This is a genomic window from Phenylobacterium sp. (assembly GCF_041920015.1).
Classification (GTDB): Bacteria; Pseudomonadota; Alphaproteobacteria; order Caulobacterales; family Caulobacteraceae; genus Phenylobacterium.
In genome coordinates, this window is the sequence record NZ_JAYRST010000020.1 from 1 (window position 1) to 47,793 (window position 47,793).

At 68.4% G+C, this 47,793-nt stretch carries 37 protein-coding genes; 17 read left to right on the top strand and 20 right to left on the bottom strand.

Annotated features, from left to right (window positions below; all coding sequences use genetic code 11):
- Positions 1-244 precede the first annotated feature (244 nt).
- From ACE3TL_RS06325 to ACE3TL_RS06335, 3 genes are all read right to left on the bottom strand, one after another.
- Positions 245-3,241 (bottom strand): TonB-dependent receptor domain-containing protein, encoded by a 2,997-nt coding sequence (locus tag ACE3TL_RS06325; RefSeq protein ID WP_374577876.1) that lies wholly within the window; start codon positions 3,239-3,241, stop codon positions 245-247.
- A 409-nt stretch (positions 3,242-3,650) separates the two neighbouring features.
- The gene (locus ACE3TL_RS06330) at positions 3,651-4,028 is read right to left on the bottom strand and encodes a VOC family protein (RefSeq protein WP_374577877.1); all 378 of its coding nucleotides are present in this window, start codon (positions 4,026-4,028) and stop codon (positions 3,651-3,653) included.
- Between the two features lie 38 nt (positions 4,029-4,066).
- Positions 4,067-5,032 carry an aldo/keto reductase gene (locus tag ACE3TL_RS06335; RefSeq protein WP_374577878.1) on the bottom strand — a complete coding sequence of 322 codons (966 nt, stop codon included), beginning with the start codon at positions 5,030-5,032 and terminating at the stop codon, positions 4,067-4,069.
- A gap of 363 nt (positions 5,033-5,395) precedes the next feature.
- On the opposite strand from ACE3TL_RS06335, the gene ACE3TL_RS06340 reads away from it, so the two are divergent.
- The 5 genes from ACE3TL_RS06340 to ACE3TL_RS06360 are packed head-to-tail and all read left to right on the top strand — an operon-like array spanning position 5,396 to position 11,510.
- A complete protein-coding gene (locus ACE3TL_RS06340; protein ID WP_374577879.1) occupies positions 5,396-6,754 on the top strand; it encodes a TolC family protein in 1,359 nt (452 codons plus the stop codon).
- Positions 6,751-7,779 carry an HlyD family secretion protein gene (locus tag ACE3TL_RS06345; protein ID WP_374577880.1) on the top strand — a complete coding sequence of 343 codons (1,029 nt, stop codon included), beginning with the start codon at positions 6,751-6,753 and terminating at the stop codon, positions 7,777-7,779. Before ACE3TL_RS06340 ends, ACE3TL_RS06345 begins: the two co-directional genes overlap by 4 nt.
- Positions 7,776-8,948: an ABC transporter permease gene (locus ACE3TL_RS06350; protein WP_374577881.1), complete on the top strand. Its 1,173-nt coding sequence runs from the start codon at positions 7,776-7,778 to the stop codon at positions 8,946-8,948. The genes ACE3TL_RS06345 and ACE3TL_RS06350 overlap by 4 nt, the downstream gene beginning before the upstream one ends.
- The gene (locus tag ACE3TL_RS06355) at positions 8,945-10,069 is read left to right on the top strand and encodes an ABC transporter permease (protein ID WP_374577882.1); all 1,125 of its coding nucleotides are present in this window, start codon (positions 8,945-8,947) and stop codon (positions 10,067-10,069) included. Before ACE3TL_RS06350 ends, ACE3TL_RS06355 begins: the two co-directional genes overlap by 4 nt.
- Before the next feature lie 52 nt (positions 10,070-10,121).
- Positions 10,122-11,510, top strand: coding sequence for an FAD-binding oxidoreductase (locus ACE3TL_RS06360; RefSeq protein WP_374577883.1), 1,389 nt, complete (start codon positions 10,122-10,124; stop codon positions 11,508-11,510).
- Between the two features lie 45 nt (positions 11,511-11,555).
- Here ACE3TL_RS06360 and ACE3TL_RS06365 read toward each other — a convergent pair whose 3' ends face one another.
- Entirely contained in the window at positions 11,556-12,134 is a 579-nt protein-coding gene (locus ACE3TL_RS06365; protein WP_374577884.1) for a pyridoxamine 5'-phosphate oxidase family protein, read from the bottom strand.
- A gap of 146 nt (positions 12,135-12,280) precedes the next feature.
- Here ACE3TL_RS06365 and ACE3TL_RS06370 point away from each other — a divergent pair, with 146 nt between their 5' ends.
- The gene (locus ACE3TL_RS06370) at positions 12,281-14,026 is read left to right on the top strand and encodes an ATP-binding protein (protein ID WP_374577885.1); all 1,746 of its coding nucleotides are present in this window, start codon (positions 12,281-12,283) and stop codon (positions 14,024-14,026) included.
- On the opposite strand, the gene ACE3TL_RS06375 is transcribed toward ACE3TL_RS06370, so the two are convergent.
- From ACE3TL_RS06375 to ACE3TL_RS06395, 5 genes are all read right to left on the bottom strand, one after another.
- The gene (locus ACE3TL_RS06375) at positions 13,984-14,478 is read right to left on the bottom strand and encodes a hypothetical protein (protein ID WP_374577886.1); all 495 of its coding nucleotides are present in this window, start codon (positions 14,476-14,478) and stop codon (positions 13,984-13,986) included. The genes ACE3TL_RS06370 and ACE3TL_RS06375 overlap by 43 nt on opposite strands.
- An 84-nt stretch (positions 14,479-14,562) precedes the next feature.
- Complete coding sequence (locus tag ACE3TL_RS06380; RefSeq protein ID WP_374577887.1) at positions 14,563-15,816, bottom strand: hypothetical protein; 1,254 nt, start codon at positions 15,814-15,816, stop codon at positions 14,563-14,565.
- A 167-nt stretch (positions 15,817-15,983) separates the two neighbouring features.
- Positions 15,984-18,218 (bottom strand): TonB-dependent receptor, encoded by a 2,235-nt coding sequence (locus ACE3TL_RS06385; RefSeq protein WP_374577888.1) that lies wholly within the window; start codon positions 18,216-18,218, stop codon positions 15,984-15,986.
- Between the two features lie 118 nt (positions 18,219-18,336).
- Positions 18,337-19,560: a PA domain-containing protein gene (locus ACE3TL_RS06390; RefSeq protein WP_374577889.1), complete on the bottom strand. Its 1,224-nt coding sequence runs from the start codon at positions 19,558-19,560 to the stop codon at positions 18,337-18,339.
- Positions 19,561-19,628: 68 nt separating this feature from the next.
- Complete coding sequence (locus ACE3TL_RS06395) at positions 19,629-20,375, bottom strand: GntR family transcriptional regulator (RefSeq protein WP_374577890.1); 747 nt, start codon at positions 20,373-20,375, stop codon at positions 19,629-19,631.
- 95 nt (positions 20,376-20,470) lie between these two features.
- Here ACE3TL_RS06395 and ACE3TL_RS06400 point away from each other — a divergent pair, with 95 nt between their 5' ends.
- Positions 20,471-21,508: a serine hydrolase domain-containing protein gene (locus tag ACE3TL_RS06400; protein ID WP_374577891.1), complete on the top strand. Its 1,038-nt coding sequence runs from the start codon at positions 20,471-20,473 to the stop codon at positions 21,506-21,508.
- On the opposite strand, the gene ACE3TL_RS06405 is transcribed toward ACE3TL_RS06400, so the two are convergent.
- Complete coding sequence (locus tag ACE3TL_RS06405) at positions 21,505-22,134, bottom strand: response regulator (RefSeq protein ID WP_374577892.1); 630 nt, start codon at positions 22,132-22,134, stop codon at positions 21,505-21,507. The genes ACE3TL_RS06400 and ACE3TL_RS06405 overlap by 4 nt on opposite strands.
- Positions 22,131-24,278: an ATP-binding protein gene (locus tag ACE3TL_RS06410; protein WP_374577893.1), complete on the bottom strand. Its 2,148-nt coding sequence runs from the start codon at positions 24,276-24,278 to the stop codon at positions 22,131-22,133. The genes ACE3TL_RS06405 and ACE3TL_RS06410 overlap by 4 nt, the downstream gene beginning before the upstream one ends.
- A gap of 237 nt (positions 24,279-24,515) precedes the next feature.
- Between ACE3TL_RS06410 and ACE3TL_RS06415 the strand changes: the two genes are divergently transcribed.
- The 9 genes from ACE3TL_RS06415 (at position 24,516) to ACE3TL_RS06455 (ending at position 34,838) form a co-directional block, all read left to right on the top strand.
- On the top strand, positions 24,516-25,973 hold the full coding sequence (locus tag ACE3TL_RS06415; RefSeq protein ID WP_374577894.1) for an autotransporter outer membrane beta-barrel domain-containing protein: 1,458 nt from the start codon (positions 24,516-24,518) through the stop codon (positions 25,971-25,973).
- Positions 25,973-26,782 (top strand): alpha/beta fold hydrolase, encoded by an 810-nt coding sequence (locus ACE3TL_RS06420; protein ID WP_374577895.1) that lies wholly within the window; start codon positions 25,973-25,975, stop codon positions 26,780-26,782. The genes ACE3TL_RS06415 and ACE3TL_RS06420 overlap by 1 nt, the downstream gene beginning before the upstream one ends.
- A gap of 148 nt (positions 26,783-26,930) precedes the next feature.
- On the top strand, positions 26,931-29,012 hold the full coding sequence (locus ACE3TL_RS06425) for a TonB-dependent receptor domain-containing protein (RefSeq protein WP_374577896.1): 2,082 nt from the start codon (positions 26,931-26,933) through the stop codon (positions 29,010-29,012).
- Between the two features lie 3 nt (positions 29,013-29,015).
- Positions 29,016-29,969, top strand: a complete 954-nt coding sequence (locus tag ACE3TL_RS06430; protein ID WP_374577897.1) for an alpha/beta hydrolase — start codon at positions 29,016-29,018, stop codon at positions 29,967-29,969.
- Positions 29,966-30,235 carry a hypothetical protein gene (locus ACE3TL_RS06435; RefSeq protein ID WP_374577898.1) on the top strand — a complete coding sequence of 90 codons (270 nt, stop codon included), beginning with the start codon at positions 29,966-29,968 and terminating at the stop codon, positions 30,233-30,235. Before ACE3TL_RS06430 ends, ACE3TL_RS06435 begins: the two co-directional genes overlap by 4 nt.
- Positions 30,232-30,525: a hypothetical protein gene (locus tag ACE3TL_RS06440; RefSeq protein ID WP_374577899.1), complete on the top strand. Its 294-nt coding sequence runs from the start codon at positions 30,232-30,234 to the stop codon at positions 30,523-30,525. Before ACE3TL_RS06435 ends, ACE3TL_RS06440 begins: the two co-directional genes overlap by 4 nt.
- Entirely contained in the window at positions 30,522-32,129 is a 1,608-nt protein-coding gene (locus ACE3TL_RS06445) for a PepSY-associated TM helix domain-containing protein (protein ID WP_374577900.1), read from the top strand. The genes ACE3TL_RS06440 and ACE3TL_RS06445 overlap by 4 nt, the downstream gene beginning before the upstream one ends.
- A gap of 304 nt (positions 32,130-32,433) precedes the next feature.
- On the top strand, positions 32,434-33,213 hold the full coding sequence (locus ACE3TL_RS06450) for a cyclic nucleotide-binding domain-containing protein (RefSeq protein ID WP_374577901.1): 780 nt from the start codon (positions 32,434-32,436) through the stop codon (positions 33,211-33,213).
- Positions 33,214-33,695: 482 nt separating this feature from the next.
- On the top strand, positions 33,696-34,838 hold the full coding sequence (locus ACE3TL_RS06455) for an NAD(P)/FAD-dependent oxidoreductase (protein ID WP_374577902.1): 1,143 nt from the start codon (positions 33,696-33,698) through the stop codon (positions 34,836-34,838).
- A gap of 6 nt (positions 34,839-34,844) precedes the next feature.
- Here the strand turns inward: ACE3TL_RS06455 and ACE3TL_RS06460 are convergent, their stop codons facing one another.
- A complete protein-coding gene (locus ACE3TL_RS06460; protein WP_374577903.1) occupies positions 34,845-35,354 on the bottom strand; it encodes an SRPBCC domain-containing protein in 510 nt (169 codons plus the stop codon).
- A gap of 29 nt (positions 35,355-35,383) precedes the next feature.
- Positions 35,384-36,574: an NnrS family protein gene (locus tag ACE3TL_RS06465; protein WP_374577904.1), complete on the bottom strand. Its 1,191-nt coding sequence runs from the start codon at positions 36,572-36,574 to the stop codon at positions 35,384-35,386.
- A gap of 256 nt (positions 36,575-36,830) precedes the next feature.
- Between ACE3TL_RS06465 and ACE3TL_RS06470 the strand changes: the two genes are divergently transcribed.
- Positions 36,831-39,068 carry an adenosylcobalamin-dependent ribonucleoside-diphosphate reductase gene (locus tag ACE3TL_RS06470; RefSeq protein ID WP_374577905.1) on the top strand — a complete coding sequence of 746 codons (2,238 nt, stop codon included), beginning with the start codon at positions 36,831-36,833 and terminating at the stop codon, positions 39,066-39,068.
- Here the strand turns inward: ACE3TL_RS06470 and ACE3TL_RS06475 are convergent.
- From ACE3TL_RS06475 to ACE3TL_RS06505, 7 genes are all read right to left on the bottom strand, one after another.
- Complete coding sequence (locus tag ACE3TL_RS06475) at positions 39,065-39,439, bottom strand: hypothetical protein (RefSeq protein ID WP_374577906.1); 375 nt, start codon at positions 39,437-39,439, stop codon at positions 39,065-39,067. The two genes, ACE3TL_RS06470 and ACE3TL_RS06475, sit on opposite strands and share 4 nt — an antisense overlap.
- Positions 39,440-39,551: 112 nt before the next feature.
- Positions 39,552-40,151: a molybdenum cofactor guanylyltransferase gene (locus ACE3TL_RS06480; RefSeq protein WP_374577907.1), complete on the bottom strand. Its 600-nt coding sequence runs from the start codon at positions 40,149-40,151 to the stop codon at positions 39,552-39,554.
- A 5-nt stretch (positions 40,152-40,156) separates the two neighbouring features.
- Entirely contained in the window at positions 40,157-41,278 is a 1,122-nt protein-coding gene (locus tag ACE3TL_RS06485; protein WP_374577908.1) for a peptidylprolyl isomerase, read from the bottom strand.
- A complete protein-coding gene (narI, locus tag ACE3TL_RS06490; RefSeq protein ID WP_374577909.1) occupies positions 41,275-42,000 on the bottom strand; it encodes a respiratory nitrate reductase subunit gamma in 726 nt (241 codons plus the stop codon). The genes ACE3TL_RS06485 and narI overlap by 4 nt, the downstream gene beginning before the upstream one ends.
- Before the next feature lie 11 nt (positions 42,001-42,011).
- Positions 42,012-42,710: a nitrate reductase molybdenum cofactor assembly chaperone gene (gene narJ, locus ACE3TL_RS06495; protein WP_374577910.1), complete on the bottom strand. Its 699-nt coding sequence runs from the start codon at positions 42,708-42,710 to the stop codon at positions 42,012-42,014.
- A gap of 1 nt (position 42,711) precedes the next feature.
- The gene (gene narH / locus ACE3TL_RS06500; RefSeq protein ID WP_374577911.1) at positions 42,712-44,235 is read right to left on the bottom strand and encodes a nitrate reductase subunit beta; all 1,524 of its coding nucleotides are present in this window, start codon (positions 44,233-44,235) and stop codon (positions 42,712-42,714) included.
- Positions 44,232-47,793, bottom strand: a 3,562-nt coding sequence (locus ACE3TL_RS06505; protein ID WP_374577912.1) for a nitrate reductase subunit alpha, incomplete at its 5' end; no start/stop codon positions are given. The genes narH and ACE3TL_RS06505, both read right to left, overlap by 4 nt.

Consider the following 47,793-nt stretch of genomic DNA (forward strand, 5'->3'; position numbering starts at 1 on the left):
CCGCGCCCACTGCGCCTCGCTCAGTTCATATCGTTTAGCCGCCATCCAAAAGGCCTCCGCCTAAGCGGAGACCTATGAATCACGCATCAAACGACCCGGGAATCCCTGAATGTCGATTGGACCTAGTCGTGCCAGAAGCCGCCATCCCTGCAGCTCCCAAGCTATGCCGTCCGCACGGCGCCCCTATGGCGGACAAAAAAATCGGGGCGCACGCGGCGCCCCGACAGGTTGCTGGATCTGATCGTCAGAAGTGTTTCTTGACGCCGATTTGGAACACCCGGCCCAACATGTAGGCGTTGGTGTAATCGTAATTGTACTGGCTGCGGGTGAACGGCGGATCTGAGTCGAAGACATTGATCACGCCGATGGTCAGGGCCGTGTCCCACGGCAGTTGGCCCTGATAGACGAAATCGTGGGTCACCTCGTCGTCGGTCTTCAGCACCGAAGCGCCGACGATGTTGTCGGTTCCGGACTTGTAGTGGGTGGTCCAACGCAGGTTATGCGGCCCGCGCGACCAGTTGACATAGGCGTTCACGCGCAGCTTCGGATAGGAATAGAAGGCGCTGAGCAGCTCCGTCTTGCCGGCGCGATCAAGGGCCGGCGAGATGGTGTAGCCGTCGAGGGTGATCAGCGCGCCACGCTTGTATTCGATAGTGTAGGTGCCGTCGGCGCCGAAGGTCAGGTCGCCGTCGAACAGCGCATCGTCCCAGTAGTAGGTCCCCTGGAAGTCGACGCCGGAGGTGTCGACGCTCGGCCCGTTGATGAGGTTGGTCTTCACCGACAGGAGATTGCCCGGCGTGCAGTCGTCGGTGGCCGGATTTCCGTCATCGGCGAAGTTGAACCGGCTGCGGAAGGCCGCGACGTTGCACTGCCACGTCGAGGGAGTGGTGCTGGGGAACATGGTCGAGACCAGGGCGGCCGCAGTCTCGTTGGTTAGCTCGTCCTTGAACTTGAAGCGGAAGTAATCGACCGTTCCGCGGAAATTCCCAAGGCTGAGGATGAGGCCGACATTGTAGGTGTCGGCGGTTTCCGGCCGCAGGTCGGGGTTCCTGGCCTGGTCGACCGGGCGATAGAGCGAACCGACGCCCGGAAGGTTGAACTGGGCCAGGGTGCGCACGTTCCCAGGCGTGATGTCGCTTTGTTGCGGCGCGCGGAAGGTCGAACCGGCCGAGCCGCGGAGGGCCAGCCAATCCAGCGCTTGCCAGCGGATCGAGATCTTGGGGTTGGTGGTCGAACCGATCCGGCCGCCATAGTACTCGTGCCGCACGGCGCCCGAGAGCTCCAACCGGTCGGTGATCGGCAGCTTCACTTCGCCGAAGACCGAAGAGACGATCCGGTCGACATCGTATTCCTGGACAGCCGAGTAGAAGGTGAAGGCCCCGGTGCCGCTCGTACCGCAACTGGGCAGGCCGTCGCCGTAGGGACTGCTGTCCACGCAAGGCGCGGCGTTGATGTCGTAATAGTCCGGAACGCTGATCTGCACGCGGTCATAGCGGTACTGCGCGCCCAGGGCCCAACCGATCGGACCGCCGGACAGTTCGATCGGCAGCTTGCCGTTCAACACGCCTTCCACCACGAAGAGCGAGGTCCGGGTGTCGCCGGTCAGGTCCTGGTGCAGCCAGTTCAGAAGGTCGGGATTGTCGTTGCTGGCGCTCGCCACATAGTAGGGATTGACCCCGCCCAGTCCCATCGCCCTGGGATAGGCGTTGGCGAACGGGTTGAAGTACATGCAAGGCCCGACGCCGGGCGTCCCGGTGGCCGGGTTGCAGCCTGCTCCGCCCAGGCCGCGCAGCGCCAGTTGCAGGCGGCTGACCGCGATGTCCGGGCCGGCGCCGGCGACGCCGTGGTTTTCCTGGAACGTCCCTTGGAGGTTCCAGCCGATGTCATCGAAGATGTGTCCCTTCAGGCCCGCGCTGAAGCGGTAGGCGGTGGCTTGGCGATGCTGGTGGTCGGCGCCGTCGGCGTAGAGCGGATTGCCGCCATAGCCTTCCGGCCGCCACAGGGTCTGGGATGCGATCGCGCCGTTCGCGGCGGCGTTGGTGCAGATCGTCCCCAGCGCCGGGCAGTTGGCCGCATTGGACAGGAACGCGATCAGGCCGGGATTGGTCGGTGGAATGTAGAACCGCGACTGCTGGTTCAGGCCGACCGCCGGATAGGGCGAGGTGCCGCCGCCGGGCGATCCGCCCGAGGCCATGATCGGCGTCGGGAACTGCGTGGTCGACTGGGCCGGCGAGACACGTTCGTCGGGCACGTCATGCCGCGCCCACAGGGCTTCGGCGTGGAAATCGATGTCATCGGTGACGGCGAAGTTCAACTCCGCATAGAGATTGTAGTGGTATTCGTCGTTCACCAGATTGTCGAACTGGGTGAACTGGAAGCGACAGCCGGACGCCGGGCTGGCCGCGCTGACCAGCACGCCGCCGAGCTCTGCGCAGCCATTGTCGACGAAGGACTGCGAGAACGTGCCGCTGGCCAGTTGAGCCGCCGTGCCCGTGGTGAACACACCGGGGTTCGAGGCCGTCGACCAGCCGCCGTAGAAGTTTTCGGCGAACGGGCGCAGCGCCCAGTCGCGGTCGGTGGTGCGCAGTTCGCTGCGGCGACGATAGGTGCCGGTGACCAGCAGGTTGCCGCGGTCGAACTTCCATCCGTAGGCGCCGCTGATGTCGTAGTCGCCCGATGAGCCGTCGATCTTGGAATAGTTGGCTGTGACCTCGAAGCCCTCGAGATCGCGGCGGGTGATGAAGTTGACCACGCCGCCGACGGCGTCGGAGCCATAGGTGGCGGCCGCGCCGTCGCGCAGGACCTCGATCCGCCCGATCGCCACGTTGGGGATGAAGTTGATGTCGACGGACTCGATGGCCACCGCCGCGGGCGAGGGCGCCATGCGCTGGCCGTTGAACAGGACCAGGGTCCGCTGCGAGCCGAAGCCGCGCAGATTGACCGTGGCCGCGCCCGCGGCGGTGCCGAGGAAGCGGTTGCTTTCCCCGATGGACCCCTGGGCGGCGCTGAGGTTCTTGACCAACTGGACGGTGCTGGGCGAGCCCTGCTTCTGCAGGTCCTGGGCCCCGATGACATTCACCGGCAAGGCCGCGTCGGTCGGCGTGCCGGCGATGAACGAGCCGGTGACGACCACTTCCTCGACCGTGGCCGCGCCGCCGGACTGGGCTGCGGCCGGACCGGCGGCCAACGCCATAGCGACGGCCAACCATGATCCGCCGCAGAGGTATCTGCGATTTAGCATTGATTTTTCCTCCCCTCGCCCCCCGCTCCGACTCCCGCCGAAGCGCTTTTTGACTCGCGAGTACAATTACCATCCCCCTACGGGCCGGTTTGCACCAGAGCATTTTTCAAGGCCGAAACACTTTGACGCGAGGCGCGGTCGAATTTGCCCTAACGCTCAGGCGTCCCCATAAATTCCCTGGGAAGAAAGCGCGGTGAGCCTTCGGCGCCGCAATGTGAGCGCGACGCCCGGCAATTCCTTGGTTTTATAAATCTTGTGGTCAGTATGCTCCGCCATCTCGCTGCGGCGCACTAACGGACGCTGTCGATTCAGATCCGCCGACGGCGAGGATGCGAACTAGGGAGACCGACGGCCGGCTCCCAGGCCGTATGGTTTGATGGCGGCCGTCATCGCGCCGGCCGCCCTGCCCCTACTTGCGCACGAAGGCGCACAGCTTGTTGCCGTCGCAGTCGCGCACATAGGCCGCGTAAAACACCGGGTTCATGCCCTCGCGCACGCCGGGCGGGCCTTCGCAAGCGCCGCCGGCCGCCAGCGCGGCCGCATGAAAGGCGTCCACCGCGGCGCGGTCGGGCGCCTGGAACGCCAGCATCGTCCCATTGCCGTAGGTGGCCGGCTCGCGGTCGAAGGGCCGAGTCAGGAAGAACCGCGCGCGTTCACCCTCGCGCTCGTAGCCGGTCCAGGTCGGGCTGGTTTCCCGGCGCACCGCGCCCAGCGGAGCGAACGCCGCATCATAGAACCGGATCGCCCGGTCCATATCGTCCACGCCCAATGTCGAATAGGCGATCATCTGACCCTCCCTGGTCGCTTGTCGTTCCCGACGACGCCTCAGCCCATCGGGTAGAGAATCTCCTTGGAGACCTTGTCGATCGCGTCAAGCACGTCCTTGCCGAGCGTCACGTCGGTCGCGGCGAAGATATCGGGAAGCTGGTCCTCGTGGGTCGCGCCGACGATGGTCGAGGCCACGAAGTCGTGCTGCTTGCTCCATGCGGTCGCGAGCGTCACGAGCGACATGCCCGCGTCCTGCGCGATCACGCCGAAGCGCTCGGTGGAGGCCAGCGACTTGTCGTTGACATAGCGCCCCGCCATCACGGCCTGGCGGCCGCCCAGCTTCAGATAGTTGGAGAAGCGCGCACCGTCCGGCCTGGCCCCGCCGTTGTACTTGCCCGACAGCACCCCGCCGGCGATCGGCGAATAGGGAATCAGGCTCACCCCTTCCTGGCGGCAGGCCTGGGCCAGTTCGTCCTCGAAGCGGCGGTTGTTGAGGCTGAAGTTGTTCTGGATCGTCTCGTAGCGGACCGTGCCCTCGCGCTCGGCGACGGCGATGGACTTGGTCAGCCCCCAGGTCGTCTCGTTCGAGCAGCCGATCACGCGGACCTTGCCGGCCTGGACCAGGTCGTCCAGCGCGCGCAGCGTCTCCTCATAGCCGGTTCCATGGTCGGGCCAGTGGGTCTGGTAGAGGTCGACATAGTCCGTGCCCAGGCGCTTGAGGCTGGCCTCGATGGCGCGGACGATGTTGTGGCGGTCGAGGGCGGTCATGCCGGCGCGCTGGGCGCTCTTGATCCAGCCGTGGCTCGGACCGCTGACCTTGGTGGCCAGGATGACGGCGTCGCGGTCCTTGGTCCTCAGCCAGCGGCCGACGATCTCCTCGGTGCGGCCGGCCCACTCGGGCTTGGGCGGCACGGGATAGTTCTCGGCGGTGTCGAAGAAGTTGATCCCAGCGTCGAACGCCTTGTCGAGGATGCGGAACGACATGGCCTCGTCGGCCTGGGAGCCGAAGGTCATCGTACCCATGCAGATGTCCGACACGACGATCGCGCTTTTTCCCAACCGCTTCTGGCCCATGAGATCCTCCGACTTCCGCTGAATGGACGTGCGGGCGGCGGACCTGGTCCCCTCCCCAGCGACGCCTGGATAGCGGGGCCGAGCTTCGCAGGAAAGGGCGCAGGCGAACCTGAGCGGTCAGAGCCGCTTGGCGAGCGACGTCCCGCAGAGCCGATGGGCGCCGGCTCCCCCATCGCAAAGGCGCCCCACCGGAGGTTAAGGTCCTTCCGCGCCGGCTTGTGCACGCGCCCAGAACACCGTTCGGTACAAACGTGGACCAACCGTCGAAAGCCGTCTGATGGACGCCTCCGGATGAAGACCGACGCTTTTCGCATGCGGCCCGCTCTTGTCGTGTTCGCGCTCGCCTGCGCGACGGCGAGCTCCGCCCAGGAGGCGGCGCCCATCGCGCTCGACTTTCGCGCGGCTCAACAACGGCTGGTCGAACGGTCCGACGCCGTCGAAGCCCAGAACGCCCACCTGCGCAGCCTGTCGGCCCAGGAGGCGGCGACCCGCACGCTCGGCCGCCCCGACCTGGATGTCGACGTCCAGTTGCTGGACTACCAGAAGACCCTGATCCTGCCGCTCGGGCCTTTCGCGGCGGCGGCCGGGAGCCTGGGCGTTCCCGACCGCCTCCACTTCCAGACGGAGCGGTCGAGCACCCGGCCGATCGCAACGGCGACCCTGCCGATCTATACGGGCGGTCAGATTCCGGCGACGCAGGCTGGGGCCCGAGCACAGGTGGCGCAGGCCAAGGCCGATCTGGCGCTCACCGTCGAGGGCCAGCTCCTGCAGTTGACCCAGGCCTATTTCGGTCAGCAACTGGCCGAGCGGGCGCTCGGCGTCCGCCGCGACGTCCTCGCCGGCCTCGAACGTCACGCCTCCGACGCCGCCAAGCTCGAACAAGAGCGCTTCATCAGCCGCGCCCAGCGCCTCCAGGCGGAGGTCGCACGCGATGACGCCGCGCGCGAATACGAGAAGGCGATCTCGGACCTCGCCAGCGCCAACGCGGTCCTGGCGGGTCTGCTGCGTGCGCCGACGGGCGTCCGCCCGACAAGCCTGCTGTCGGTGAACTCCAGCCCCCTGCCGCCACGCGACACCTATCTCGCCGGCGCCCTCAAGGCCCACCCGCAGCTCGAGCGCTTCCAGGCGATCGAGGAGCAGGCCCAGGCGGGCCTCGACCTGCAGCGGGCGAAGATGCGGCCGACGGTCTACGGGTTCGCGCAGTACAATTTCGACCGCGAGGAAAGTCTGCTTACGGACCCGGATTGGTCCTTCGGCGTCGGGGTCAAATACAAGCTGCTCTCGGGGCTTGGCCGACGACAGATGGTGGAGGCGGCCCGCGAGACGCGCAACCAGGCCGAGGCTGGGCGACGAGAAGCCGAGACCCAGATCATCATCGGCGTCACCAAGTTTCACAATGAAGCGGAGGCTGCGCGCCGGCGCTTTCTGCTGCTCGACAGTTCGATCACCTCGGCCGAGGAGAACCTCCGGCTCCAGACCCTGTCCTACCGGGAGCAACAGGCGACATCGCTCGACGTGATCGATGCAGAGCTTGGACTTGGGAAGGCGCGACTACAGCGCGCCCAAGCGGCCAACGACTACATCCAGGCGCTCGCCCAACTGCTGAACGCCAGCGGACGCATGAACGAACTGCCCGACTATCTCACGCGCGCCGACCGGGTGATCCCATGACCGACCCCACGACGAAGGCCGTCGATGACGCGGCCCCGCCGCCATCCCGCCGGCGCATCTCCAAGCCCATCGTCATCGGCGGACTCATCGCCGCCTTGCTGGCGCTTGGCCTCTGGCTGAGCTACCGGCCGGTTCCGGACCAGTTGCAGGGCATGGTCGACGCCAGGGAGATCCGCATCACCAGCAAGGTGACGGGTCGGATCGAGCGCTTCTTCGTCAATGAAGGCCAGCTGGTTCGTTCAGGCCAGCTCCTCTATTCGCTCACCAGCCCCGAGGTGGCGGCCAAGTCCGAGCAGGCGCATGGCGCCTTGGCCAGCGCACAGGCCGTTGAGAACAAGACCGAGGAAGGCGCCCGCCGCGAAGAGGTTCGCGCCGCCGAGGCTCAATGGCGCCGCGCCCAGGCCGCCGCCGACCTGGCCGAGGAGACCGCCGGCCGGACCGGGCGCCTCCATGACCAGGGCGTGATCTCCGGACAGAAGGCGGACGAGGCGCGAACCAACGCGATCGCCTCGCGCGAGAGCGCCCGCGCGGCGCGCGCGCAGTATGACGCCGCCCTCGCCGGCGCCCGCCCACAGGACCGGGCCGCCGCCAGCGGCCAGGTGCGCCAGGCCCAAGGCGCCGTCGCCGAGGTGGAAGCCGCTGCGGCCGAAACGAAGATCTACGCCCCTGCGGACGGCGAGATCGGGCGCCGCCTGGCCCAGCCGGGCGAACTCGTTCCGCAGGGCTTTCCCGTTTTCACCCTGACGCAGGTCCAAGACCCCTGGGTCACGCTCACAGTTCGCGAGGACCAACTGAGAGGCCTGCGACGCGGCGTGACGATCAAGGGATCGGTCCCGGCCCTCGGAACGCGTTCGGCCGCCTTCCGCGTCGAGTTCGTGGCCCCCGCCGGCGACTTCGCGACCTGGCGCGCCACCCGCCAATCGCGCGGGTTCGACATCAAGAGTTTCGAGGTCCGCGCCGCACCGGTCCAGAAGATCGAGGGCCTTCGGCCGGGGATGACCGTTCTCTTCGATTGGCCCCAGTGAAACCCGCTCTGCGCGCCTTCCAGGGGTCCTTGCGACGGGAGATCGCCTTCCTGGCGACCCATTTCTGGGACCGGGCGCTGCTGAGCCTGGCGCCGCTGGCCCTGATGGCGCTCCTGGCGGTCGAAATGTCCAGCGGCGTGATGCGCGATCTGCCCATCGTGGTCGTCGACGCCGACGCCAGCGCCCTCAGCCGCGAGCTCATCCGCCGGCTCGACGCCGCGCCCGCCCTGAAGGTCGTCGAACAGACCGGCGATATGGCCTCCGGCGAGCGGCTGGTGCGGATGCGCAAGGCTTACCTGCTGGTCTTCATTCCCGCTGGGGAGACGCGCGACGCCCTGCGGGGCGATACCGGGAAGATCACGCTCTTCTTCAACGCCAGCTACTCCACGCCGTCCGGCGCGGCCCTGCGCGAAGCCAGCAACGCAATTCAGGCCTATGCCGGGGTATTGTCGGCCCGTCAGACCGCCGCGGTCGCCGGCCCCGGCAAGGTCAGGGCCGCCCCTGTCAGCGCTCAGACCACGGTCCTCTACAACCCCCAGGGCAGCTACGAACTACAGCTTGTCGGCCTCTTGCATCCGGCCATGCTGCATCTGGTGTTCATGGTCGCCGTCGTCAGTGCGCTCGGCCGCGAGTTGCGCGATGGCGCAATCGGCGCCTGGCTGAGCGGATCGACGGGTGAGAACCTCGCCCGCGTGGCCGGCAAGCTTACCCCCTATCTTGCCGTGTTCATGGCCTGGGGCCTGGCTGCGAGCCTGTACCTCGCAACGATCCGGGGATGGCCCGTCGCCGGGAGCCTGGCCCTGATCCTGGTCGGATACGCAGCCATGTATCTCGCCTATGCCGGAGTCGCCTTGCTGTTCGTCGGCCTCACCGGCTCCATGGCTCAGTCGCTGTCGCTCACCGGGATTTATGCGGGCGCCTCGTTCGCGTTCGCCGGCGCCATTTTTCCGGTCGAGTCCGCCTCGGCCTTCGCGCGGGTCTGGAGCGCGCTTCTGCCCTTCACCGCCTTCGCCAATCTATGGGCTGAGCAGTTCGTCATGGCCGCACCCGCCGCGGTGTCGCTGCGCCAGATCCTCATCCTGCTGGTCTTCCTGGCAGTTGGGGCCACGATCGGGCTGCCCAGGTACCTGCGCGCCGCCCATCGCCCCGACCTCTGGGGGAAGCGATGATCGGCAAGGCCTTCCTCGCGACCTTTCGCGCGATCCTCGCCGATCGCGCCGTCCTGCTGCTGATGGTGGGCTCGGCGATCGTCTATTCGTTCTTCTATCCGGCCGCCTATTCCGGCGAGGTCGTGGTCCGCATCCCGGTCGCCGTCGTGGACAACGACCACACGGCCGCCAGCCGCGCCTTGGCCGTCAAGGTGCGCGGGTTGCAGCAGGCCCAGATCGTGGCTCAGGCCCCCTCTTCACAAGAAGCCCTGCGGCTGATGAGCGAACGCCGCATCGACGCCTTCGTCCTGATCCCCGACGGCTTCGGACGCGCCATCCTGCGTGACGAACAGGGACATGTGGCGCTCTACGGCAACGGCGCCTTCCTGCTCCGCAGCAGCACTTCGCTCGCCAGCCTGGGAACCGCGCTCGCCGCGCTCGGACGCGAGGCCGCCGTCAGCCAGTCGATGGCCAAGGGCGCGCCCGCCGCCGCGCCGCTGGCCGTGATCGCCCGCCCCCTGTTCAATACGCGCGAAGGCTATGGCAGCGCAGTCGTTCCGGGCGTGACCTTCCTGATCATCCAGCAGACCATGGTCATGGGAATTGGAATGCTGGCCGCCACCCGGCGCGAAGCGCTCGGCCCCCACGCCTTCTCTCCCGCGACCTTCGCCGGCGCCGCACTCGCGTTCTTCGCGATCGGACTTTCAGTAGTTCTCTATTATATCGGCTTCGTCTTCTGGTTTCAGGACTATCCGCGCGCAGGCGCCCAGGCCCTTACCCTGATGGTGTCGGCGACGCTGTTCGTCGCGGCGGTCGTCTGCGGCGCCATGGCCTTGGCGAGCGTCTTCAGGACACGAGAACGGCCGGTCCAGCTTTGGATCATCACCTCGCTGCCCATCTTCTTCCTGTCGAATCTCTCATGGCCCGTGGAGCAGACGCCGACCTGGCTCGCGGCCCTCGCCCGCCTCCTACCGACCACGCCGGGCATCCATCTCATGGTCGGAGCCAATCAGATGGGAGCCTCGCTCGGCGAACAGGCGCCTGAACTTGCAAATCTGCTCCTGCTGATCTTGCTCTACGGGGCCATCGCCTACGCCCGGCTCGTCCGTCGCCAGCCGCTTCGGCGCACAGAGACGCCTTGAAGCGTCCGTTCGCGGCGCCTACTAATCCTGGCTCCAGCGAGGTCCAAGCCAGATGCAGAGCTCTTCCCACGCTCAACTGACCGAGGCGCTCAGCCAGGCGCTGGGGTCCGGCGCCGTCTTCGCTGGAGAGGCCGCCCTGGAGAAGGCGCAGGGTTCCTGGATGAGACTGGGAGCACCGATCGCGGTCGTCTACCCGAAGTCGACCGAGGACGTGTCGGCCGTGCTGCGCATCGCCCACCGCTTCGGCTGTCCGGTCACGCCCTGGGGCGGGAAGACCGGTCTGGCGGGCGGGGCCATGGCCGAGGGGGCGGTGGCCCTCAGCCTGGAGCGGATGAACGCGATCGAAGACATCGACGTCGCCTCGGCCACCATGACCGTCCAGGCCGGCGTCATCCTGCAGACGGCCTGCGAGGCGGCCGAGGCCGAAGGCCTGTTGCTGCCGCTCGACCTGGGCGCACGCGGGTCGGCGACCATCGGCGGCAACATCTCCACGAACGCCGGCGGCAACAGGGTCCTGCGCTATGGCATGATGCGCGACATGGTTCTGGGACTGGAGGCGGTGCTGGCCGACGGCACGATCGTCAGTTCGATGAACCGCCTGATGAAGAACAACACCGGCTATGACCTGAAGCAGCTCTTCATCGGCTCGGAAGGCACGCTCGGCGTCGTCACTCGCGCGGTGCTGCGGTTGCGCAGCGCACCGGTGAGCCAGAACACCGCCTACCTCGCCGTCGCGGACTTCGATGCGATCCCACGCCTCCTGCGGCGGCTGGAGGCGGGCCTCGGCGGCAGTCTGTCGGCGTTCGAGGTGATGTGGCCCGCCTTCTACGACCTCGTCACCACCGAACCGGCCAAGGGAAAGCCGCCTCTGCCGCGCGGCTACCCGTACTATGTCCTCGTGGAATCCCTCGGCGGCGACAAGGCCGCCGACGCCGAGCGGTTCGAGCAGGTGCTGGGTCGGGCGCTGGAAGAGGGCCTGGTCGTCGACGCCGTCATCGCCAAGAGCCAGGCCGAGCAAGCCAAGATGTGGGCGCTGCGCGACGACGTGGGCCAGGTGAACCGCAACGGGCCGGCGATCACCTTCGACGTTTCGCTGCGGATCGCCGACATGCCCGCCTATGTCGCCCAGGTCGAGGACAAGCTCCGCGCCCGCTGGCCCAAGGTCGACAACTACGTCTTCGGTCACCTGGGCGACGGCAACCTGCACGTGCTCGTCTGGCCGGGCGAGCAGGGGCCGGGGATAAAGAAGGCGGTCGAGGACATCGTCTACGGCCCCTTGCAGGCCATCGGCGGATCGGTCAGCGCAGAGCATGGCATCGGGCTGTCCAAGAAGGCGTACCTGCCGATGTCCCGCAACGCCGGCGAGCTCGCCCTCATGAAAGCGTTGAAGACGCTCCTCGACCCGCAGTCGATCCTGAACCCAGGCAAGATACTCGACTGACCCGGCGGCGGAGCACGCCTTCGGGCGTGAAGATCGCTGGTCCCTCTAGCGTCTGCGTGGGGGGACCACGTCGGCGAAGACCGGAAAGGTCTTCCAGGCCGGCTCCAGCGGTGCCTCCCCCTCGGCAGGCGTATAGGACGAGGCCGCCCCGGCGCTCAGGTCGGGAATGTAGCGCGGGCAGTTGGGAAAGATGTCGGTGGGCGTCACCCGGACCAGCAGTTGGGCGCCGGGCATGTCGGCCATGCGCGGATCGCCGGTCAGCACCTGCGCCACGCCGTTCACCCGGATACGCGCCGGCTTCTCGCCCATGGCGATGAACAGCAGCCCCACATGCGGGTTGGCGACGATGTTGCCCAGGCTCTTGAACATGCCGTTGCCATCGTAGTCTGGAAAGATCAGTTCGTCGGGCGCCGTCACCTGCGCGAAGCCCGGCGGACCGCCCTTGAACGAACAATCGGGCCGCCCTTCCCGATCGGCCGTGGCCAGGAAGAAGAAGCTCTGGGCGGCGATGAAGGCGGCGTCGGCCGGGGTGAAGGCCTCATGGCGGGTCACCTGCTGCAGGCGATCGGCCAGCGCCCGGCTGCCGAACGCGTCCTGCAGATCCCGATTGCCTTGGTGGTACATGGCCGCGCCTCCCGGTCTACGCCCCAGCCTGGGCTGCATGGCCCTCCGGTTCAAGCTGCCTCGGCGCGCCTGTCGATCCCTCTGGGATGTAAGGCTTGATAAAGGCGTAAGCCCTATAGGTGAGGGGGAGTTGGGGACCTTGCGCCATGCATCCATCGCGGTGGCTTGACGATCGCGTCGACACCGTCACGCGCACGACGATGCCGATCTTCGGCCTGCGCCTGGCCGTCGCCGCGGCGATCGGGACGCTGGCGATCGTCACGCTGGGGCAGGACGTTGGATTTCTATGGTTGCTGGCCGCGGCCAGCGCGGAGGTCGGAACCTGGATCACGACGCGCAGGACACGGCGCGGCCTTAGCCAGACCCTTGGCCAGAGGCTGGTCTATCTCGCTGCGATTTTCTGGATGAACATCGTCTGGTCGGGGCTTGGCGTCGTCCTCTGGCTGGATGGCCGGACCGCTTGCGTAGCAGCCGCGGTCTGCATGCTCGCCACCCAGATGCTGCATGCGCAGGTCTTCGCCAGCCGGTCTCCGGCCGTGCTCCTGGCGGTCGCCGCGCCGCCTATCGCCGGCTTGGCCGCCCTCGTGCTGTTCGCCACGCCCGGCGGATGGAGCGAGCAAGCGCTGTTGAGCGGCGCCGCGGCGATCATGATCGCCTATATGACCCGCGCGGGCCTGACCAACGCCGGCCACCTGCGCGAGCAGGAGGAGGCCCAGACGAAGGCCGAACAATCCGCCCAGGCCAAGGCCAGGCTGCTCGCCGACATGAGTCATGAGTTGCGAACGCCGCTGACCAGCATCCTCGGGTTCACGCGCATGATCGCCCAGCAGGACGACTGCGGGACGTTGACCCGGAGCTATCTGGAGCGCGTGGAGGACGCCAGCAGCGCCCTGCTCTGCGCCGTCAACGACATCCTCGACTTCTCGAAACTCGAGGCCGGGCAGCTGATCCTCGCCCCTGAAGAGGTCGAGGCGGCGGGCCTGGCGCGCCGTACCCTCGATCTCCTGACGCCCCAGGCCGCCGCCAAGGATCTGCGCCTGGTGCTGGAAAGCGATCTTCCGGCAGACCTGCGGCTCATGGTCGACCCGGCCCGCCTGCGCCAGGTGCTTCTCAATCTGCTCGGCAATGCGGTGAAGTTCACGCCCGCCGGAGAGGTCGGCCTGGCCGCCGCCTACGACCCGGAGACCGCACGGCTGACCTTCTCGGTCCGCGACACGGGGCCGGGGATTGCGCCAGAACGGTTGGACGCCCTGTTCAAACGCTTTTCACAGGTCGGCGCCGCAGGCAGCCGGATCGGAGGAACCGGGCTTGGCCTTGCGATCTGCAAGGGCCTGGTCGAAGCCATGGGCGGCGAGATCGGCGTGGAAAGCCAGCCGGGTGCAGGAAGCCGCTTCTGGTTTTCCGTGCCGGCGCCAGCCGTCCGGCAAGGGCGGATCGCCGTCACCGGCGACGGCGGGGAGCAGGAGACGGCGCCGCTGGCGGGATTGAAGATCCTGGTGGTCGACGACCATCCGGCCAACCGCGAACTGGCGAGCCTATTCCTCGGCGGTTTCGGCGCGGAGGTTCACCTGGCCGAAGGCGGGGAAGCGGCGCTCCGCGCCTGCGCCGCCGGGGTTTTCGACGTCTTGCTTCTCGATCAGCACATGCCGGACCTGGACGGTCCGGAGACGCTGCGCCGCCTGCGCCGCGCCAAGGCTGCTCCACCTGTCGTCCTCGCCTTCACGGCCGATCCCAATGAGGCGGCAGGGCGCAGCGCCCTGGTCCACGGAGTCGTGCCCAAGCCGATCGACCCGGTCGCCATGCTGACCACGATCCTGCAGGCGCTCGACGCAGGCAGCGCATCGGGCCCCTACTTCGCCCGGCCCGACAAAGCCCTCATCCGCTCGTCATAGCCGTCCGGCCAACGGTACGGCGGAAGGGTGGCCAACAAACCGAGCCTTGGATGGCTTGCTCCCTCGCGGAAATAGGCTTCGGCGAGCAGAAGCCGCTCTCGCCCCCGAGCGATGGCCGGCCCCAGGAGGTCGCGACGCGGCGAGCGAAGGAAACGGCGCAGAAGACCGCGCCAGAACGGCCTGGCGCGTGTGGACGGGTCCGAATAGCCGCCCGTCCTGAAAAGAGTGCAGACGCCAGCTTCCCCCGTCCACAATGCGAGCGACAACCAGATATCGGGCGCCTCCCCGTACTGAAAGTCGAAGCCCAAGTGCTCTATGCGATCAGGGTTGACACGCTCGAAATCGAATGAGCCAAACCACCGCTCTTCCTTGCGAATGGGTCGCTGTTTGACGACGACCCATCCCAATTCCAAGGCGGCCGGAACCAGTTCGCGCTGGATGGCGGCCCGCATGTCCTTCGATGCGACCCAGTCGGGGCTGCGCCGACGTGGCTTCATCGCGACTTCACCTCGATCAGATATTTGGCCCGTAGAGGCTCACCACGTCGACTCATCGCCGAGCACCGCATGAGAGCCAAGTTGGCCGAAGGGATAGCCGACGACGGCGCCGACATCGCGCGGCAGGAAATGATCCACCCGGTAGCGATCACCGAAATAATCGTAGGCCTTTTGTTGATTGGGACTGAGACGACGGATCGACCGTCCGAACTTCTGTTCGCTCATATAGGCGAGAGAATCTCCCTCATCGAGTACGGTGATCTTACCACCTGGAAGTTTCACACGCTCTCCACCCTGAACCGGCATCCGACCGTTGGCCGCGGTGCGGACACGTCCCATAGCTTCTCCCAACTTGCCTTTCTCCGTCATAGGAAGTCCATCGCTGTACCGGCGCCCGGCCAGCCCGAAAGGCGCGGCCATGTAGCCGCCAGCCAAGGCCGCCCGGCTTGCATCGCCCCAGTCCGCGGGCCGCCCGTTCAGCACGTCCTGGGTCACGGCGGTGGTCGCTCCCCCAATGGCGCCCGCCTGTCCCGGCCGCCCCTTGGCCGAAGCGACTGCGGCGGCCGCACCGCCAGCGGCCGAACCGACATAGTCGCCGGCAGAACTCAGGCGCCGGTTTTGGATGTCCATCAAGGCTTGGGTCGCGACGCCGCCGCCCGCACCGACCCCGCCCAGCACAGCAGCCTCGCGGGCGATCATCGGCGCGGCCTGGGCTATACGGACGCCGCCGGAGAGTACGGCGTCGACAGGCCCCAAGGCCGCGAATCCCAGGCCGGTTCCGACAACCTCGCCCACCGTGCGCGCAGCGCGGTAGTTACGGGCGTCATACTGATCACGCGCGCGCTCTGCCGACATGCGGCTCTGCCAGGCGGCGCCGAGATCGGCGCCATTGGCCGCGTCGTTGAGCGCGCGGACGCCAGCATAGGCGCGATCCCCCAATCCCAGCGTGAAAGCGTCCTGTGCGCCTCTGGCTGCGGCGAGGCCTTGATCGACGGTCCGCTGGACCGCCGACGCCGGCGCGGGTCGCGCTACAGGTTTGGGTTTCGCCGCAGCCGGCTTCGCCGTGACGGCGACCGCCTTGGGTGCGGACGCGGGCGTAGGCTTCCTGCCGGCGAGCACATCGGCCCCGTAGCGAGCGACCTCCGCCGGAGTTCGGAGAACCAGTTCCCGCCCTGCACGGAGCGCATCTCCGTAGACCTTGTGAGCAGCGGCTTCCGCTTGCCGCCCGAGTTCTTCGACCTCCCGCCGCCGGCGCCTGTAATAGTCTCCCATCGTCTCGAATACGTCGCCCATGCACCACCTCATCATGTCGAGAAGCAGTGGCGCGCTCGATCAGATACGCCCCCGCCACCATCTTTCGATCTTCTCACGACCCGCTGGAAGTGCAAGAACAAAATGAGAACATTTTGGCTGGAGCGTCCTTCAGCTCCTGGCGCCTTAGAACCCGAGGGAGCTCGATCCTACCAGCGATAGCGCATCTGCAGGCCGGTGAGCCGCGGCTGGTTGTAGCGACGGATGGAGGCGTCCTGCGCCAGGAGGTAGGTCTGATCGGCAACGTTGTCGACGAAAGCCGTCACCACCACCGGCCCGGCGGCCACCCCGAGGCGCAGGTTCAAAAGTCCGTAGTCGTCCAACGGAACGCTGGTCGCCCGCATCTCCTGCGCCCCGCCCCATTGCGCGGTGTAGAGAATGTTGCCGAACACCTCGCTGCCGCCGATGAAGGGACGGCGATAGTTGAGGTCCGCCGAGGCCAGCCAGTCGGGAACCTGCGGCAGGTTCACCCCGTCGAACACGCCGGAGGTCACCTGTCCGCCCTGGCGTGAACCGCTGAGAGCGACGCGGAGCAGTCCGCCGAAAAGGTGGGCGCGGCCGACGACTTCGGCCTCCACGCCCCAGGATTTCGCCTTGCCGACATTGGTCAGAAAGCTGGTCGAGGCCACCGGGCAGACCGGGTTGCTGAGGGCGCAGCCGTTGTCGACCTGCGCGATCATGTCCTTGAGGTCGTTGCGGTAACCGGCGACCGCGACATAGAGGCCGCGGCGGGGGGCGCCCTTCAGGCCCAGCTCCCAGCTCGTCGAGGTTTCGTCGTCATAGCCAGCCTGGATCGGGACCGGTTGGCGCAGATCGCCCAGATTGGTGTTGAAGCCGCCGGCCCGGTAGCTCGTCCCGACCTTGGCGTAGACCATAAGGTTCATCGGCAGGTCGTAAGAGCCGGTCAGGTTGTAGGAGACGTTCGAGGGCGCGTTCGAGGCGTCGATGACGCGGGCAGGGCCTCCGACCGCGGCGCCGCTGCCTCGGTCGTACAGGCGAGCGCTGATGCTCTTGTCGTCGCGAGTGTAGCGCAGTTCGCCGGCGAGGCTGAAGGCCTCGGTGACCGCGTAGTTGAGCGAGCCGTACATCGCCACCGACTCGTAGGTCAGGACCGCCGGCGCATAGGTGCCGATGGACGGATTGGCGGCCGTCGGGGTGCGTGCGGCGCTGACGGAATAGGCGCTCTTCTGCGACATGGCCTCGGCGCCGACCAGCCAGTCCAGCCGCCCCTCCAGAGCCGCGCCAGAGAGATGGATGTCCTGGCTCCAGGTTCGGGTGACGTCGACGACATAGGCCGCGGCCCCCGGGTCCACTGGCGTGAGGGGGCCGACCTGACCCGCCGCGCGCGCGGCGGCGAGGTCGACGGCGTTGATGCCGTCGGAGTCCAGGTCGTATTCGGAATCCCGCTCGCGATACATCGAGGTCGAGGTCAGTCGGCCCCAACCCAGGTCGTAGTCGACGCTGAGGGTCACGGCGTCGATGTCCTGCTCGGCCCGCGGGCGGGTGCTCCAGCCATAGCTGTACTGCGGCTGGATGTAGCCGCCCGGAAAGCCCGGCGTACCGGCGGGGATGTAGAGGCGGTAGATGACGGTCGGGATCGTCGCCTGCTGCGACTCAGCCAGCAGGTTCACGTCCAGCGGGCCGTTTGCGTAGCGGAGCTGCCCGCGCAGGCCCAGACCGCTGGTGCGGTCGAAATAGACCCCGTTCTGCGGGTTGTAGAAAAAGCCGCCGTCCTGATCGATGTAGTCGGCCCCGATGCGCAGGGCGAACGTGTCGCTCAGCGCCAGGTTGGCCGCGCCCTGGAGCTGCAGGCTCTCGTTGTCGAAACCGTAGCGAAGATCGACATAGCCCTCGTGATCGAACTCCGGGCGGGCCGAGACGATGTTCACCGCGCCCCCCACGGCGTTGCGGCCGTAGAGCGCGCCCTGCGTGCCGCGCAACACCTCGACCCGGCCGATGTCGAAGAAGTCGAGCCGGCTGAAGTTGCGCCCGCCTATGGCGCCGCCGCCGACATAGGCGCCGTTCCGGTAGAGGCCGACGCTGGGATCGCCGTTGGTCGCCCGCGCGGTCGATGAGGCGCGCATCGAAATCTCGGAGGTCAGGGTCGAGGTCAGGTTGTTGAACCGGACGCTCGGCTGGGTGGCGAGCAGTTCGCCAGAGCCGCCCGCCCCGCCCCGCTCGGCCAGTTGCGCGCCGTCGATGATGGAGGCGGCGGTCGGCACGTCCACGAGACGCTCTTCGCGGCGGCGGGCGGTGACGACCACCTCGCCGACCGTGACCTCGGACGCATCGCCGGGGGCCGGCGCCTGGGCCGTGGCCGGCGCGCTCCAGGCGGCCATGGCGGCGAAACTGACGGAGACGAGGCAGAGATCACGGCGGCGCATCTGGAAAATCCCCCCATGCCTTAACGGCAAAAATTATCGATAATTTCAGCATGAAAAGCGGGGAGGCGCTTGTCAACCCTTCGGCGACAGCGGCGAAATCTTCAGGAAATGTATGTAATTACAGCGACTTGAGAGCGGACTGGATCAGGTCGCGGAATCCGATCGCCGCTTGGACGGCGTGAGCCGGCTCGACGGTCCGCAGGTCATCGGCCGCCGCGTGATGGAAGCGATGCGCCCCGAACACGCCCGCAAGAGCAGGGTATCCGGCCGCGATGATGTGCCCAAGCTCGCCCGCCGCGCCAGGGGCGGCCGGATAGGGCGCTTCCAGCCCAGGCTGCCCGGCGAAGATCCGCCGCGCCTCGTCGATGAGAGAGTGGCTGACCCCGAGATAGCGTTGGGGGTCGGCGCTGGGCAGCGGGGTCATCTGACCGCCCAGTTCATGCCAGTCGCGCGCGGCGGCGTTGGCGCCCAGGTGCAGCCAGAAGGCTGTCTGCGCCGGTTTGGGCGCCGCATCGTGCAGCAGGCGCGCGGCGCCCAGGTTCTCGTATTCGTGGCCGCTGTTGCAGACGAAGGCGACATTGACCGGCAAATCCGCCCGCGCCGCCCAGCGCGCCAGCATGAGCCAGATCGCGACGCCCGGTCCCCGTTCCCCCGCGCAGCCGAACCAGCCCGAACGCGGAGTCGAGACCACCAGCCACCGTTCTCGTCCGCGGTCGAGCCTGGCGACGATGTTGTAAGCCTCTCGTCGCCCGCCCGCTCCGGCTACGGTCAGCCGCCCGACCTCGCCGCGCGCCGCGGCGGCCAGGAACGGCGGGGCGGCCTTGGGCGCGAGGATCGCGGCCGGACGGGGGAACATCGGCCCATCGGCCGGTGCATTCAGCGCCAGGGCCTGCCCCGTCGGGCCATGGGTGATCAGCACCACCGCCGCAGCGCCCGCGTCGAAGGCAGCCTGCGCCTTCTGGCGCGGGACCGGCGAAACCAGGCTGGACCATCGTGCATGCGGCAGGGACACGAGGGCGATCGCTCCCTTCAGGCGCGCCCGATCACCGACATCGGCAAGGACCAGCGGCGCCGATATCCCGTCCTGCGGGGTAGTGACGACGACCGCCTGGGGGATGACGGCGGCGACTTGCCCGTCGACGGCGATCTCGGCGATGGAAGGCTCGAACCAGGGCGCTTCGAAGGTCTGCCGCTCGATCGCGAAACCCAGGGCGCGAAGCTCGGCTTCGAGCCATGCGCCCGCCGCGCGGTCGCCCGGCCCGCCGGAGGCCTTCACGCCGAAACCCACATAGCGCTCCAGGTCCGCCTGGGCGGCGCTCACCGTGAATGGATCCATGGTCATTCCCTCAGCCGCCCCGGCCCCCAGGCCGGCGATGGAAGCAGTCAGGACGCCGCGTCGCGAAACCCGCATCACGACGCGGCCTTCGGGGCGCTGCGCCGACGCCTGGGCGCAGGCTCGGGCTGGGCGGTGCGCGCGAAATAGTCCTGCAACGCCGCCGTGAAGTGACCCTGGCTGAACCCGATGAGGTCACGCGCCGCCTGGTCGGCCAGGTCCGGGACCCGTGCGACGATGTGCAGGCAAAGCTGTTCGTAGAGATCGGCCGAGGTCACGCCGGGCGGGGGCTCTATGCCGCTGATATAGTCGATGCCGACGGTGTGGTGCTGCCATCGCCCGAACAGGGCGACGCGGTCGAGCAGTTCGGCCGCCATCGGCGCGCCGCTGCGGCGGGCGATATAGGCGCCGACGCTGTTGGAGACCGCCAGGTGACGCATCGGATCGCGCGTCTCGCGCACCACGGCCTTGTAGGCCGCGACCCGCCGCAAGAGCTCCTGGCCCTGCTCATCGGTAAGCGCGGTGCAGGCCATGCGGCAGACGACGCCGAACAACGCCTTCCAGAGCTCGAGGACCTCGGTGGTCGCATGCGTGTCGATCTCGATCACATGGGCGCCGCGCCAGGGGACGACCTTGATGAAACCGGTGTTGGCGACATGCCGGAACGCCTCGCGCACCGGAGCGTGCGACACGCCGAACCGTTCGGCGACTTCGCGCTCTCGGATCCATGAGCCGGGCGGAATGCGCCACTCGACTATGTCTTCGATCAGCGCATCGGCGATCATGCGATCCTGGGGCGGAAGATTGCTCGCCGTCTGAGTCATGCTGGTCCGTCGTGGCCGTCCTTGAGACTGGGTCATAGGATACCACCACTTCCAAGCGCAAATATTATCGATAATATCGCATGGAGGGAGGCCACATGAAACGAGTCGTCACCACGCTCATCACCCTGTCCCTGGCCGCCGGCGCAGGAGCAGCCGGCGCGCGAAGTCCGGCGCCTGCCGACCCCGCCGACCAGCGGGCCTGCTTGGCGGCGGCGCAATATTCCGACGCCCGCCGGGGTCTCTCGGTCCTCGTGCTGCGTGACGGGGCGGTCGTATGCGAACACTACGCCGCCGGCGACGCCGAAACTGGCCACGAACTCTATTCCGGGACGAAGAGCCTGGTCGGGCTGATGGCCGCTGCGGCGGTTCAAGACGGGCTCCTGACGCTGGACGAGCCGGTCTCCGACACCCTGCCGGAGTGGCGGGACGATCCGCTGAAGACGCAAGCGAGCGTGCGCCAGCTTCTGTCGATGACCGCCGGGCTGCCCAGCCGGGTCGGGCAGCCTCCCGCCTACGCTGCGGCCGTGACGATGCCGTTCAACGCCGCGCCGGGCGCGCGCTTCCAGTACGGCCCGGCGCCGATGCAGGTGTTCGGCGAGCTGCTGTCGCGCAAGCTGGCGGCCAGGGGCGAGCCTGCCGACCCCCTCGCCTATCTCGAGCGCCGGCTGCTGCAGCCGCTGGGCATAGGCTACGCTGCCTGGCGCAAAGGCCCTGATGGATGGCCGTTGCTGCCGCAAGGAGCGGCGATGTCGGCGCGGGAGTGGGCCAAGGTCGGCGAGTTCGTCCGCAGCGGCGGCCGCAAGGATGGAAAGCCGCTGGTCGATCCCGAGGCGTTCGGCGAACTCTTCCAAGGGACCGAGGCCAATCCCGGCTATGGCCTGACCTGGTGGCTGCCCCTGCCAGGGCCAGACCTGGGCCCAGCCGCCGGCAGCGACATCGGCCCGCGGGCCGCCGAACTTCCAGCCGATATGGCGATGGCCGCCGGGGCCGGCGATCAGCGGCTGTACGTCATCCCCTCGGCCGGCCTCGTCATCGTCCGCCAGGCCCGGCTCGACCTGGCCGCTCTCCAGCGTCCCCGCACGGCGGACGACTGGTCGGACACGACCTTCCTGCGCCTGCTGATCGACCGCTAGAGTCCCAGTCGGGTCGCGTGCCAGGAGGCTTCGGCGCGGCTGGAGATGCCAAGCTTGCGGTAGATCGCCTTGATGTGGCTGGCGACGGTGTGTTCGGTCATGCCGAGGTCGGCGGCGACCTCGGCGTTGCGAAGCCCGCGGCCGATCCGCGCCAGCACGTCGCGCTCGCGCGGGGTGAGTTCCTGGTCCGGCGGGGCGCTGGGGCCCGTGCGGCGGAAGTGATCCATGATGCGGCGCGCGATCGCCGGAGAGAGAGCCGGCGCCCCTTCGGCCAGTTGCCGGAGCTGGCGTTCCAGGCTTTCGGCCGGTTGGTCTTTCAGGAGATAGCCGTCGGCTCCGGCCGACAGCGCCGCGACGATGTTGGCGTCGTCGCCCATGGCGGTGGTGACCACGCAGGCGACGTCCTTCTGCGCCTGGCGCAGGCTGCGCATCACGTCCAGGCCCGATCCGTCGGGCAAGCCAAGGTCGATCAGCGCGAGATCGAAGTCTTCCGCCGCCGACAGGGCGACGCCCTCGCGCAGGGTCGCCGCTTCACGCACTTCGCAACCTGCGAAGGCGCGGCCGACCAGATCGATCAGCCAGCGCCGCGTCTCGGCGACATCCTCGACGATCAAGACCCGTTTCACGCCCGACCGCCGCTCAACGGAAACTGGGCCTGCACACGCACGCCGCGTTCGGAAGGAAGGACGGTGAGCCGCCCGCCCAGGGCCTCCATGCGCTGGCGCATGTTCGACAGGCCGTTGCCGCGCACGACCTCGACCAGTTCGAAACCGCGCCCGTCGTCCGAGACCTCGACCAGCAGGCCCGCCGCGTTGGCGACGATCTGCACCGCGATCCGGCTCGGCTCGCCATGCCGGAAGGCGTTGCTCACCGCCTCCCGCAAGATGGCCCGCAAGGTCTGCACGCCGGGCGCGGCGAGCTGGACATGCTCCGGCTCCAGCACTCGCCAGTCGAAGGCGATGCCGCGGGCGGCCAACAGTTCAGCGAACTCCAGCCGCAGGTCGGCGAGCAGGTCGGGCAAGGCCAGATCGGCCCCGGCGTCGTTGATAATGTTGCGCAGATCGGCGAGGGCCTCGCGGACCAGCCGGTCCTTGCGCAGAGGTTCTTGGCTGTGCAGCGCGCCCATCAACTGCACGCCGATATTGTCGTGCATGTCGCGGGCGATGCGCCGGCGTTCCTCAGCCACGCCCCGTTCGTAGGCGCGGCGGCCGTCGATGGCGTTGGCCAGCATGGCGCATATCTCGTCGGCGAGCCGCCCGTCGCCGCTGTTGAACAGACGGCGGCCGCGACGCGGGTGTTCGAGCCTCAAGGCCGGCGCCCCGCCGAGCGCCGGGACCGCCAGAGCGCGGCCTTCGTGCGTCACGCCGACGGGAGCGGAGAGCTCGGCCGGAACGATCTCCAGCGGCTCGAACACTTCGTCCAGCAGATTGCGCCAATTGGCTTCGAACGCCTGCGGGCCTGGGCTGAGCGCGATGGCGATGGCGTCCTTGGCCAGCCGCGCCCGGTCAATCTCCCGGCGGCCCAGCACCCATCGGGCGGCATGATCGCGGAGCGGCAGATAGAGAACGGCGATGAGGGCCAGCGAGAGCCCGAAGGCCGGAATCCGGGCGAGCGACACCGCGGAGATGAGCAGAGCGTCCAGGGCCAGCAGCAGGGCCGCGCCGACCAGGTAGAACAGGATGCGAAAGGCCCAGCGATCGAGTTCGAACAGGCGGTAGCGCGCCACCCCGATGGCGATGCCGAGGTGGATGATCAGGAAGCTCAGGAAGCCATAGCCCTGGCTGACCACCGCCTGCTCGCCCAGCATATGCGGGGTGACGACAGGAAAGACGAAGCCGCCGGCCCCGACCGCGATGGCCAGGCCGAACCAGCGCAGGATCGTCCGGGCGGCCGGGTCTGCGCCGGCCCGCCAGTACTGCACGCCCGCACAGACCAGGATGGCGATCATCTCGATCAGGGTCGGCAGATTGGCGCCCCAGGCGGGACCGCTCGGAAGGCGCAGGGTGTCGGCCGCCCACCAGAGGCCGAAAATCACGAGCGGCGCGGCGAACCATCGGCCAAGAACCAGACGGCGCGGATAGACCAGCAGCAGGGCGATCATGGTCGCGCCGAACAGCAAGGCGCCGAAGTGGTTGGCGGCTGAAAGCGCCGCGAACAGACGGCCATCCAGAGCGATCTCGCGGGTGCTGTACAGCGCCGCCGGGAAGGTGAAACCCAGGATGCCGAAGCTGGCCAGGGCGAACAGCCGCGGAGCCAGGGTGTCGGGCCGCGCCCGCAACACCCACGCTCCCATCAGGAAGCTGACGGCGCCGACGGCCAATTGCACCCAGAAGGCGCTTGGAAGATCGCTGAGGGGCCGGCGGGGCTGGGCCGTCACCTGCACGGCCCGTCCCTCGGCGCCGGGCGCGCCCAGCACCAGCTCGACCGGCCCTTCCCGCAAGGCCGAGGCCAGGGCGGTCTGGCGCGCGAAGAAACGGCGCATGTGAGCATAGGAGGCCAGGGTGTCCGGCTCCTCGACCAGGTCGCCCGGCTCCAGCTTCAGCACCTCGCCGTTCGCAAGCCGCACCGCCTGAAGCGGCGTCGGTTCCTTCACGGCCTGGGCGGCGGGCCCGTCGGGAACGGCCTGCACGCCAAGCATCGCCCCATCCGCCGAAAACCGCAGTCCGAGCCAAGGTTGCGCCGTGGCCAGCACCAACAGCAGCGCGACGAGCGCCAGTCCGACGCCGGCCAGCACGAGTGAATTACGAAGTATGCCGAGAAGAACCCGCATGCTGCGTCCGCTATTTGACTTGAAGCGCAGCACCCCCCACGCCGAACCAGGATATGCCTGTCGGGCGTGGCTTTCGCCAGCCTGTAATCGCAGCACGCGGTCACACTTCAAGCCAGCTTGCCTCACCGAAAGCCGCCCCGCCCTCCCCTGTTCAGGGGATTGAGTATCGCCGCCTTCCACAGGCACAGCCGGTCTTGCTCGGAATAGGGGGAAATTTCCTTGATTAAGATTGCTTCTATGCTTGCCGGCGCCTCGCTCGTGGCGCTGTGCGGGAGCGCGGCTCATGCGCAGACGACGCCTCAACCGCCCGTCATCCCGACATCGGCTGGCACGACGACCATCGTCGCGGCGGATGGTACGAAGATCGAGACGACCGTTCTGGGGCCGACCCAGATGAAGATCATCATCAGCGGCGGCCCGGAGTTCACCAACAATCCCGCGACCGTCAACTTCACCAACATCTCCACCAGCGGCCTGGTCCAGACCTATACCGGCGACGTCACCCGCGGCGGCGTGACCTCGGCCTTCACCTGCACGGTGGACGCCGGCGCCAAGACCGTGAGCGGCAGCGGAGCCTGCTCGACGATCTTCGCGTCTCAAGCGGGCGGAACCACCCCGACCACGCCGACAACACCCACGACTCCGACGACGCCTACAACACCGACAACGCCGACCAACCCCACCACGCCCACGACGCCCACGACGCCCACCAACCCGGTCACGCCGGGCCAGCAGACGATGGTGGCGCCCGACGGCACGGTCATTACGATCGCCACCGGCAACCTGATGCTGCTCAACGACGTCTATGCGGATCAATTCCTCAAGGCGCTCTTGAACGACCAACTGACAGCGTCGTCGATCCAGTCGATGATCGGCGGGCGGCTGCAGTCGCTGTTCGCCGCGGCGGGCCTGGGCCCCTTCACCTCGAACTATCGCGGGCTCTCGGCGGGGGATTCGGCGAGCGGCCTGAGCGCCTGGGGCAATGTCAGCGGCCTGGGCCTGAAGGACAAGCGCGGCGGACGCAACGAGAAGGGCGACGCGCGCTCGGCGGCGGTCGGCCTCGACTACAGCTTCTCGGGCGGCGGCGTGCTGGGCGTCTTCGCCTCGTGGGGCGACCTCGACATGGACGGTCCTTCGACTGCCTTCAGCTCCGACGGCTGGACCGGCGGGATCTATGGCGCGATCTCGCCGCTCGACAGGGTGCAGATCATCGGCACCCTCGGCACGAGCCGCCAGGACGTGGAGTTGTCGCGGCAGTTCGGCATCCTGTCCTCCAAGGGCAAGACCGAACGCGACCAGGTGTTCGGAAGCCTCGGCGTGGAAGGCCTCGTCGACCTGGCCGACAACTGGGTGCTGAGGCCGTCCGCCTCGGTGTTCGTGTCGCGCTCGCAGACCGACGGCTATGTCGACAACGCCGGCCGGGCGATCGGCAAGACCAAGGCCGACATGAGCCTGCTCAATGTCGGCGGGGTGCTGATCTACACCGGGGAAACCATCGCGCCGTACGTCAGCGCGAGCTGGAACCGCGACCTGGAGAACAACTTCGGCTCCGACCGCGACTTCGGTCGTCTCGGCGCCGGCGTGGCTTTCCAATTGACCCCCGCGGTCTCGGTGGACATCGGCGCGTCGACCGTGGTCGGCAAGTCGCATGAGAAGGAAGCCCAGGTCGGGGCGACCCTCGTCGGCCGCTTCTGATGTGGAGCCGGGCGGCGCGGGCTTGCGCCGCCTTCGTCCTTCTGACGGCCCTGTCGGCCTGCGCCACGGCGCCGGCCGGTAAGCGCGGATGGACGCAGTTCCGCATCGACGCCGGCGGCCGGCCGCTCCAGGCCGGCATGCAGACGGCGGCGGGCAATGGAGAGGTGCTCGTCGTCGTTCTGGAGGGCGACGGCCGCGCGCACGACGCACGCGGCCGTCCCACTCGGGACCCGACTCCGGGTCATGCGGTGGGGCGTGACATCGCCATGGCCTGGCCCGACCGAAACGCCGCCTGGCTGGCGCGGCCGTGCCAATACGTGCGGCGGCAGGATGCGTCCTGCGCCGAGCCCGCCTGGAGCCAGGAGCGCTTCAGCCCAGCTCAGATCGATACGATGGCGGCGGGCGTCGATGTGCTCAAGGCGCACACTCAGGCTCAGCGCGTCATTCTGGTCGGCTGGTCCGGCGGCGGGGTGATTGCAGCCGTCCTGGCGACCCGCCGCACCGATGTGGAGGCCCTGGTCACCCTCGCCGCCCCGTTGGACCTGTCGACGTGGGCGACGGCGACGCAGACCACGCCCCTGGCCGCGCCGCCGATCGCGCCGCTTCCCGAAGTCGTTCAACTCCACCTGCTTGGAAACAGAGACCGCGTGGCCCCAGCCGCGGCGCTCGAGCCGGGCGCTAGGAAGCTGGCGGGCGATCGCGGCGCAATCGAGATCTGGGACGCTGGCCACCTCTGCTGCTGGGCGGCTCAAGCCGGACGCATCGCCGCCCGGTTGCGGGACCTGCAAACCCAGGCCGCCCAGAGATAATTCCCCGTCGGCGGCTCTCGAAGAGCCGCCGCCATTTCCCTTGAAAACGCGCTCCAGACTCATAGCGAGCAGCCCATTGGGAGGGGTTGCTATTGCAACTGATTAGCAATATCAGCGCAACAAATCCGTCGAGTTTGGGGATAGGGTGATGCCCGTCAGAGTTCCGTTCCGCGCCGCGCTGCTGGCGACCGCCGCAGTCCTGGCTTGCGCTTCCGCAGCCGCGGGCCAGACCGCCGCCGAAGCCAACGCGGTCGAAGAAGTGGTCGTCACCGCCAGCACGCGCGAACAGACCGTCGCCCAGGCCCCGGCGTCGATCTCCATCGTGACGGCCAAAACCCTCGCCCGCCGCCCCGTCGCCGACCTGACCGATGCGCTGCGGGATGTCGAAGGCATCAGCATCAGCGGCGGCTCCAACACCCAGGACGTATTCATCCGCGGCCTGCCGGGCAGCTACACCCTGATCCTGGTCGATGGCCGCCGCCAGACCACGCGCGACACCCGCGTCAACGGCAATGCGGGCCTGGAACAGAGCTTCACCCCGCCGGCCGGAGCCATCGAGCGGATCGAGGTGGTTCGCGGCCCGATGTCCTCGCTCTACGGATCGGACGCCATCGGCGGAGTGATCAACATCATCACCAAGAAGGTTCCCGAGCGCTTCGGAGGATCGGTCGGGGTCGACTATATCGGCCAGGAACACGGCCGCGCCGGCGATTGGCGCCAGGGCCAGTTCTATGTCGCCGGCCCGCTGGTGTCGGAACAGCTCGGCGTCCAGCTCTGGGGCCGCAAATACGACCGCCAGGAGGACAAGATCCTCAACGGTGTCAACGCGGCGGACGACTACAACCTCACCGGACGCTTGGCCTGGCTGCCGGCGGACGGGCACGAAGTCCTGCTCCAGGCCGACCGGACCTATGTCCGCCGCGACAGCACGGCGGGCCACAACCTCGCCGCCGCCGGGCGCGACAGCTACAATACGAGCGTCCGCAACTCCGGGTCCCTGAGCTGGAACGGCCGCTGGGACTGGGGCACGAGCGCCCTCTCGGTGCTGCGCGAGCAGACCCAGCGCAAGGCCTATCAGCGCGGCGTCGGCAACACCGACTATGTCCGCGACGTCCGTGCGCCCGAGATCACCAACACGGTCGCCGACGCCCTCTTCAACCTCCCGCTCGCGGACACTCCGCTCGGGAACCACAACCTGGTGTTCGGGGGCCAGTTCATCCGGAACGAGCTGGTCGACATCAATCCCGGACGGCGCAACAACCTCGACGGAACCTTCAAGGTCTGGCAACGCGCCGCCTTCATCGAGGACGAATGGCGGCTGGTGCCCAACTTCGCCATCACCGGCGGGGTGCGTGTGGACGACCACGAGCGCTATGGCGACCACTGGAGCCCGCGGCTCTACGCGGTCTGGAACCTGAACGACGCCCTGACCCTGAAAGGCGGCGTTTCGACCGGCTTCCGCGCGCCCGAGCTTCGCCAGGTCGCGCCGGGCTATGCCTACACCACCGGCGGCGGCGGTTGCAGCTATGGGCCCGCGGGCACCTGCGGCGTCATCATCGGCGACCCGAACATCCGGCCCGAAACCAGCACCAACTACGAGATCAGCGCGCTCTATCAGCCGACGCCGGACATCTCCGTGACCGCCACGGTCTTCCGCACCGACTTCAAGGACAAGATCGAAAGCGCTCAGGTTTTCCTGGCCAACGGTCAGGTGGCGCGATGGAGCGACGACCCCAACTATCGGCTCTGGTACTGGTACAACCTTTCGGATGCGCAGATCCAAGGGTTCGAATTCAGCACCCGTGCGCGGGTCGCCGACCGCCTGTCGCTGAAGGCCGGCTACACCTTCACGGATTCCGAACAGAAGTCCGGTGACTACAAGGGCTACGCGCTATCGCGAACGCCCAAGCACATGGCCAACCTGCGCGGCGACTTCCAGGCCACGGACGCCCTGGAGCTCTGGGCCGCGGCGAACTACCACGGCGAGGAGATCAACGCCGGCCTGCGGGTGGGCGCCAACGGCCGGCCGGTGCTCGAGGGAACCCGCCAGGTCGCCCGCCGCTATCCGAGCTACACCACGGTCGACCTCGGCGGCACGTGGCGCGTGGTCGACAAGGTCGCGGTCAAGTTCGGGGTCTACAACATCGGGGATCAGGTGCTCGATGTCGCCGACTACGACTTCCAGGGCGACGGACGGCGTTACTGGCTCGGCGTCAACGTCGATTTCTAACCCATGCGCACCGCCACATCCTCCAACGCCGCCCCACCTTCGCGGGCGCGGGTCTTCGCCGCCACCCTTATGGCCTGCGTCGCCCTGACGGCGGCGAACGCCGAGGCGCAGCCGCGACCGCAGGAACCGCTCGGTCCCACCATCGCCGACCGCGGCTCGGCGACCTACGCCTTCCGCACCTTCGTCGTGACGTCCGAAGACGGCCTGCGCCGCTACAAGGTCCAGGTCGCCGAGCCGCGAAAGCCTGCGCCGGCCAAGGGCCGCCAGGTGGTCTACCTCCTGGATGGCAACGCCGCAGTGGCGGCGCTGGACGAGGCGTTGCTCGCCACCTTGGCCGCCGGCGATGCGCCCGTTCTGGTGGCGATCGGCTACGACGTCGACACCCGTTTCGACATCATGGCGCGGGCGCTCGACTACACGCCGCCGCGAATGGATGGGAAGCCGGCCGCCGACGACATGAGCCGTCCGGGCGGCGGCGCCGATGTCTTCCTGCGGCTCATCGAACATCGGATCATGCCGCAGGCCGAGGCCGGTCTGCGGGTCGATCCCGATCGGCGCACGCTCTGGGGCCATTCCTATGGCGGCCTGCTGACTCTCTATGCGGCCCTCGCCCGCCCCGGCGTGTTCCAGCACTACGCTGCCGCCGACCCGTCCCTCTGGTGGAACGCGGGCGAAGTGCTCAATCGGGAAACGGCCTTCCTCCAGGATCCTCGCCGCAAGACGCTGAGCCTCGACATCGTGGCCGGCGGCGGCCAGCGTCGCGGACCCGATCAGCGCGCGCCTACGCCGATGAGAGGCTCCTTGCCGCCGGGAACCCTGGAGGCTTTCGTCGGGCGGCTGCAGGCGGCCGGCGTCGACGTGACGTTCCAGGAACTCCCCGACCAGTCCCACGGCGCTCTGTTCCGGACCGCGCTGGTCCGAACCCTGACCGCTCTCTCCGAGACGCCTGCGCCATGATGGGGTGGGTCGCCGGCCTCCTGGTCTGTGCGGGGACGATCCTGCTCTACATGGCGGCGCCGACGCAGAAGCTCGCGGCGAAGCCGTTGCCCAGGCCCTGCCTCGTCGGGGGATGGCTGACCCTGCTGCTCGCCCTGGCTCCGCTGCTGGCGATCATGGGGCCGGCGACGGCGGTGTTCACCTGGATGACTGGCGCGATGCTGGTCTGGTCCTTCGCGCCCCTGGCGGTCGCCTGGTGGCGCGGTCCCCCGAAGGGCAAGAGATGAAACGCGCGCTTTCCAGCAATGACTGGCTTGGCAAGTCGAGCGCCGGCCTGATCCTGGGCTTCCTCCTGGCGCTCGGCGCCGGGGGCCTCTTCAAGGTCCTGGGCGGCGTCGGCGACACCTTCTTCTCGACCAAGGGCCAGCTCGCCATGTGGCTGATGGCGCCGGTCTGGGCCGGGGTGCTGTCGTTCTGCTTCATGTTCCGTTCTTCGGCCCGCGCCTGGGGGTGGCTCGCCCTGGCCAACCTGGTGCTCTGGGGCGCCCTCTACATGCTCGGAGGCCTCGCCGTATGAAACTGCCGACCGATCTCGTGAAGATGTACAAGGAGATTCACGGCTGGGTCGGGATCATCTCCGGGCTGGCCCTGTTCATCGCCTTCTACGCCGGGGCGATCACCATGTTCGAGGAGCCGCTCCAGCGCTGGGCCTCGCCGCCCAGCCGTCTGGCGCCGCCACCTTCGCTCGAACGCACGCCCGAGCTCATCGACAAGGTGCTCGCCGCCCATCCCCAGGCCGCCAAGGACTACGAGATCAGCCTGGCCGTCGATTCCGCGCGGCCGGCTCGCATGAGCTGGACCGACGCCTCGGGCGACGAACACGGCGGCGGAACCACCCACTACGCCTCGCTGGCGCCGGACGGGTCGCTGCAGGTCGAGACCACCGGGCCCTCGCCCGTCGCCCAGTTCATCGACGTGCTGCACCAACAGGTCGGCCTGACCTTCCTGCCGCATGAGATCGCCATGCCGATCATGGGCGCGATCTCCCTGCTCTATGCGATCGCCATCGTGTCGGGCCTGGTGGTTCTGCTGCCGAGCCTGGTCTCGGACCTGTTCGCCCTGCGTATCGGCAAGAACGTCAAGCGCATGTGGCTCGACATCCACAACCTGCTGGGCGTCTTCAGCCTGCCGTTCCATCTCGTCATGGCGCTGACCTGCGTGGTCTTCGCCTTCCACGACCAGTTCTACGACGCCCAGGCGGCGGCGTTCGGGCGGCCCGACCGGCCGGCGCGCGAGGCCGCCGGCCCGCAGCCAGCGATCCTTCCCCCGGCCGAGATCGTCGCCCGGCTGGGCGAGCAGGCGCCCGGCTTCACCCCGATCGTCCTCGACTACAGCCGGCGGCCGGACGGCTCGGTCTCCCTGCGCGTGGCCGGTTCGGACCCGCGCTTCGGCACGCGCGGCCCGACCTACGGCTTCGCCGGCGTCGATCCGGCGACCGGCCAGATCAAGGCGACTGACTATATGCCGGGCCGCCAGGACGGCTGGTCGGCCACGATCACCAGCTTCTTCGCCCTGCACTTCGGCAGCTTCGGCGGCGCGCCGATCCGGTGGGCCTACTTCCTCCTGGGGCTGTCGGGCGCGTTCATCTTCTACACCGGCAATCTGCTCTGGATCGAATCCCGGCGCCGGCGCGAACGCAAGGCCGGCCTGGTGGAGCAGACGCGCTCGACCCGCGTCCTGGGCGCGCTGACGGTCGGCGTGCCGCTGGGCTGCGTCGCCGGCGTTTCGGCCAGCGTTGCGGCCGCCAAGCTGCTGGCCCACGACGCCACGCCCGGCATCCACAGCGCGATCTACTACGCCGTCTTCCTGGCGTTCGTCGGCTGGGCGCTGGCGCGGGGCGCGGCGCGCAGCGGGTTCGAACTGGCCATCGCAGGCGCCGCGGCCATGCTGGCGGTTCCCCTGGCGAGCCTCGCAGCCGGCCCTGACTGGTACGTCTCGCCCGCCCTGATCGCCATCGACCTCACGGCGATCGCCCTGGCGGTGCTGCTGGCGATGTCCGCACGTTCGGCGCGGCGGCGGATGGTCGAGGGTCCGCGCGACAGCGTCTGGGCGCGTACCGAAAAGAACAAGGCGGAAAGCAGCTCGGGTCGGGGAGGCACCGAGCCGGCCAGCGCGCCGTAATTACGGCGACAACCGCGCCGGTTGACCTTGATCAAGGCGCAAACCCCCGCCGCGCGAGAGACTTCCGAAACTAGAGCATTTTCCGCCGAAGCGGACGCCGGTTCGGCGCAGAAAATGCTCTGAATTCAAAGAATCTTGAGCGTGGTCCGGTTCTATCGAAACGGATCACGCTCTAGGCCAAATGCGGCCATGCCAAGGGAGGAGCGGTTCATGACCTGGGGTCGCCGGCCAAGGCCCTCGCATTCGATCCTTCACGTGTTCGGGGCGTCTGGACGCTCCTGCTCCGACGTCGCCGAGATTGCCCGTGTCGATCCGCAGCGCCGATCTTGAACGCGTCCGGCGGCTGCCGCTGTTCGTCTCCATCGCGGACGAGGTCTTCGCTCGCCTGGCCGCCGGCGCCTTTCTCCAGAGGTTTCCCGCCGGCGCCGACCTGCTGGCCGAGGGCGATCCCGTCGACTTCCTCTACGTCCTGCTGGACGGCTCGGTGGAGTTGTCGGGCACGTGGAACGACAAGGAAACCACCCTGGCCGTGCTGGGGCCGGTCTCCACCTTCATCCTGGCCGCGGTCATCCTCGATGCGCCCGCCACCATGAACGCCCGGACGGTCGGCCGCTCGGACATCCTGATGATCCCCGGCGCGGCCCTGCGGCGCGAACTGGAGGAAGATGTCCGGTTCGCCAGCGCCGTCGCCCTGGAGTTGTCGGGCTGCTATCAGGGCGTGGTCCGAGCCATCAAGAACCAGAAATTGCGCGGCGGGGTCGAGCGGCTGGCCAACTACCTGCTGGCCCAGCGCAGCCGCCAGGGATCGGACGCGACGCTCACCCTGCCCTACGAGAAGCGGTTCATCGCCTCCCTGCTCGGCATGACCCCGGAAAATCTGTCGCGCGCCTTCGCCAGCCTGGCGGATTACGGGGTCGAGGTCGACGGCCCCCACGTGACCATCTCGCGGCCCGTCGCGCTCGAGCGGCTGGCCAAGCCCGACCCTCTGATCGACAAGCATCTTCCTTCCGACATCACCTTGATCAGCAAGCCCGACCGCGAACGCAGCCAGACGCTCGAGACCTATCGTCCGCCGCGGCCGTGACTAGGCTCATCCTGGACAAGAAGAGGTGGGCGCCGGCTTCCCCGTCCGGCGCCCGGCCGCGGCCGGATGGGATATTCCGGCGCAACGGCGCGGCCCTGCGCGAACCGAAGGGAGCCCGCCGAAGCCGCCCAGGCACTCTACCTGCCTGGCGCGCGCCGACTTTGATCCGCCGCAAATCACGCGGGCGGCGGGGCGACCGACGCTCCCTGGCTTACATCAAGCCGCCGCTTGACCGAGCCGGTCCCGACTGCGTCCGGGCGCCGCTAATTTCACGTGGGGGGAGGTGACGCCATGCCATCGACACAACGCCTTGCGCATCCGATCGAGGCCCTCGCCAGCGCCCTGCGCCTGAGCTCTCGCCTTCCGCCACCGCCTGACGTTCCCGCAAAGCTTCGGGTCGTGCCGGCGAAGTGGCCGCCGTCCTTCGCGCTGACCGCCAGCGCCGAAGGCGCCGCACCTGCTCCGGCCGCGGAGGACCGCACATGACCCGTAATTCGCAACCGGACGTCATCATTATTGGCGGAGGCATGGCCGGGGCAGGCCTGGCGGCGCATCTGGCGCGGCATCGGCGCGTGACGCTGATCGAACGCGAAGCCGCCTGCGGCCTGCACACCACCGGACGGGCGGTGGCCATGTTCACGCCCTCTCACGGCGCTGCGGCGGGCCGGTCCCTCGCCACAGCCAGCCGGGCGTTCTTCGAGGCGCCGCCCGCCGGCTTCGACGGCCCGCTCCTCCGCCCCCGGCCAGCGCTGCATATCGCACGGCCCGCTCAACTGCCGGCCTTGTCCGATCTGGCCGCGCGGCTCCCGGGCGGGATCGAACTGACGGCGGCCGCGACCCGGCGACTGGCGTCGATCCTGCGGCCGGACATCACCGGCTTGCTCGAACCGGACGCCGGCGACCTGGATGTCCGCCGGCTGCACAGGCGATGGCTTGGCGAGGCGCAGGAGCACGGCGCCGAAATCCGCCTCTGCATCGGCGACTACGCTATCGAACGCAATCGCGGCCTCTGGAAGCTGCAAGGCGACGGCTGGAGCCTGGCCGCACCGGTCCTGGTCAATGCCGCGGGAGCGTGGGCCGATGTCGTGGCCAGCGAAGCCGGGCTGGTGCCTCTGCGCCTGGAGCCGCGGCAAAGGACCCTCGCCCTGATCGATCCGCCGCCGGTCGCCGGCTTCACCGGCTGGCCGATCGTGAAGGACGTCGACGACCGCTTCCACTTCCGGCCCTTCGCCGGAAAGCTGCTCATCGCGCCCGCCGACGAGGAGCCGTCCCCGCCTTGCGACGCCGAAGCCGATCCGCTCGACATCGCCTGCGCCCTGATGCGGTTTCAGTCCGTCGCCGATTACGAGATCACGGACATCCGCCATCAATGGGCGGGCCTTCGCACCTTCGCTTCCGACGGTCTTCCGGTGATCGGATGGTCGGGCGAGGCTTCCGGCTTCTTCTGGTTCGCCGGACTGGGCGGGATGGGCGTGCAAACGGCGCCCGCCGCAGCGCAACTGGCCGCGGCGCTGCTGCTCGATCGGCCGGTCCCGCGCGCCCTCCTCGACCACGGCCTGGTTGCGACCGCCTTCGGCCCTTCGCGTTTCGCCGCGGCGGACCTGGAACGAGCCGCCCTTTCCTGAGAATCTTCAGTCGCTCGGCGCGTGACCGGCGGCATAGGCGGCGCGGCGCGCCTGGAACGTCTCGAAGGGGAACTTCACCGGCACGCCCTCGAGGCAGGCGGCGAGCATCTCCAGATGGGCCGCCCAGCCGGCGCAGGCCCGCGCCGCGTCCTCGCCGCCCGGGACCTGGACGCAGAGCGTCAGGCGCGAGCCTTCCTCGCCATCTGCGACCAGGGTCCAGTCAATAGGACGAAGCGGCTCGCCTGGGCGGCTCCAGGAATAGGAGAGCGTCGTAGGCGGGTTCAGGCGCAGAACCTGGCTGTCGATCACCACCCCGCTTTGCTCGAAGTCGAGCCTCACCGCGCCGCCGGGACGCAGTTCGATCTCGCCCGGCGCCAGCCAGTCGACGAGGCGTTCCGGCTCGGTCAGCGCCGCCCAGACCGCGTCCGGCGTATGCGGCGTGTGGAGCGTCATCACGCCCTTCAGATAGGCGCCGTTGCGCCTGAGCGGCTCGCAGTGGATGCCTGGCTCGGCCATCTCGATCTCCCTGTGATTATATGCGGCTCTCAGCCCGCCCGGCCGGCGCGCTGGCCGATCAGCAACGGCCCGTAGACGAGGGCGAAGCCGCCGAAGGCCAGCGTCCAGAGGCCGGCCGAGACTGCGAGCAGAACCGGTGAATTGTCGTGCAGCGGCGCGCACAGCCGGGTCAGGGCCGCGGCCAGCACCGCCAGATATATCCAGACCGTCCGGCGGTCGGCTTCCCGCGGCCGGCCCGTATGGCCAAGGGTCGCGCGCGTCATGACGGCGAGGGTCATGACCCCGACCGCGCCCGCGCCCAAAGCGTGGACGCCGAGGGTCGCTGGAACCTGCGACGGCGCCAGAACGCCCGCCCCGATCAGGCCAAGACCCAGGGCGAGCCAAGCGTATCCGACGTGAAGGATCCACACCAGCGGCTCAGCCCGCGCCTTCCAGCCGCGCCAGCGCAGCAGCCGGACGGCGTGCGCCACGCCGGCCGCGGCGAGCAGCCAGCCCGCCGCCGACGCGAACGGCGCGACGATCCAGGCGCCGAGCGCCAGAACGGTCAAGGCCAGGACGAAGGCGTCGTAGCGCCCGAAAGGCGTAGGTCCGGGCGCAATGCCGCGCGCGCCGACCCAGTTCTGGGTGAAGCTCGGAACGATCCGTCCGCCGATCAGCGAAAGCAGGCCCGCGGCGAGCGCCAGGGCCAGCCTCTGCGCCAACTGGTCGGCGCCCGCGAGCCAGGGCGCGAAATGGTAGAGGATGTTGGCGGCGGCCAGCAGCGTCACCATCAGGCAGACGGGAAGGTTTCGCCGGTTGCGGCCGGCGATGATCTCGCGCCAGACGGCGGCGGCGAACACCACCAGAAAGCTCGCATCCACCACGGCCGCCAGAGGCATCAGAGCGGGCGGCGCCAGGCTGGCCAGCCGTCCTGCCGCCCAGAGGCCGAAGAGCCCGGCCAAGCCCCGTCCCGTCACCGGCAGGCGCCCCGTCCAGTTGGGAATGGCGGTGAGCAGGAACCCGGCGATCACGCCGCAGAGGAAGCCGAACAGCATTTCGTGGACGTGCCAGGCGCGGCCGTCCAAGCCACCGACCAGCCCTCCGTTCATGTGCAGCGCGGCGACCCAGATCGGCGCGACGATGGCGCCCCAGAGCGACGCAAAGAGGAAGAACGGGCGAAACCCGCCGCTGAACAGGGCCAAGCCCTTATGGCCGCGAATGGCTTGGGCGGTGCCGGTCATGGGCGTCCTGCCGCTGTCTGCGCGCTCCGCCGGCCGGGCGCATCTGTCTTCGCCGGCCCCGGTGCGCAGGTGAATGATGAGTCACCCTGCCCGGACTTCCGCCGGCCGACTTTGCGTTGGCTCAAACCAGCGGGGCGCCGACTCGGGAATTTTTCGGAAGACTCGGCAAAACGACATCCGTCGCCCCGTTCCTTGTCAGGCGACAATTCCGATCCGATTTGAATCAGTCAGCGTGACGGCTCGAAAGGAGACGGCCATGGCGTTCGACAACCCCCTCGCCTCGGAGATCTGGGCGAGCAAATACCGGTTCGCACCCGCCGGAGACGGCGGCGATGCGGCGATCGAAGAGACCTGGGCGCGGATCGCCACGGCGGTCGCCGAAGCCGAGCCGCCGAAGCTTCGCAAAGTCTGGCGCGAGCGCTTCCTAGGCAGTCTGCAGGACTTCCAGTTCCTGCCTGCGGGGCGGATCATCGCCGGCGCCGGGACCGCGCGCTCGGTGACCTTGTTCAACTGCTTCGTCATGGGCGAAATCCCCGACGACCTGGGCGGCATCTTCGGCCACATCCAGGAGGCGGCCCGCACCCTGCAGCAGGGCGGCGGCGTCGGGATGGACTTCTCGACCATCCGGCCGGCGGGCGCGCCGGTCCACGGCGTCGGCGCCGACGCCTCCGGCCCGCTCAGCTTCATGGACGTCTGGGACGCGATGTGCCGCACCATCCTGTCGGCGGGTCAGCGCCGGGGGGCGATGATGGGATGCCTGCGCATCGACCATCCCGACATCGAAGCCTTTATCGACGCCAAGCGCGACGGGACACGCCTGCGCAACTTCAACCTCTCGGTCCTGGTCACCGACGCCTTCCTCGAAGCCCTGGCCCGCGACGACGACTGGCCGCTGACCTTCGGCGGGACGACGTTCAAGACGGTGCGCGCCGCCGACCTGTGGCGCCGGCTGATGCAGGCCACCTACGACTGCGCCGAACCGGGCGTGATCTTCATCGACCGCGTCAACGAGAAGAACAATCTCGCCTATTGCGAACGGATCATCGCCTCCAATCCCTGCGGCGAGCAGATGCTGCCGCCCTACGGAGCCTGCCTGCTCGGCTCGGTCAATCTCGCCCGGCTGGTGGATGCGCCGTTCACGCCCGGAGCGAGTCTCGACGAGGCGCGCCTCGCCGACCTCACCCGGACGGCGGTGCGCCTGCTGGACAACGTGATCGACATCTCGCGCTATCCGCTCGAGGCCCAGGAACTGGAGGCCAAGGCCAAGCGACGGATCGGGCTGGGCGTCACGGGTCTCGCCGACGCCCTGATCTTCTGCGGCGCGCGTTACGGCGCGCCCGAAGCGGTGGAATTGACGCGCCGCTGGCTGGCGGTGATCCGACGCGAGGCCTATCGCGCCTCGGCCGAGCTGGCGGCCGAGAAAGGGCCCTTCCCGCTCTACGATCCGCAGATCCTGGACCGCCCCAATCTGCAGGCGCTGGACGAGGAGACCCGCGGACTCATCCTACGCCATGGCTTGCGCAACGGATGCCTGACCTCGATCGCCCCGACCGGCACCACCTCGCTGCTGGCGGGCAACGTGTCGTCGGGCATCGAGCCGGTGTTCGCCATTTCCTACGATCGCAAGATCCGCCAGCCCGACGGTTCGACCCAGGCCGAAACCGTGGAGGACTACGCCCTGGCGGTCTGGAAGCGGCTGCATGGCTCCAAGCCGCCGCCGGAAGACGTCTTCGTCAGCGCCCAGACCCTGACGCCGGCCGACCACCTCCGCATGCAGGCCGCCGCCCAGGAGATGATCGACAGCTCGATCTCGAAGACCGTGAACTGCCCGGAGACCATCGCCTTCGACGATTTCGCGGACGTCTATCTGGAAGGGTGGCGCACCGGCTGCAAGGGCCTGACCACCTATCGGCCCAACGCGGTGACCGGCTCGGTCTTGTCGGTCGCGGCGGCGACGGAAACCCCGCCGCAAGCGCCACAGGCCGCGGCGGACGCGCTGACCCCGCGCCCCGACCGTCTGGAGGGCGCGACCTACAAGCTGAAATGGCCCGAAAGCGCTCACGCGGTCTATGTGACCATCAACGACGCTCATGTCGGCGGAGCGCGGCGCCCCATGGAGATCTTCATCAACTCCAAGAACATGGAGCACTACGCCTGGACCCTGGGGCTGACGCGGATGATCTCGGCGGTGTTCCGGCGCGGCGGGGACGTGTCGTTCGTGGCCGAGGAACTGAAGGCGGTGTTCGACCCGCGGGGCGGGGCCTGGCTCGACGGCCGCTACGTGCCTTCGCTGCTGGCGGCGATCGGCGGGGTGATCGAACGGCACCTGCGTCTGGACGGAGCGGGGTCGGAGGCGGCCCTGGAAAACGCCGCCTCCGTTCCGATCGTGCGGGCCATCCCGCCTAGCCCGTGTCCGCAATGTGGGTCCGCCGCTCTGCACCGCCAGGAGGGATGCGACACCTGCTCGGACTGCGGCTATTCCAAGTGCGGTTAGCGGGCGGCGATCCTGATCGTCAGGCTGGCGGAGCGGAACTCTCCGCCAGCGTCCCGCAGGGCCGAATGATAGGACCGCATCGTGCGGGCGCTGGCCTTGTCGGCGCACCAGTCGAGGTCGAACAGGTCGAGACCGCCATTCGAGACGGCGTTCCGGCAGACCATGAAAGCGCTCGTGCGCACGGCCTTGTACACGCCGCCCGAATCCAGGCCGGCGATGCGGATGGTGAGGCTTTCCGGCCGCGCGCCAGTGACGCTCAGGGGCGCAAGATCCTGCGCCGCGGCGCCGGTCGTCATCAACCCGGACATGAGGCCCGCCAGAACCAGCGACTTGCAGGTTGCGGGGCGGAGGAAGAGAGAGGTCTTGGACATGCGAAGGCTCCTTGTCTGTACGATCAGACTAGGTCGCCTGCGCTCGCTGCGCCTTGGCTGGGGTCAACCCGCCTCTTGATGATTGCGTCCTGGCCGATGCGACTGGGGCAATCTAGTCGAGCGCCGTCTTCTCTGCGGCGGCCAGGTCTTCGAGGGTGTTCAGATTGACGAACGGGTCCGGATCTGGCTCGCCCCAGTCGACCACGCTCACGCCCGCGCTTTGGGCGAGCCCCTTCAGCGACCGACCGCCCGCAGTCCGATAGGCGTCGAGAACCTCGCGCGCCGAAACCCGCCAGAGCGCGCAGGTCGGATGCAGGCGCCCATGGCTGAAGGCCATCGCGACCCGATCGCCGGGGGCCAGAACCCCAGCCAGGCGCTCGCCGAGGTCCAGCGGCAGGCGCGGCGCATCGCAGGGCAAGGTCAGCACCAGGCCTGATCCGCACGCCTCGGCGAAGGCCAGGGCCGAGGCGAGGCCGGCCAGCGGCCCGACGCAGTCGACCGGATCGAGCAGCAACGGCACGTCGCTCCGCCCGCCGACCTGGTCGGGTGTCCTCACCGCCACGGCGAGCGGCCCCAGCCCCTGGGCGCGGGCGATGCGCAGCCCATGATCGAGGAGCGTGCAACCATCCAGCAGCCGCAGGGGCTTGGCGCCGCCCATGCGCCGTCCTTCGCCCCCGGCCAGCAGCACCGTGACGAAGGTCCCGGCCGACATCGGCCTCAGGCTCCGCGCCGCCGGATGAGGGTGAAGGTCTGGCTTTGCGGGACCAGGCGGGAGCGCAGGATCTGGGCGATAGCCGCAAGGGCTGGGTCCTCGGCGTCCTGGGCCGCGGAAATAAGCTGGGTCCAGCGTTCGTCCGAGGCTTCGGCGACGAAGGCGGCCATGCTTTCGCGCACGAAATCCTGGACCCCGAGGCCGGCCTTCGCCGCAGCCTGGGCCGTGCGCTCGGCCAGCGCCGGATCGGCAAGCGACAGCCAGGCCTCGGCGCTGACCAGGGTCTCCTCGTCGGCGAGCATGTCGCCAAGGGACAACGACCGGTCCGCGACTTCGCCGGTCGGAGACAGGGTCAGGCTGACGCCCCGGAGTTTCGCCTGTTCGGCGAGGTCGGCGGTGTAGCGGGCGGCGGCGGCGGCCCAGGCCCGGCTTTCCAGGTGCAGCCGGATCTGGGCTTCCACCTGGTCGAAGGGCGCGCGGCGCGGGGTCGTGCGCCGCTCGAGCCGCAGCACGTGCCATCCGAACCGCGAGCGCACCGGCGCGGGCGCGATCGTCCCGGCCGGCAGGGCCAGCAGGACCGTCTCGACCTCCGGCATCAGGTCGCCCTGGCGCAGGTGGCCGAGCCGCCCGCCCTCGGACGCCGAGGGGCAATCGGACAGGCTGCGCGCCAGTTCGGCGAAACTCGCCCGGCCCTCGGCCAGCGCGGCGATGGCCTGTTCGGCGGTCGCCCGCGCCGCCTCCACGCTGGCCGGATCGTCGGCGGCCGGCGCGACCAGGATGTGAGAGGCCTCGTAAAGGGCAGGAATCTGGAAGCGTGTCGGATGGGCGTCGTAGAGACGCCGGCACTCCGCGGAGGTCGGGGACGCCACCTCGATCTCCGCCTCGAGGACCGCGCGCACCAGCGCCTCTTCCTCGGTCTCCTCGCGGCCCTGCTCGTCCCATTGCGGCTGCGGCTGCAGGCCAAGCTCGCGCGCCCGGCCCAGCAGCAGGGCCTTGATGGCCAGGGCCTTGGCCGAGGCCGCCCAGGCGTCGGCGGCCGAGAGGCTGGGATGGTTCTGAGCCTCCTGGGCGATGAGCGACTCGGGAATCTCCACCCCCTCGACGACGATCTTGCGGGCCGTGTTCATTCGGCAGGATCCAGCCGGACCGGCCCCTTGCGCACGCTCATGTCGCGGCGAGTGCGCACGAGCTGCCAGCCGCGGCGGTTGAGATACCAGATCGGTGCCGAGAGCATGTGGACGAGGCGGGTGAACGGGAAAACCAGCAGGATGGTCAGGCCGAGCGTCAGGTGCGCCTTGAAGATCCAGTGCACGTCGGCGACCAGGTCCGCGATGCCAGGACGCAGGGTGAAGACGCCCTGGGCCCAGTTCATGAACTTCATCATCTCGTGCCCGTCGCGATGGGTGAGCGAGATCGGGATGGTGGCCAGGCCGAGCAGAAGCTGGGCCATCAGCATCACCAGGATGGCGGTGTCGGCGAAGCTGGAATTGGCGCGCACGCGCGGGTCCATCAATCGCCTGTGCAGGAGCAGCAGCCCGCCGACCAGGGCGAAGGCGCCGGCCACGCCGCCGGCGACGATGGCCAGCATCTGCTTGGCCGAATGGGTGACGCCCAGCGTGTCCCAGACCACCACCGGCGTCAGAAGCCCGACGAAATGGCCGCCGAAGATGGCCAGCACGCCGATATGGAACAGCACCGAGCCGGTCATGAGCTGCTTGCGGCGCAGCAGTTGCGAAGAGCCGGTGCGCCAGGTGTAGGGCTCGCGGTCGAAGCGCAGGACCGAGCCGATGGCCAGCACCGAAAGGGCGACATAGGGATAGACGCCGAAGAGGATCTGATTGAGGTCCATGGCTTTGCTCGCTATGCGGCCGCGCCGCCGTGCGCCCGCTGCGGACGGACGGCGGGGCGTTCCAGGGCTTGGCGTTCGTCGCAGCCGGCTTCGGAGGGGCCGAAGGTCACGGCGCTCTCGGCCCACAGGCGGTCCATGGTCGCGAGATCGCGCGGATCGTCGTCGGGCTCGGCCAGCATGGCGGCCAGCACCTGGCTGTCGGCCTCCTCGGCGGCCAGGGCGGCCAACGCCCCGAACACTGCGCGATAGGCGCTTCCGCGGCGATGCAACCGCTCGCCGAGCGCGTGCAGCACGTGCCCTGCCTCGGCCAGCAGCGAGGCAGCCTCGTCATCGGGCAGGGTCGAGAGGAACTCCAGGAAGACCGGCAGATGGTCGGGCAGTTCGTTGGCCGACAGCTCCAGGCCCTTGCTGCGGTAGAGCTCCAGCAGGGCGACCATGGCCTGGCCGCGATCGCGGCTCTCGCCATGGACGTGTTCGTAGAGGTTCAGCGACAGCGACCGGGTGCGGTCGAACAGCCAGACATAGGCCTCCTGGACGTCGAAGAGGTCGCCGCGTTTCAGATCGACCGCCAGCTTGGCGAGCGCCGAGCGGATGGGGGCCGGGATGTGCGGGTCCGCGCCCAGAACCGCGGCGGCGTCGGACATCAGGGCGCGGGTCTGCTCGGTCGGGTAGCTGAGGAGAAGGGCCAGGGCCCGGTAGGAAAGCGACACCTTATGCCTCCATCTCGGCTCTGGGGCGCGAACGGCGATTGGGTCCGAACAGGCCAAGCTCCGTCCGGCCGCCCGAACAGTCGTTGCCGAAGGTGAAACCGCACGAGCCGCGCAGGTGATAGGCGTCCTCGGCGGTTTCGCGATGGGTCGTCGGGATGACGAACCGGTCTTCGAAATTAGCGATCGCCATGTAGCGGTACATCTCGTCCACCTGCTCGGCGCGCAGGCCGACGCGTTCGGCGATCCGATGGTCGACCACGCCCTCCACCGTCCGCGCCCGCATATAGGCGCGCATGGCCAGCATCCGCTCCAGGGCCAGCACCACCGGCGCCTCCTTGCCCGCGGTCAGCATGTTGGCGAGGTAGGCCACAGGAATGCGCAGCGAGCGCACGTCCGGCATCTCGCCGTCCATCTCCAGGGCGCCGGCCGAGGCCGCCGACTGGATGGGCGAGAGCGGCGGGACGTACCAGACCATCGGCAGGGTCCGGTATTCCGGGTGCAGCGGGAAGGCGACCTTCCAGTCGATCGCCATCTTGTAGACCGGGCTGCGGCGGGCCGCCTCGAGCCAGGCTTCCGGCACGCCGTCGGCCCGGGCCTGGGCGATGACCGCCGGGTCCTCGGGATCGAGGAAGACGTCGAGCTGGGCCTGATAGAGATCCTGCTCGTCAGGCGTCGCGGCGGCCCTCTCGATGGCGTCGGCGTCGTACAGCAGCACCCCGAGGTAGCGGATGCGGCCGACGCAGGTTTCCGAGCAGACCGTGGGCTGACCGACCTCGATCCGCGGGAAGCAGAAGGTGCACTTCTCGGACTTTCCGGATTCCCAGTTGTAATAGATCTTCTTGTAGGGGCAGGCCGAGACGCACATCCGCCAGCCGCGGCACTTGTCCTGGTCGATCAGGACGATCCCGTCCTCCTCGCGCTTGTAGATCGCGCCCGAGGGGCAGGCCGCCACGCAGGTCGGGTTGAGGCAGTGCTCGCACAGCCGCGGCAGATACATCATGAAGGTGTTTTCGAACTGGCCGTAGATGTCCCGTTCGACGCCCTCGAAATTGTAGTCCTGCGACCGCTTGGCGAACTCGCCGCCGAGGATTTCCTCCCAGTTGGGGCCCCACTCGATCTTCTCCATGCGCTGGCCGGTGAGCTGCGAGCGCGGTCGCGCGGTGGGGAAGTGCTTCATCTCCGGCGCCATCTGGAGATGGGCGTAGTCGAAGTCGAACGGCTCGTAATAGTCGTCGATCTCCGGCAGGTCGGGATTGGCGAAGATCTTGGCGAGGATGCGCCACTTGGGGCCCATGCGCGGCTCGATCTTGCCGTTCGGCTTGCGGACCCAGCCGCCGTTCCAGCGCTTCTGGTTCTCCCAGTCCTTCGGGAAACCGATGCCGGGCTTGGTCTCGACATTGTTGAACCAGGCGTATTCGACGCCCTTGCGCGATGTCCACACGTTCTTGCAGGTGACCGAGCAGGTATGGCAGCCGATGCACTTGTCGAGGTTCAGCACCATGCCGATCTGAGCGCGAACTTTCATTGGCCGGCCTCCTGCGGCGACAGTTTTTCTTCCAGCCAGTCGACCTTCCTCATCTTGCGGATGATGACGAACTCGTCCCGGTTGGAGCCGACCGTCCCGTAATAGTTGAAGCCGTAGGCGAGCTGGGCGTAGCCGCCGATCATGTGGGTCGGCTTGAGCACCGTACGTGTGCACGAGTTGTGGATGCCGCCGCGCAGGCCGGTGATCTCCGATCCCGGCGTGTTCACGATCTTCTCCTGGGCGTGGTACATGAAGGTCGTGCCCGGACGGATGCGCTGGGACACCACCGCCCGCGCGGTCAGGGCGCCGTTGGCGTTGAAGGCTTCGATCCAGTCGTTGTCGACGATCCCGGCCTCCTTGGCGTCCGTCTCCGAAATCCAGACCACCGGGCCGCCGCGATTGAGCGTCAGCATCAAGAGGTTGTCGGTATAGGTCGAGTGGATGCCCCACTTCTGGTGCGGGGTGATGAAGTTCAGCGCGATCTCACGCTCGCCGTTGGGCTTGCGGCCCTGGACGTAGGTGGTCTTCAGGTCCACCGGCGGCTTGTAGACGCACAGCGCCTCGCCGAACGCCCGCATCCACAGGTGATCCTGGTAGAGTTCCTGTCGCCCTGAGAGCGTTCGCCAGGGGATCAGCTCGTGGACGTTGGTGTAGCCGGCCGTGTAGCAGACGTGCTCGCTTTCGATGCCCGACCAGGTCGGTGACGAGATGATCTTGCGCGGCTGGGCGAGCAGATCGCGGTAGCGGATCTTCTCGTCCTCCTTGGGCTCGGCCAGATGGGTGTGCTCGCGGCCGGTCTGACGCTCCAGCGCCGCCCAGGCCTTCACCGCCACCTCGCCATTGGTCTCCGGCGCCAGGGTCAGGATGGTCTCGCAGGCGTCGATGTCGGTGTCGATCTGCGGCATGCCCTGGGTCAGGCCGGGGTCGAGCACCGGGCCGTTGAGGTCGCGCAGCAGGTCCACCTCATGGCCGGTCTTCCAGCCGAGACCCTTGCCGCCGTTGCCGACGTTCTCCAGCAGCGGGCCCAGGGCGGTGAAGCACTTGTAGAGATTTGGATAGTCGCGCTCGACCACCGTGATCTGCGGCATGGTCTTGCCAGGGACCGGCTCGCATTCGCCGAGATACCAGTCCTTGACGTCGAACGGCTGGGCGAGCTCGGCGGCGCTGTCATGCTGGATCGGCGTCAGGACGACGTCCTTTTCCACGCCCAGCACCTCGGGCGAGACGTCCGAGAACCGCTTGGCGATGGCCTTGAAGATCTCCCAGTCGGACTTGGCCTCCCACGCCGGGTCCACAGCCGCCGAGAGCGGGTGGATGAAGGGGTGCATGTCCGAGGTGTTGAGGTCGTTCTTCTCGTACCAGGTGGCCGTCGGCAGGACGATGTCGGAATAGACCGCTGTCGTGGACATGCGGAAGTCGAGCGTGACCAACAGATCGAGCTTTCCTTCCGGCGCCTGCTCGTGCCAGGCGACCTCATTGGGCGTCTGGCCGCCGGTCTGGCCGAGATCCTTGCCCTGGACGCCGTGGGCGGCGCCGAGCAGGTGCTTGAGGAAGTATTCGTGACCCTTGCCGGACGAGCCGAGCAGGTTCGAGCGCCAGACGAACATGTTGCGCGGCCAGTTGGCCGGGTCGTCCGGGTCCATGCAGGACATTTCGAGCTCGCGGCTCTTCAACTGCCGGACCGTGTAGTCCTTGGGGTCGACCCCTTCGGCGGCGGCGGCCTTGGCGACCTCCAGCGGATTGGTCTTCAGCGCCGGGGCCGAAGGCAGCCAGCCCATGCGCTCGGCGCGGACGTTGAAGTCGATGAGCGCGCCGTCCCACGAGCCTTCGGGCGCGGTGGGGGAGAGAATCTCGTTCACACCGACGGTCTCGTACCGCCACTGGCCGGTATGGGCGTAGAAGAACGAGGTCGAGTTCTGCTGGCGCGGCGGCCGCACCCAGTCGGTCGCGAAGGCCAGGGGCGCCCAGCCGGTCTGGGGACGCAGCTTCTCCTGGCCGACATAGTGGGACCAGCCGCCGCCGGACTTGCCGATGCAGCCGCACATCACCAGCATGTTGATGACGCCGCGGTAGCTCATGTCCATATGGTACCAGTGGTTCATCGCCGCCCCGATGATGACCATGGACTTGCCGTCAGTCTTCTCGGCGTTGGACGCGAAACCGCGGGCGACGGCGATGATCTGCTCGGCCGGGACCGTGGTGATCGCCTCGGCCCAGGCTGGCGAATAGGGCTCGAGGTCGTCATAGCTGGTCGGCAGGTTGGTCCCGCCGAAGCCCTGGTCGACGCCGTAATTGGCCAGGAAGAGATCGTAGACGCAGGCCACCAGCGCCTCGCCCTCGGCCAGCTTCAGGCGCTTGACCGGCACGTTGCGCACCAGCACGTCCGGGTGCTCGGTGGAGGTGAAGCCGTTGGCGGCGGTGTTGGCGAAATAGGGGAAGCGCACGGGAACGACCTCGTCGTGCGCGTCCTTCAGGCCAAGGCTCAGGCGAACGTCGCGGCCCTGCCCGTCCCGCTCCTCCAGGTTCCACTTGCCGTCCTCGCCCCAGCGGAAGCCGATCGAACCGCTGGGAACCACGACCTCGCCGCTGGTCTCATCGAGAGCGACGGTCTTCCATTCGGGATTGTTGTCCTGGGCCAATGCGCCGTCGAAATCCGCAGCGCGCAGCAGGCGCTCGGGCGCGAAGCCGTCGCCCTGCGGGACCAGGCGCACCAGCATCGGCAGGTCGCTGTAGCGCCGCAGATAGTCGCGGAAATAGGGCACCTGGCGGTCGACGTGAAACTCCTTGAGGATCACGTGGCCGAAGGCCATGGCCAGGGCCGCGTCCGTGCCCTGCTTCACCGACAGCCACAGGTCGGAGAACTTCGAGGCTTCCGAATAGTCCGGGCAGATCACCACCGACTTGGCGCCGCGATAGCGCGCCTCGGTATAGAAGTGGGCGTCGGGGGTGCGGGTCTGCGGGACGTTCGATCCCCAGAGCAGCAGGAAGCTGGAATTGTACCAGTCGGCGCTTTCGGCGACGTCGGTCTGTTCGCCCCAGGTCTGGGGCGAGGCCGGCGGCAGGTCGCAGTACCAGTCGTAGAAGGAGCCGCAGACCCCGCCGAGGAGTTGCAGGTAGCGCGCGCCGGCCGCGTAGGAGACCATCGACATGGCGGGGATTGGCGAGAAGCCGAACACCCGGTCCGGGCCGAAGGTCTTGACCGTATAGGCGTTGGCCGCGGCGATGATCTCGGTCACCTCGTCCCAGGTCGCCCGGACGAAACCGCCGGACCCGCGCATCGAGGTGTAGCTGGCGCGCTTCGCCGGATCGCTCTGGATCGAGGCCCAGGCCGCGACCGGCGTGCGCACCGCGCGCGCCTCGCGCCAAAGCTTGAGCAGCCGCGAGCGGACCAGCGGGTATTTCACCCGGTTGGCGGAATAGAGGTACCAGCTGTAGCTGGCGCCGCGCGCGCAGCCGCGCGGTTCGTGATTGGGCAGTTCGGGGCGGGTGCGGGGATAGTCGGTCTGCTGGGTCTCCCAGGTCACGATCCCGCCCTTGACGTAGATCTTCCACGAACAG

Bases quoted from the DNA above. Each gene is read 5' to 3' on its own strand.
- ACE3TL_RS06325 (WP_374577876.1), bottom strand. From the start codon at position 3,241: ATGCTAAATCGCAGATACCTCTGCGGCGGATCATGGTTGGCCGTCGCT.
- ACE3TL_RS06330 (WP_374577877.1), bottom strand. From the start codon at position 4,028: ATGATCGCCTATTCGACATTGGGCGTGGACGATATGGACCGGGCGATC.
- ACE3TL_RS06335 (WP_374577878.1), bottom strand. From the start codon at position 5,032: ATGGGTACGATGACCTTCGGCTCCCAGGCCGACGAGGCCATGTCGTTC.
- ACE3TL_RS06340 (WP_374577879.1), top strand. From the start codon at position 5,396: ATGCGGCCCGCTCTTGTCGTGTTCGCGCTCGCCTGCGCGACGGCGAGC.
- ACE3TL_RS06345 (WP_374577880.1), top strand. From the start codon at position 6,751: ATGACCGACCCCACGACGAAGGCCGTCGATGACGCGGCCCCGCCGCCA.
- ACE3TL_RS06355 (WP_374577882.1), top strand. From the start codon at position 8,945: ATGATCGGCAAGGCCTTCCTCGCGACCTTTCGCGCGATCCTCGCCGAT.
- ACE3TL_RS06360 (WP_374577883.1), top strand. From the start codon at position 10,122: ATGCAGAGCTCTTCCCACGCTCAACTGACCGAGGCGCTCAGCCAGGCG.
- ACE3TL_RS06365 (WP_374577884.1), bottom strand. From the start codon at position 12,134: ATGTACCACCAAGGCAATCGGGATCTGCAGGACGCGTTCGGCAGCCGG.
- ACE3TL_RS06370 (WP_374577885.1), top strand. From the start codon at position 12,281: ATGCATCCATCGCGGTGGCTTGACGATCGCGTCGACACCGTCACGCGC.
- ACE3TL_RS06375 (WP_374577886.1), bottom strand. From the start codon at position 14,478: ATGCGGGCCGCCATCCAGCGCGAACTGGTTCCGGCCGCCTTGGAATTG.
- ACE3TL_RS06380 (WP_374577887.1), bottom strand. From the start codon at position 15,816: ATGGGCGACGTATTCGAGACGATGGGAGACTATTACAGGCGCCGGCGG.
- ACE3TL_RS06385 (WP_374577888.1), bottom strand. From the start codon at position 18,218: ATGCGCCGCCGTGATCTCTGCCTCGTCTCCGTCAGTTTCGCCGCCATG.
- ACE3TL_RS06390 (WP_374577889.1), bottom strand. From the start codon at position 19,560: ATGACCATGGATCCATTCACGGTGAGCGCCGCCCAGGCGGACCTGGAG.
- ACE3TL_RS06395 (WP_374577890.1), bottom strand. From the start codon at position 20,375: ATGACTCAGACGGCGAGCAATCTTCCGCCCCAGGATCGCATGATCGCC.
- ACE3TL_RS06400 (WP_374577891.1), top strand. From the start codon at position 20,471: ATGAAACGAGTCGTCACCACGCTCATCACCCTGTCCCTGGCCGCCGGC.
- ACE3TL_RS06410 (WP_374577893.1), bottom strand. From the start codon at position 24,278: ATGCGGGTTCTTCTCGGCATACTTCGTAATTCACTCGTGCTGGCCGGC.
- ACE3TL_RS06415 (WP_374577894.1), top strand. From the start codon at position 24,516: ATGCTTGCCGGCGCCTCGCTCGTGGCGCTGTGCGGGAGCGCGGCTCAT.
- ACE3TL_RS06420 (WP_374577895.1), top strand. From the start codon at position 25,973: ATGTGGAGCCGGGCGGCGCGGGCTTGCGCCGCCTTCGTCCTTCTGACG.
- ACE3TL_RS06425 (WP_374577896.1), top strand. From the start codon at position 26,931: ATGCCCGTCAGAGTTCCGTTCCGCGCCGCGCTGCTGGCGACCGCCGCA.
- ACE3TL_RS06430 (WP_374577897.1), top strand. From the start codon at position 29,016: ATGCGCACCGCCACATCCTCCAACGCCGCCCCACCTTCGCGGGCGCGG.
- ACE3TL_RS06435 (WP_374577898.1), top strand. From the start codon at position 29,966: ATGATGGGGTGGGTCGCCGGCCTCCTGGTCTGTGCGGGGACGATCCTG.
- ACE3TL_RS06440 (WP_374577899.1), top strand. From the start codon at position 30,232: ATGAAACGCGCGCTTTCCAGCAATGACTGGCTTGGCAAGTCGAGCGCC.
- ACE3TL_RS06445 (WP_374577900.1), top strand. From the start codon at position 30,522: ATGAAACTGCCGACCGATCTCGTGAAGATGTACAAGGAGATTCACGGC.
- ACE3TL_RS06455 (WP_374577902.1), top strand. From the start codon at position 33,696: ATGACCCGTAATTCGCAACCGGACGTCATCATTATTGGCGGAGGCATG.
- ACE3TL_RS06460 (WP_374577903.1), bottom strand. From the start codon at position 35,354: ATGGCCGAGCCAGGCATCCACTGCGAGCCGCTCAGGCGCAACGGCGCC.
- ACE3TL_RS06465 (WP_374577904.1), bottom strand. From the start codon at position 36,574: ATGACCGGCACCGCCCAAGCCATTCGCGGCCATAAGGGCTTGGCCCTG.
- ACE3TL_RS06470 (WP_374577905.1), top strand. From the start codon at position 36,831: ATGGCGTTCGACAACCCCCTCGCCTCGGAGATCTGGGCGAGCAAATAC.
- ACE3TL_RS06475 (WP_374577906.1), bottom strand. From the start codon at position 39,439: ATGTCCAAGACCTCTCTCTTCCTCCGCCCCGCAACCTGCAAGTCGCTG.
- ACE3TL_RS06480 (WP_374577907.1), bottom strand. From the start codon at position 40,151: ATGTCGGCCGGGACCTTCGTCACGGTGCTGCTGGCCGGGGGCGAAGGA.
- ACE3TL_RS06485 (WP_374577908.1), bottom strand. From the start codon at position 41,278: ATGAACACGGCCCGCAAGATCGTCGTCGAGGGGGTGGAGATTCCCGAG.
- narI (WP_374577909.1), bottom strand. From the start codon at position 42,000: ATGGACCTCAATCAGATCCTCTTCGGCGTCTATCCCTATGTCGCCCTT.
- narH (WP_374577911.1), bottom strand. From the start codon at position 44,235: ATGAAAGTTCGCGCTCAGATCGGCATGGTGCTGAACCTCGACAAGTGC.